Annotated in this window: 54 protein-coding genes and 1 tRNA gene (1 of these 55 running past the window's edge); 33 read left to right on the top strand and 22 right to left on the bottom strand. The window is 68.4% G+C overall.

The genetic code is table 11. The features are described from left to right. Positions 1-178, bottom strand: the start of a protein-coding gene (locus DL990_RS34970) for an SRPBCC family protein (RefSeq protein WP_125801279.1). The gene continues 248 nt to the left of window position 1, outside the view; 178 of the gene's 426 nt are visible here — the first part of the coding sequence; the start codon lies at positions 176-178; its stop codon lies off the left edge, out of view. Between the two features lie 105 nt (positions 179-283). Here DL990_RS34970 and DL990_RS34965 point away from each other — a divergent pair, with 105 nt between their 5' ends. Further along, positions 284-1,090: a helix-turn-helix domain-containing protein gene (locus tag DL990_RS34965; RefSeq protein WP_125801278.1), complete on the top strand. Its 807-nt coding sequence runs from the start codon at positions 284-286 to the stop codon at positions 1,088-1,090. Positions 1,091-1,440: 350 nt separating this feature from the next. Here DL990_RS34965 and DL990_RS34955 read toward each other — a convergent pair whose 3' ends face one another. The 5 genes from DL990_RS34955 to DL990_RS34935 form a co-directional block, all read right to left on the bottom strand. After that, the gene (locus DL990_RS34955; RefSeq protein ID WP_125786065.1) at positions 1,441-2,670 is read right to left on the bottom strand and encodes a hypothetical protein; all 1,230 of its coding nucleotides are present in this window, start codon (positions 2,668-2,670) and stop codon (positions 1,441-1,443) included. Positions 2,671-2,742: 72 nt separating this feature from the next. Further along, a complete protein-coding gene (locus tag DL990_RS34950; protein WP_158632688.1) occupies positions 2,743-3,348 on the bottom strand; it encodes a YiiX/YebB-like N1pC/P60 family cysteine hydrolase in 606 nt (201 codons plus the stop codon). A gap of 449 nt (positions 3,349-3,797) precedes the next feature. After that, positions 3,798-4,454 carry a response regulator transcription factor gene (locus DL990_RS34945; protein WP_125801277.1) on the bottom strand — a complete coding sequence of 219 codons (657 nt, stop codon included), beginning with the start codon at positions 4,452-4,454 and terminating at the stop codon, positions 3,798-3,800. A gap of 18 nt (positions 4,455-4,472) precedes the next feature. After that, the gene (locus DL990_RS34940) at positions 4,473-5,153 is read right to left on the bottom strand and encodes a helix-turn-helix transcriptional regulator (protein WP_125801276.1); all 681 of its coding nucleotides are present in this window, start codon (positions 5,151-5,153) and stop codon (positions 4,473-4,475) included. Next, complete coding sequence (locus DL990_RS34935; protein ID WP_125801275.1) at positions 5,150-6,421, bottom strand: BTAD domain-containing putative transcriptional regulator; 1,272 nt, start codon at positions 6,419-6,421, stop codon at positions 5,150-5,152. Before DL990_RS34935 ends, DL990_RS34940 begins: the two co-directional genes overlap by 4 nt. A gap of 57 nt (positions 6,422-6,478) precedes the next feature. On the opposite strand from DL990_RS34935, the gene DL990_RS34930 reads away from it, so the two are divergent. Genes DL990_RS34930 through DL990_RS34920 form a run of 3 tightly spaced genes read left to right on the top strand, consistent with a single transcriptional unit; the run spans position 6,479 to position 10,307 of the window. After that, entirely contained in the window at positions 6,479-7,186 is a 708-nt protein-coding gene (locus DL990_RS34930; RefSeq protein WP_199746726.1) for a response regulator transcription factor, read from the top strand. Continuing rightward, positions 7,183-8,433, top strand: coding sequence for a sensor histidine kinase KdpD (locus DL990_RS34925; protein WP_125801274.1), 1,251 nt, complete (start codon positions 7,183-7,185; stop codon positions 8,431-8,433). The genes DL990_RS34930 and DL990_RS34925 overlap by 4 nt, the downstream gene beginning before the upstream one ends. A 56-nt stretch (positions 8,434-8,489) precedes the next feature. Then, a complete protein-coding gene (locus DL990_RS34920; RefSeq protein WP_125786071.1) occupies positions 8,490-10,307 on the top strand; it encodes a fibronectin type III domain-containing protein in 1,818 nt (605 codons plus the stop codon). Here the strand turns inward: DL990_RS34920 and DL990_RS34915 are convergent, their stop codons facing one another. After that, positions 10,308-11,570, bottom strand: coding sequence for a protein kinase (locus tag DL990_RS34915; protein ID WP_125801273.1), 1,263 nt, complete (start codon positions 11,568-11,570; stop codon positions 10,308-10,310). Positions 11,571-11,729: 159 nt separating this feature from the next. On the opposite strand from DL990_RS34915, the gene DL990_RS34910 reads away from it, so the two are divergent. The 7 genes from DL990_RS34910 to DL990_RS34880 all read left to right on the top strand — a co-directional run bounded on the left by DL990_RS34910 (position 11,730) and on the right by DL990_RS34880 (position 20,786). Continuing rightward, positions 11,730-12,533: a TMF family protein gene (locus tag DL990_RS34910; protein ID WP_125801272.1), complete on the top strand. Its 804-nt coding sequence runs from the start codon at positions 11,730-11,732 to the stop codon at positions 12,531-12,533. Positions 12,534-12,537: 4 nt separating this feature from the next. Continuing rightward, positions 12,538-12,858 (top strand): hypothetical protein, encoded by a 321-nt coding sequence (locus DL990_RS34905; protein WP_125786075.1) that lies wholly within the window; start codon positions 12,538-12,540, stop codon positions 12,856-12,858. A 181-nt stretch (positions 12,859-13,039) separates the two neighbouring features. After that, the gene (locus DL990_RS34900; RefSeq protein ID WP_125801271.1) at positions 13,040-15,787 is read left to right on the top strand and encodes a Hint domain-containing protein; all 2,748 of its coding nucleotides are present in this window, start codon (positions 13,040-13,042) and stop codon (positions 15,785-15,787) included. A gap of 5 nt (positions 15,788-15,792) precedes the next feature. Next, positions 15,793-16,113 (top strand): hypothetical protein, encoded by a 321-nt coding sequence (locus DL990_RS34895; RefSeq protein ID WP_125786077.1) that lies wholly within the window; start codon positions 15,793-15,795, stop codon positions 16,111-16,113. Positions 16,114-16,576: 463 nt separating this feature from the next. After that, a complete protein-coding gene (locus tag DL990_RS34890; protein WP_125786078.1) occupies positions 16,577-17,536 on the top strand; it encodes a MoxR family ATPase in 960 nt (319 codons plus the stop codon). Between the two features lie 2 nt (positions 17,537-17,538). Next, on the top strand, positions 17,539-18,660 hold the full coding sequence (locus DL990_RS34885) for a DUF58 domain-containing protein (protein ID WP_125801270.1): 1,122 nt from the start codon (positions 17,539-17,541) through the stop codon (positions 18,658-18,660). Further along, positions 18,657-20,786 (top strand): DUF3488 and transglutaminase-like domain-containing protein, encoded by a 2,130-nt coding sequence (locus DL990_RS34880; protein WP_158632687.1) that lies wholly within the window; start codon positions 18,657-18,659, stop codon positions 20,784-20,786. Before DL990_RS34885 ends, DL990_RS34880 begins: the two co-directional genes overlap by 4 nt. A gap of 918 nt (positions 20,787-21,704) precedes the next feature. Here the strand turns inward: DL990_RS34880 and DL990_RS34875 are convergent. From DL990_RS34875 to DL990_RS34865, 3 genes are all read right to left on the bottom strand, one after another. Continuing rightward, positions 21,705-22,142 (bottom strand): hypothetical protein, encoded by a 438-nt coding sequence (locus DL990_RS34875; RefSeq protein ID WP_125786081.1) that lies wholly within the window; start codon positions 22,140-22,142, stop codon positions 21,705-21,707. A 912-nt stretch (positions 22,143-23,054) separates the two neighbouring features. Next, positions 23,055-23,127 (bottom strand) — tRNA-Thr (locus tag DL990_RS34870). A 44-nt stretch (positions 23,128-23,171) separates the two neighbouring features. Continuing rightward, positions 23,172-24,740 carry an alkaline phosphatase gene (locus tag DL990_RS34865; RefSeq protein ID WP_233620669.1) on the bottom strand — a complete coding sequence of 523 codons (1,569 nt, stop codon included), beginning with the start codon at positions 24,738-24,740 and terminating at the stop codon, positions 23,172-23,174. A 149-nt stretch (positions 24,741-24,889) separates the two neighbouring features. On the opposite strand from DL990_RS34865, the gene DL990_RS34860 reads away from it, so the two are divergent. The 3 genes from DL990_RS34860 to otsB all read left to right on the top strand — a co-directional run bounded on the left by DL990_RS34860 (position 24,890) and on the right by otsB (position 30,571). Then, positions 24,890-26,455, top strand: coding sequence for a threonine/serine exporter ThrE family protein (locus DL990_RS34860; protein WP_125801269.1), 1,566 nt, complete (start codon positions 24,890-24,892; stop codon positions 26,453-26,455). Positions 26,456-26,536: 81 nt separating this feature from the next. Continuing rightward, positions 26,537-27,988: a trehalose-6-phosphate synthase gene (locus tag DL990_RS34855; protein WP_125786100.1), complete on the top strand. Its 1,452-nt coding sequence runs from the start codon at positions 26,537-26,539 to the stop codon at positions 27,986-27,988. 54 nt (positions 27,989-28,042) lie between these two features. After that, entirely contained in the window at positions 28,043-30,571 is a 2,529-nt protein-coding gene (otsB, locus tag DL990_RS34850; RefSeq protein ID WP_125801268.1) for a trehalose-phosphatase, read from the top strand. 263 nt (positions 30,572-30,834) lie between these two features. Here otsB and DL990_RS34845 read toward each other — a convergent pair whose 3' ends face one another. Then, positions 30,835-31,791, bottom strand: coding sequence for a glycoside hydrolase family 6 protein (locus tag DL990_RS34845; protein ID WP_125786102.1), 957 nt, complete (start codon positions 31,789-31,791; stop codon positions 30,835-30,837). A gap of 104 nt (positions 31,792-31,895) precedes the next feature. Beyond that, positions 31,896-32,561 (bottom strand): C39 family peptidase, encoded by a 666-nt coding sequence (locus tag DL990_RS34840; protein ID WP_125786103.1) that lies wholly within the window; start codon positions 32,559-32,561, stop codon positions 31,896-31,898. Positions 32,562-32,719: 158 nt separating this feature from the next. Between DL990_RS34840 and DL990_RS34835 the strand changes: the two genes are divergently transcribed. Then, positions 32,720-33,349, top strand: coding sequence for an RNA polymerase sigma factor (locus DL990_RS34835; RefSeq protein ID WP_199746725.1), 630 nt, complete (start codon positions 32,720-32,722; stop codon positions 33,347-33,349). Next, entirely contained in the window at positions 33,336-34,493 is a 1,158-nt protein-coding gene (locus DL990_RS34830) for a CU044_5270 family protein (protein ID WP_125786105.1), read from the top strand. Before DL990_RS34835 ends, DL990_RS34830 begins: the two co-directional genes overlap by 14 nt. Here DL990_RS34830 and radA read toward each other — a convergent pair. Then, the gene (radA, locus tag DL990_RS34825; RefSeq protein WP_125786106.1) at positions 34,490-35,848 is read right to left on the bottom strand and encodes a DNA repair protein RadA; all 1,359 of its coding nucleotides are present in this window, start codon (positions 35,846-35,848) and stop codon (positions 34,490-34,492) included. The genes DL990_RS34830 and radA overlap by 4 nt on opposite strands. Before the next feature lie 112 nt (positions 35,849-35,960). Further along, positions 35,961-36,689: a hypothetical protein gene (locus DL990_RS34820; RefSeq protein ID WP_125801267.1), complete on the bottom strand. Its 729-nt coding sequence runs from the start codon at positions 36,687-36,689 to the stop codon at positions 35,961-35,963. A gap of 297 nt (positions 36,690-36,986) precedes the next feature. Between DL990_RS34820 and DL990_RS34815 the strand changes: the two genes are divergently transcribed. From DL990_RS34815 to DL990_RS34770, 10 genes are all read left to right on the top strand, one after another. Further along, positions 36,987-37,478 carry a CarD family transcriptional regulator gene (locus DL990_RS34815; protein WP_005165253.1) on the top strand — a complete coding sequence of 164 codons (492 nt, stop codon included), beginning with the start codon at positions 36,987-36,989 and terminating at the stop codon, positions 37,476-37,478. Between the two features lie 59 nt (positions 37,479-37,537). Further along, positions 37,538-38,185 (top strand): 2-C-methyl-D-erythritol 4-phosphate cytidylyltransferase, encoded by a 648-nt coding sequence (locus tag DL990_RS34810; RefSeq protein ID WP_370307077.1) that lies wholly within the window; start codon positions 37,538-37,540, stop codon positions 38,183-38,185. Further along, complete coding sequence (gene ispF / locus DL990_RS34805; RefSeq protein WP_125786108.1) at positions 38,182-38,652, top strand: 2-C-methyl-D-erythritol 2,4-cyclodiphosphate synthase; 471 nt, start codon at positions 38,182-38,184, stop codon at positions 38,650-38,652. The genes DL990_RS34810 and ispF overlap by 4 nt, the downstream gene beginning before the upstream one ends. 28 nt (positions 38,653-38,680) lie before the next feature. After that, positions 38,681-39,076 carry a PPOX class F420-dependent oxidoreductase gene (locus DL990_RS34800; RefSeq protein ID WP_125786109.1) on the top strand — a complete coding sequence of 132 codons (396 nt, stop codon included), beginning with the start codon at positions 38,681-38,683 and terminating at the stop codon, positions 39,074-39,076. Between the two features lie 10 nt (positions 39,077-39,086). Beyond that, complete coding sequence (locus DL990_RS34795) at positions 39,087-39,482, top strand: PPOX class F420-dependent oxidoreductase (protein WP_125786110.1); 396 nt, start codon at positions 39,087-39,089, stop codon at positions 39,480-39,482. A 106-nt stretch (positions 39,483-39,588) separates the two neighbouring features. Continuing rightward, complete coding sequence (locus DL990_RS34790; RefSeq protein WP_125786111.1) at positions 39,589-40,275, top strand: HAD family hydrolase; 687 nt, start codon at positions 39,589-39,591, stop codon at positions 40,273-40,275. 46 nt (positions 40,276-40,321) lie between these two features. After that, complete coding sequence (gene cysS, locus DL990_RS34785; protein WP_125786112.1) at positions 40,322-41,713, top strand: cysteine--tRNA ligase; 1,392 nt, start codon at positions 40,322-40,324, stop codon at positions 41,711-41,713. 35 nt (positions 41,714-41,748) lie between these two features. Continuing rightward, positions 41,749-42,705: a 23S rRNA (guanosine(2251)-2'-O)-methyltransferase RlmB gene (gene rlmB / locus DL990_RS34780; protein WP_125786113.1), complete on the top strand. Its 957-nt coding sequence runs from the start codon at positions 41,749-41,751 to the stop codon at positions 42,703-42,705. An 86-nt stretch (positions 42,706-42,791) separates the two neighbouring features. Continuing rightward, entirely contained in the window at positions 42,792-44,225 is a 1,434-nt protein-coding gene (locus DL990_RS34775; RefSeq protein ID WP_125791255.1) for an MBOAT family protein, read from the top strand. A 13-nt stretch (positions 44,226-44,238) separates the two neighbouring features. Then, complete coding sequence (locus tag DL990_RS34770) at positions 44,239-44,583, top strand: hypothetical protein (protein WP_125786115.1); 345 nt, start codon at positions 44,239-44,241, stop codon at positions 44,581-44,583. 2 nt (positions 44,584-44,585) lie between these two features. Here the strand turns inward: DL990_RS34770 and DL990_RS34765 are convergent, their stop codons facing one another. Both DL990_RS34765 and DL990_RS34760 read right to left on the bottom strand, forming a co-directional pair. Further along, complete coding sequence (locus DL990_RS34765) at positions 44,586-45,185, bottom strand: hypothetical protein (protein ID WP_125801266.1); 600 nt, start codon at positions 45,183-45,185, stop codon at positions 44,586-44,588. Positions 45,186-45,216: 31 nt separating this feature from the next. Continuing rightward, positions 45,217-45,960, bottom strand: a complete 744-nt coding sequence (locus DL990_RS34760) for an alpha/beta fold hydrolase (protein WP_125801265.1) — start codon at positions 45,958-45,960, stop codon at positions 45,217-45,219. A gap of 87 nt (positions 45,961-46,047) precedes the next feature. On the opposite strand from DL990_RS34760, the gene DL990_RS34755 reads away from it, so the two are divergent. The 5 genes from DL990_RS34755 (at position 46,048) to DL990_RS34735 (ending at position 49,844) form a co-directional block, all read left to right on the top strand. Beyond that, positions 46,048-46,608, top strand: coding sequence for a TetR/AcrR family transcriptional regulator (locus DL990_RS34755; RefSeq protein ID WP_125786117.1), 561 nt, complete (start codon positions 46,048-46,050; stop codon positions 46,606-46,608). Beyond that, the gene (locus DL990_RS34750) at positions 46,605-47,210 is read left to right on the top strand and encodes a transglutaminase family protein (RefSeq protein WP_125801264.1); all 606 of its coding nucleotides are present in this window, start codon (positions 46,605-46,607) and stop codon (positions 47,208-47,210) included. The genes DL990_RS34755 and DL990_RS34750 overlap by 4 nt, the downstream gene beginning before the upstream one ends. Before the next feature lie 149 nt (positions 47,211-47,359). Beyond that, positions 47,360-48,406, top strand: a complete 1,047-nt coding sequence (locus DL990_RS34745; protein WP_199746723.1) for a hypothetical protein — start codon at positions 47,360-47,362, stop codon at positions 48,404-48,406. Positions 48,407-48,446: 40 nt separating this feature from the next. Beyond that, on the top strand, positions 48,447-49,085 hold the full coding sequence (locus tag DL990_RS34740) for a hypothetical protein (RefSeq protein ID WP_125801263.1): 639 nt from the start codon (positions 48,447-48,449) through the stop codon (positions 49,083-49,085). A 66-nt stretch (positions 49,086-49,151) separates the two neighbouring features. Further along, positions 49,152-49,844: an HD family phosphohydrolase gene (locus DL990_RS34735; RefSeq protein WP_125786120.1), complete on the top strand. Its 693-nt coding sequence runs from the start codon at positions 49,152-49,154 to the stop codon at positions 49,842-49,844. 111 nt (positions 49,845-49,955) lie between these two features. On the opposite strand, the gene DL990_RS34730 is transcribed toward DL990_RS34735, so the two are convergent. From DL990_RS34730 to DL990_RS34705, 6 genes are all read right to left on the bottom strand, one after another. After that, complete coding sequence (locus DL990_RS34730; RefSeq protein WP_125786252.1) at positions 49,956-50,606, bottom strand: class II aldolase/adducin family protein; 651 nt, start codon at positions 50,604-50,606, stop codon at positions 49,956-49,958. 2 nt (positions 50,607-50,608) lie between these two features. Continuing rightward, a complete protein-coding gene (locus DL990_RS34725) occupies positions 50,609-52,057 on the bottom strand; it encodes an FGGY-family carbohydrate kinase (protein ID WP_125786121.1) in 1,449 nt (482 codons plus the stop codon). Then, on the bottom strand, positions 52,054-53,088 hold the full coding sequence (locus DL990_RS34720) for a 2-hydroxyacid dehydrogenase (RefSeq protein ID WP_125786253.1): 1,035 nt from the start codon (positions 53,086-53,088) through the stop codon (positions 52,054-52,056). The genes DL990_RS34725 and DL990_RS34720 overlap by 4 nt, the downstream gene beginning before the upstream one ends. 79 nt (positions 53,089-53,167) lie before the next feature. Next, complete coding sequence (locus DL990_RS34715) at positions 53,168-53,623, bottom strand: ribose-5-phosphate isomerase (protein ID WP_125786122.1); 456 nt, start codon at positions 53,621-53,623, stop codon at positions 53,168-53,170. Continuing rightward, on the bottom strand, positions 53,624-55,309 hold the full coding sequence (locus DL990_RS34710) for a dihydroxyacetone kinase family protein (RefSeq protein ID WP_125801262.1): 1,686 nt from the start codon (positions 55,307-55,309) through the stop codon (positions 53,624-53,626). Continuing rightward, complete coding sequence (locus DL990_RS34705) at positions 55,306-55,992, bottom strand: HAD family phosphatase (protein WP_125786124.1); 687 nt, start codon at positions 55,990-55,992, stop codon at positions 55,306-55,308. The genes DL990_RS34710 and DL990_RS34705 overlap by 4 nt, the downstream gene beginning before the upstream one ends. Before the next feature lie 77 nt (positions 55,993-56,069). Between DL990_RS34705 and DL990_RS34700 the strand changes: the two genes are divergently transcribed. Together DL990_RS34700 and DL990_RS34695 are read left to right on the top strand one after the other, a co-directional pair. After that, on the top strand, positions 56,070-56,696 hold the full coding sequence (locus DL990_RS34700; RefSeq protein ID WP_125801261.1) for a histidine phosphatase family protein: 627 nt from the start codon (positions 56,070-56,072) through the stop codon (positions 56,694-56,696). Beyond that, on the top strand, positions 56,693-57,487 hold the full coding sequence (locus DL990_RS34695; protein ID WP_125786126.1) for a DeoR/GlpR family DNA-binding transcription regulator: 795 nt from the start codon (positions 56,693-56,695) through the stop codon (positions 57,485-57,487). Before DL990_RS34700 ends, DL990_RS34695 begins: the two co-directional genes overlap by 4 nt. Positions 57,488-57,671 lie beyond the last annotated feature (184 nt).

The following is a 57,671-nucleotide window of genomic DNA, read 5'->3' as shown; positions in this document are numbered from 1 at the left end:
GCCTTTCCCGGACCACCGTGCCGTCGGCGAAGGTGACGACCCGGTGGTCGGTCTCCGCCTTGGTGTCCAGCGCGAACCCCGGTGCCATCCGCGAGGGCCCCGCGCCGAAGTCGCCGATCACCTCCCACACGTCGTCGGCACCGGACTCGATCACGATTTCCTTGCTGATGGACGCCATGTCCGTTCTCCCTCGGTCGGATGCGCTCAAGCCTGTCCCGTACCGGCCCCACAGGTCTTGAAGATCCTTGCGGAAACTGTCGGACCCTCCACCTAACGTCGGCGAGTGCTCTCCTTCGTCGATCTCGCCACCCGTCCGGAGTTCGCCGTCGCGACGGTCGACTGCCGGGACGATCACCGCGGCTGGTCGATCGAACGGCCGCGCGACGACGTGCGGCTCGTACTCGTGCGCCACGGCGGATTCCGCCGCCGGGTCCGCGGTGTCGGCACGGACCTCGACCACACCGTCGGCTACCTCGGGATACCCGGCGAGGAGGAACACTTCTCCCATCCCGCGGGCGGCGACCGGTGCACCTCGATCAGCCTGCAACCCACGCTCTGGCGCACCCTGGCCGGCGACACGCCAGTGCTGGAGCGCTCGTCGCTGTACGTGGACGGCGCGCTCGACCTCGCCCATCGACGGCTCCTGGCCGCCACCCGCGCCGCCGACACCGGCTATGCGGCGGCCGAGGGCCTGGTCGGCCTGGTGGCCACGATCGTCAGCCAAGTCGTGGCCACGACCATCCCGGCCGTCGACCGGGCAAGCGCCGGCGACCAGGCGCTGGTGGCCCAAGCCCGAGGTGTGATCGGCGACGGCCATCCCGCCGCGGCAGGCCTGATCCCGCTCGCCGCCCTGCTGGGTGTCTCGCCGTACCGGTTGAGCCGGGCCTTCACCCGCGAACTGGGAGTGTCGCTGACTCATTACCGCAACCGGGTCCGCGTGGGCCGCGCGCTGGACCGGCTGGAGAACGGCGACACCAGCCTCGCCGTACTCGCCGCCGACCTCGGCTTCGCCGACCAAGCCCACCTGTGCCGAACCGTGCGCGCACACCTGGGACACACGCCGACCGCATTACGCGGACTGCTCGCCTGATGCCACGAAAGAAGCGACGTGTTCGTCCCGGCTGCCTCCGCAGAGGACTGGCAGTCGGTCTTCGATCTGGTCGAGACACGCGGTTGGCGGTGGGAATTTCGTCAAGGCGCCACCGCGTCGCCCCCGCCTCACGTCGGCCGAGGAGATCGACTTCGACATCGATCTGCGGGAACTGCGGGGGCAGGCCGGCGTCGACACCCTCTGCGGGTTCCTCGCGGAGATCGGGCGGGAACTGCGCAAGCCGGTGCTCATGACGCCGGAAGGCGGAAGCCAAGCCCACCCGGTCCTCGGGTTCGATCCGACGCTCGACCGAGTGGTGTCGATGGCTGACCCACCCTCGGGCAGCTGACTCAGGAAAGAGGCGGAACGGCCATACCGCGCAGGTTGAACCGGATGCCGAACCGTTCCGCTATTCCGGGCACGGTGATTTCGGTGATCAGCTTCCCGGTGACGCGATCGAACCGCTTGATCTTGATGGGGGTCTCGCCGTCGAACGTCTCCTGCGTCAGGTTGATCGACCGGTCCGTGAAGATCGCCTGGCTGGACGAATCGCTGTCCGAGGTGAACCCGGTGTCGAACCGCGGCGCGGTGACCCCGGAGGCGATTTCGGTACTCATGATCCGGCCGTCGGCGGCGAGCCATTCGAGGTGGCCTTCCCGCACGGCTTTGGCGTCGTAAGTCTTCTGGGAGAACGTCTCGGGGTCGACCAGTTTCTCGGTGACGGGGCGTCCCTCGGCGTCGACCAGGGGCTGTTCGGCGTACTGACCGTTGCCGGTATTCCACGAAACGATGGTGATCCGGGGCTTGCCGTCGGCGTCGGCGTAATCGGAAAGGAACGTGATGACACCGTCGTGACAGGGCACGTGACGGTTGTGGTCTCCCGCGTCGAAGGCTCCTCGCCAGGCGAGGACCTTTTCCCGGCCTTCGGTTGCCGGGTACAGCTGGGAAAGCAGCTCCGGCTGCGCACCGGGATCGGCCTTCGAGCGCATGCCGGGAATCTTGGCCGAATCCGCGAAATGAGCTCCACCGTCGGTGGCGATTCCATTGAGGACACCGCCGCAAAGCGCGTTCATGAAGTAGTTTCCTTCGACCCGGTAGAGCCGGGAACCGGTCGAAGTGGTGACGGCCACCTGATTGGTGTAGCCGGATTCGGAGAAGCCTTCATTGTAGACCGAGACGAAACCCTTGTCGCCGGGCAAAGCGAAAGCCGACTGCTGATGCCCTGCCTTCTTGTTCTCGAAGCGGACCAGACCGTCCTTGCCGAGGATGTAGTCGCGGGTGTCGTCGCTGAAGAACAGCCCGGTCTCCGACCACGCGATATGCGACTCGGCCATGCCGCTGGTCTCGATCAGCTGGTTGCTTCCGTCGGCCCGCACCAGGACGAGATAGGCAGGCTGCCGCTTTTCCGGCGGGTTGTCGACCGAGGTGTCCGGGCTGAGGTAGAACGCGACGACGGTTTCGCCGAGCTTCACCACATCGGGATCGGTGATGTTCACCTCTGCTCCGCCATCCGGTGATGTACAGGCCGTCACGGCCAGAAGTGCGCAGGCGGCGAGCGCGACGAGTCGGGGGAGGCGCACCGGGCCGAATCCTCTCAGACGGTGGGCGGTGCGACCCGCACCCGGCAGGCCGCACCGTTCATCGAAACGTCGTTACTTGATGGTCTGGTAAACCACGGTGCTGCCGTCATCCTTGATGTTGTCGGGGTAGACGCCCAGCCCGCCGTTCTCGTCCAGGTCGATGTCGACGGAATCCTTGTAGGCCTTCCACACCAGCTCGGAGCAGTTCAGCTTCCCGTTGTTGTTGTACTTGTTGTTCGCGAAGTCCATGTCGTAGGCCAGACCGCGGAACTTGTTGTAGGCGTGGTTGGCTGCCTTGTCCCGGCTGGACTGCTTGGCGTTGACGGACATCTTGTAGATGGGGCCGCACTTTTTCAGCGTGGACGCCGTGACGGACCGGCTCGTGCTGCCCTTGCCGGGCGCCTCGACGATCGTCTTCGTCGTGTAGTAGATGCCGACGTGGTTGTGCTTGAACACGGAGGTCTTGGCGTAGGAGTGGAAGACATCTCCCTTGTTCCGCGCGTTTCCGACCGTTTTCTTCGCCGTGCAGGCACCGTCGTCGGAGGAGGCGATGCCGATCTCGCTCGACGCGGCCGTTTCCGCGGCCTGGGCGGGCGCGGCGAGCAGGCCGAACATCGCCGTTCCCGCCATCACGGCGGACGCCGCGGACGAGACCAGAATTCTCCCGATCTTGGACATGGATATCCCCTCTTCAAGCTGTGGACAGACGAATTGTGTTCGCACACAAGACTTCCGATGGGCAGACGTCATCGGAATCGGAGTTGCTACCGGGCCCCCGTCCGTTGACAGACATGAACCTAACCGCTCGGGAGAGCCTTGGGAGTCCAGCGAACACCTGACAGACCAGGCCGGACCACGACGCTAAGGTGGGAGTCAGCACTTTCGTCGCGATGAAAGTGCTCCGAAAACGCGAGCCGCCATACTGCCCCTGCCGAAGGTCCGCCCTTCACCACCCGCCGGTGTCGGTCCCTGGAACCGGCCGTGTCGCGAAAGCCACTTTCGCAACGTTGAAGGTTGCCAAAGTGGCTTTCGCAACCCGCCACCTTTGCCAAACCCCTCAACAGATCACCGGAATCGAGGGCGGACATGACCGGACCGAAGGCCCGCGTCGCCCGGGCCGGAAGTGATCACCCACGCAGGACGTACCCGACCCCCCGCACGGTGTGAATCACGGGCGGCGGTCCGAGCTTGTGCCGCAGCTGCGCGATCAGCACTTCGAGCGCGTTGGGCGTCGGGGGCACCAGTTCGTCCCAGCCCGCATCGGTCAGGTCGCGTCGCCGGACCGGCTCGCCCGCCGAGACCACCAGCCGGTGCAGGACCGCGAACTCCTTACCGGTCAACGTCAACGTGACGCCACCTCGTCGCGCCTCGTGCCTGCCGATGTCCAGTTCGAGGTCGAGGAACACCAGCACCGGCGCCGCTCCTGAGTCGCCACGGCGGCACAGGCTGCGTACTCGCGCGATCAGTTCGGCCATCGCGAAGGGCTTGACCAAGTAGTCGTCGGCCAAAGCCAGCCCGGCTATCCTGTCGGCGACCGTGTCGCGCGCGGTCAGGAACAGCACCGGGACCTCCCAGCCGTCCCGGCGGCGTTCGCCGACGTAGCCGAGGGAGTCCCCGGCCGGCAGCATCCGGTCGAGCACGACGCAGTCGTAGGCATTGACACTCAGTGCCTCGTCGGCGTCAGGGAGGTCCTTGGCGACGTCGACGGCGAACCCGGAGCCTCGAAGTGAAGCCTCGACGGCTAACCGGAGATCCTCGTCGTCCTCGGTGACCAGTACACGCACCAGACGACCGTAGCGCGATCACCCGGCGAGCTCTATCAACCAACCGCGGTCCGCGGCCTTCGCACCGGCCTGGAAGCGGCTGCGCGCGCTGAGCCGGCTCATCAGATCGGCCACCATCCTCCGCACGGTCCGTTCGGAGATACCGAGACGGGCCGCGGCGGACTCGTCGGTGTAACCGTTCATCAGCAGCGTCAGCAGGTCCAACTCGCGCCGGGTCGGCCCCGACCCGGCATACGACGGATCGGGGGTGCGTGGCGTCGAGGCGCCGCGAGGCGTTCCGGAGGGCCGCCACAATCGTTCGAACAACTCGGCCACGACCATCACCACGCTGGGCGCTCGGAACTCGGTGAGCTCACCGCACCGGCCCCCTGGAAGCAACGCGAGCGTGCCGTCGACGACCATCGCGGTCATCGGGACGGACGGCACGGCGCGGATTTCGGCGCCTCGGGAGGCGAACATGTCCAGCCGCATGGCCGCCTCCGGGAGGTTCCTCGCCTCGATCGGCACGAGTACCCGGTAGCGCACGCCGCGCCGCAGGTTGTCGAGGTCCTCGGTGTGGAGCATCGGCTGCGGCCCGGCCATCGCCACCAGGACGAGCACCTCACGGATCGCCGTCGAAAGCGTCATGTCCGCACGCGTCGCCCGTCCGCCCGGCGGGACGGGACGCGACCGGTCGAGTCCATAGTGGACGGTGTTCATGCCACTCGCTCCAGCTGCCTGGACGAAGCCCGCTTAGGTCCCAAGTGGACGGTCATGGCCCCGGCGAGCGAGAAGTCCCGCACGCGCGTCGTGACGATGGCGGCGCTGCGGCCGGTCGCGGGCAGTAGTGCCGCCACCTGGCCACGGGCCGCGGCGTCGTCGAAGACCACCAGCACCCGCCGACCGGCCAGCTCCGAGCGCCACAGCGCGGCTCGTTCGTCCGCATCGGCCGGGATCAGCGCGGGCGGGAACCCGAGGCCGCGCAACAGCCGCTCCAGCACCGCCGCGATGGCCAGTGGCCGGGATCCGCCGTGCAGATCGACGAAGAACTGGCCGTCGGGAAAGCGTTCGCTGACCCGATGGGCCGCGGCCACCGCGAGCGCTGTCTTTCCCATCCCCGCCGCACCGGTGACGACGACCGCGGGCGCGCACCCGGTCAGTGCCCGGTCCAGGACCACGAGCTCCCGCTCCCGGCCCACCAGCGGCTCGACCGCCCGCGGCAGCTCCCGTCGCGGCCGGTCCGGTGCCCCGGAACCGTGCACCGCCTGGAACGCCTTCATCAGCTCGGGTCCCGGGCGCACCCCCAGTTCGGCGGCCAGGAGCCGCCGCGCCCGGTGGAACGTGGCCAGCGCCTGCGCCGGCCGTCCCCTCGCGTGCTCCGCCCGCATCAGCCGCGCCCAGACGTCCTCTCGCAGCGGGTCGTCCACGGTCAATGCCTGCAGCGTGGCTACCGCGTCGGCCGTCCGCCCGAGCCCGAACTGGGCCTCGGCAAGCGATTCCCGCAGCTGCCGGTGCAACTCGTCGAGCCGCTCGACGGCGTCGTCGGCAAGGACATCCAACCCCTCGAACGGCCGCCCTCGCCACAACCGCAAACCCTGCTCTACCAGTGTCAACGCGGTTCCCGGCGTCCCCGCGGCCAGTGCCTGCGCGGCATCGCAGGCAAGAGCCGCGGCACAATCGGCGTCCAGTTCACCAGGGCCGACGTGCAACCGATAGGCCCCGGCCCGCCCTTCGATGCGGGGTCCGGCGTCGTGTTCCGGCAACAGCCGCCGCAGCTGCCACATGTACGTCTTCAAGTTCGCTTCGGCCGAAGCCGGCGCGGCCTGTTCCGGCCATGTGTTCTCGATCAGCCGGTCCACCGCGACCCACGCGTTAGGCTGCGTCAGGAGCGCGGCCAGCACAGTGGCGGGCTTTCCGCCGGCGGGCCGCCCCGTGACGCCGTCGCGGCCATGCACCTCGAGTGGCCCCAGGACCTGGAAGAGCACCATGCTCGCACCCCCTCGCTTCGTGTCTCCCTACGATCGCGCCATGTACCTGAGGTTCCGATGACAACAGAGCCAACAGGGCCAACCGGGCCAAGCGGGCCGACGGCGCGCGTGCTGGTCGTGGAAGACGACGAAGACCTCCGTGTGGCGATCACCGCCGAGCTGCACGGGAGCGGCCTGCCCGTCCTCGAGGCCGGTGACCTGGCACAGGCCGACGCCGAGCTGGCCACGGGCGGGTTCGCGTGTGCGGTATTCGATCGGATGCTGCCCGACGGCGATTCGATCGAATACGTCCATCGCCGCCGTCAGGAAGGCTGGGCGGTACCGGTGCTGTTCCTGACCGCGCGCGACAGCCTCGCCGACCGGGTCGCCGGGTTCGAGCACGGCGGCGACGACTATCTGGTGAAGCCGTTCGCGGTGGCCGAGATGAGCGCCCGCGTCCACGCGCTCTACCGCCGCGCGGGCGCCGGACGGCCGTCGGTGCTGCGCCACGAGGACCTCGAAATGGACTGCGCCCGGCGGCAAGTGCGTCGCGGCCGCACGCTGCTCACCTTGAGCGACAAGGAGTTCGCGGTGCTGGAGTACCTGCTTTCCCGCCCGGATCAGGCTGTTGGACGTGACGAGCTGATCGAGCACTGCTGGGACATGAGCACCGATCCGATGTCCAACGTGGTCGACGTGGTGATCCGGCGCCTGCGGGTGCGGCTCGGCGAGCCCGAGGTCATCCACACCGTCCGCGGCCGCGGCTACCGGATCGCGGACCGGTGAAGGGCTCCGCGGCCGATCGCCTCCGCCGCCTGCGGTGGCTGCTCACCTGGCTGTTCACCGGGCTGAACGCCGCCGGGCTGATCGTCTTCGCCTGGCTCGCCGTGAGCGCCGACCTGAAGCAGCGCGAAGTCCAACTGGACAGCGAGCTCGTACGCGTCACCGCACCGGTCAAACGGCTGATCATGGGCGAGGGTGACACCATCACCACCGCCTACGTCGGCCAGGACGAAGTGAACCGGCAATGCCCGCAGTTCGTGATCCTGCCCAGCGGCGCGGGCGGGTTCCCGCCCTACACGAGCGGCCGGACCTGCGTGCCGGTCGACGCCAAGCGACTACAGACTTTCGCCGACCTGTCGGTGCGGAACGGGGCCGTGCTCAACGGCTACAGCAGCGGAACCGCGGGCGAGATGGTCCGCGTCGGCGTCGAGCCGTTCCGCAACCGCAACAACCAGGAGTCGGGCGCCATCGTCGCGGTCGTCGACGCGCGAGACGCCCTCGCCGCGCATGACCAGCTGAAACTGCTGGTCATCGGCGGATGTGTGCTCCTGCTGGGTGCGATCGGCGTGACCGGGCACGTGCTGTCCGGACGCGCGATCCGGCCCGCGACCACCGCGCTGCAGCAACAGGAGGTTCTGCTCGCCGAGACCGCGCACGACCTCCGCACACCGGTCGCGGCGCTGCGCGCGTTGGCCGAAGCGGCGCTGCGCAACCCCGCCGAGAGCGACGAACTGCTGCCACGGACCGTCCGGCTCGCCGCGCGGATGGGCGGCATCATCGACGGCCTGCTCGTGCGTGCACGGCTGGCCGCCGGAGTCGAATCGCTGGCCATCCAGCCGGTGCGGCTGGACCAGCTCGTCGCGAGCGTCGTGGCGGAGACGCCGGCCGAGGGCGCGCAAGTGACGCTGGTGGCGGCGCCGTCGACTGTCTCCGCCGACCCGACACTGGTCCAGCGCGCGGTGGCCAACCTGCTCAGCAACGCGCTGCGCTACGGACGGCGTCCCGGCTACGAGGCCATCGTGCACGTCACCGTCGCCGGTGGTCAGGTGACCGTCGCCGACAGCGGACCGGGGATCGACTCGTCCGTCGCGGAGGAGAAGTTCGACCGGTTCACCAGCAGCGGCGGGTCGAGCGGGCTCGGCCTGTCGATCGTGCGGTGGGTCGCGCTCGCGCACGGCGGCAGGCTGCGCGTCTACAACGCCGAGGAGGGCGGCGCGATCTTCGAACTGAAGCTGCCGGAGGGGCCCTGACCGCGAAATGTATCCGAGCGGCTCCATTCTGTACCTCGTTCTTCTATGATCGGACGGTGCCGGAGAGGGGATTCAAGCGGCGGCTGCCGCTCACTGTGCTGGCTGCGACCTGCGTGGCCCTCGTCGTCGCCGTCGCCACCGGAGCGGTGAAACCCGTCCCCGGCTTGGGGCTCACGCAAGCCGGCCATTGGGTCGCCAGCCCCGCTCTCGGCTTGGTCTTCCTCGTCAACGGTGCCAACCGGAGCGTGGATGCCCAGGCCGCCGTGCCGGGTCTCGAACCCGGCTCCGACGTGGTCCAGGGCGACACGAGCGCCTACGTGGTCGGCCAGCGGCGGATCATCGAGTTCGGCAAGTCCGATCTCACGGTGAGCCGCACGGTGGACCAGCCGGTGACCGGGGAGCGGCCGTTCCTGCTCGAAACCGCGGGCGGGCCCTACCTCGTCTTCCGCGAGGCCGGGCGCGTCGTCCGGCTCGGCGACGCCTTCACGTCGATCGACACGGGCGGCTCCCTCGGCGATCCGGTCGCCACCTCGGATGGCACGGTCTGGCTGCAGCGCACGGGCGATGGGAAGCTGTGCCGGCTGGCAAAGGGCGCCGGCGCCGTCGGGTGCACCGTGCAGGCCGCCCGCGGGCATACCGGTGCGCTGACCGTCGTCGGTGACACCCCGGCGTTCGTCGATACCACGGCGAGCACCCTGCAGACCGTCACCGAAGCCGGGCTCGGAAAGCCGCTGCCCTTGAACGCGTCGTTCAGCGCGGGCGCGCAAATCGCCTCAGCCGACGCGGCCGGACGGATCGCGGTCCTCGAGCCGGGCTTGCGCAAGCTGTACCTCCTCGACGCGAGCGGCCTGAGCGCCGGGCGCGATCCCGGCCCTCCCAAGACCATCGACCTGTCCGATGGCCAGTACTCGCGACCGACCGCTTCGTCGTCCGCGGTCGTCCTGCTCGATCTGACCCGCAACACCGTGGTCACCTACTCCCCGGACGGCCTGCCGCGGCACTCGATGCCGATCCCGCCGGAGAACGGGTCGCCGAAGCTCTCGCGCGGCGAGGACAAACGGGTCTACATCGAAGGCGCGCAAGGCAACCACGTCCTGGTGGTCGATCCGGAGGGCACGGTCGCGAAGGTCGCGGTGACCGCCGACAAGCCGCCGGTCCCCCAGCCGACGACGGTGCCCCCGTCGTCGACGGTCCAGCTCCCCCCGCAGCGGGGGAACGGAGGCGACCGGCCACAGTCGCAGCCGAAACCGAAACCGCAGCCACCCGCGACGTCCCCCAAGGCGCTGGCAGCGAGCCCACCCGGCCTTCCCAGCGGTCTCCGCGCCACCTTGGCGGGCACGACGGCGAGCGTCACCTGGGGTGCGGCGGCACCGAACGGCGCGGCGGTGACGGGATACCGAGTGTCGTGGACGCCGTCGTCCGGATCGGGCGCGGGTTCGGCCGCGCTCGGCGGTGGCGCTCGGTCGACGTCGATCCCGAACCTGCGCGACGGCGTGACGTACACGATCGCGGTCACGGCGGAGAACCGCGCGGGACGAGGCGCCCCGGCCACGACGAGGGTCTCCCCGCCCGCGGGGCCGAAGCCGACGATCACCATCAGCCGCGGCAAGACCGGGACCTACGACGAGACGTGCGAGGCGCCGGCGTGCGCCAAGATCCGCGTGGTGATGAAGGGCTTCACCCCCGGCACCCGCGTCAAGGTCAGGCCGTGGTCGAGCGATCCGGACTACAGCAACGAGGGCCGCGGGTGCGACATCCCGGCCAGCGGGAACCTCACCTTCGAGGCGTTCGACTTCGGTCAGGTCGGCAACCAGGTGTGGGTGGTCACCGACACCGGTGTGAAGTCCAACGTCATCACCTGGAAGTCGGGCTAGCTAGCGAACGCAGCGGGCGCCGCGAACGCCCTTGCTCTCGCTTTCGTAGGAGTGCACGCCGTCGGTCGCCTGGACGACGAAGCAGTACTGCCGTCCGGGCTCGACATCGACCCGGTACGCCGTGCCGCTCTCGACGTAGTGAGTCTTCCGTGGCAGATCCACGCCCGCGACGATGACGGCGTAGTGCAGCGTGGATTCGGTGCTGCGCCAGGAGAGTTGGACGTACTTGCCGTGATCGACGGGATCGGCGAGGTCGAGCCGCACGGGATTGACGGTCGTGGCGGGCGCGCTGGACCCGGCGTCGGCGCTCGCGGGCGGCACGCTCAGCTCACGCGGCCGGTTCTGCAGCACGAAAACCACCGCCGCGGCGAGGACGACGGCCCCGGCCTCGACGTCGGCGATCAGCCGGGTTTTCCCCCTGCGGCGGGATTTCGCGTGCTCCGGGCCATAGTCGAGGATCGGCGCGCCAAGGGGGCGCGGAGTGGCCGCGGTGCCGGGCGTCGCGCCGAGCCGGGTGGCGACCAGGGTGGCGTCGATCGGGCGGGCACCGGGGTCACGTGCCAGCAGTGAGGCCACAAGCGGGCCCAGACCGGCGGGGAGGCCGGGCCGATCGATCGGCGCCGCCTGCCCGCTGAGCACGCGCAGGGTCAGCTCGTCCACGGTGTCGCCCGGCTCTTCCCGCGCAGGGGAACGGCCGGTGAGCGCGAAGTACAACAGGGCGCCGAGGCCGTAGAGATCGGTACGTTCGTCGCGGGTGCCGTCGGTGATCGTTTCCGGCGCGAGGAATCCGACGTCGGAATCGCCGGGGAACGACTGCCGCAGCGCGAGCCCGAAGTCCGCCATCACCGGTGCACCGGACGCGCGGAAGAGGACGTTGCCGGGCGTCATCCCACCGTGGACGACGCCCGCCTGGTGCGCCGCGGCCAGCGTCGTCGCGAGTGCTTCGCCCAGGGAAAGCACGTCCTGGATGGAAAGCGGCCCGAATGTCCCGACGAGTTCGGCCAGCGATTGCGTGCAGAGTTCCATCCGGACGGCGAACCGGCCGTCGGGCAGTTCCTTCGCCTCGGCGGGGATGAGGACCGTGCCGAGCTCGCTCAGCGAGTCCAACGCGGAGAGTTCCTTCTCCAGCTCACCGCGGGTGCGACGGTCGACGCGACCGGGATACACCTTGAGCGCGAAGGCCTCGCCGGTCATCTCGTCCATCCCGGCCAGCACGGTGGCGGACGGGCCCTCGCCCAGCGGCACCAGCTCGTCGTCTTCCATCGTCCCCAGTCTGTCATCCGCGGGCCGTCGACGGCGAGCATGTCCGGTTATTGCCGCCTCCGCCCGATGTACCGCGGATGTATTCGTCATGGACCCCGGTGGGTCACTCTTGCCGCTGCGGCGGTGGTTTCCCCTCGCCCATGACCAAAGGAGGCGAACATGAAGCGGAATCTGCGGCGCGCGGCCGTCTACGGGGTGGCCGGACTGGCGACCGCCGCGATCGGCCCGGCGACGGCGAACGCGTTGGTGGACAGCTCGACCGACAGTGCGGCCCCTGCCCCCGCACCGGCACCGGCGCCGGTTCCCGCGCCGGCGCCTGTGCCCGGGACCGCGCCGGTCGCGCCAAAGCCGGTGAACGTCTTGCCGAAGGCACACACGGCGCCCGCACAGCCGGCCGCGCCCAAGCCTGTGCATCACGTCAAGCCCGCTGCGGCCCATCGCGCGACCGTACCGGTCGCGTTGTCGAAGCCGCAGGTGAAGAAGGTGCGACAGGCGCCTCAGCAGAAGCGGTTCGTGGTGCAGGCGGCGGCCAAGGCGCCGACGGTGTCTCCGGTGAAGCTGACCATCGCCCCTGCCACGCCGAAACTCGACACCGCGATCAAGGCCGTCGACGACGCGCGCAAGACCGTCAAGAACGTCGAAAAGACGTTGCGTGACGCCAAGAAGCGGCTCGCACAGTCCGAAAAGGACCTGAAGAACCTGCGCGAGTCGATGAAGCCGACGTCGGGCAAGAAACCTTGCCACGACCACAAGGCCAGGCACGACCGGATCAAGAAGGCCGACCTCCCCGGCGATCTGGCGAAGCGCCTGGAGGCCCTTCGCACGAAGGGAAAGACGACCTCGAAGTCCACGCACAAGTCGGGCAACACGGTCACGAAGACGGCGAGCTCGTCGGGCAACGGCGCTTCTTCGTGGTCCAGCGCGACGTCGACCAACGGCACCGTCTCCGCCAACGCCTGGTGACGCGATGACCGCCACGCTGGAACCCACCCGGTACATCGTGATCCCGCAGGACGTCTGGGAGCGCGAAGACGCGCCACCACCTCCTCTCGACGAGTTCGAGCCCTGCCCAGAAGATGAAGCGGAATACCCCGCAAGCGAAACCGAACCGCTGAGCTTGGGCGCATACACCGGCCTCGGCGGCGCTACGGGCTCGTTGGTCTTCGGCATCGCGGCGGGCGTAGTGGTGGCGTCACCGATGGGCTTGGTGGTCGGTGTGGCGGCGGGCGTCTTCGGCGGCCTGATGGGCCATTCATTGGCCGAAGAAATCTACGACCGGAAGCATTGAGCCGAGGATCGCGAAGGTCTCGGAGAGGGGGATCGGGAGTGGTAATGACGATTCTGACCGTCATTACCATTCCCGACGCGCAGAAGTGCGCCCGCTTCGACCAGCCTCGGCATTGACCGAATGCGCAGTCGAATTCTCATTGGGTGCAGCGGCGCGAAGCGCGCCGAGAATAGGAGGTCCGATGGAAACCGCAGGACGTCCACTGACCAGGTCGATACTGTATGGCCTGTCAGGCGGAGCGTTGTCAGTTCTCTTTGTTCTCGCTGCCGCACAACAATCCGAGGCGGCTCCCGCCGCAGGTGGTAAAGGTGGCTCGGGCGCCCCCGTTGACCTGCACAAGGTGCGCGAGCTTGCCAAAGGTTCGGGCCAACGGCGGGAGGCTGAGCAGGCGCAGCGGAAAGCCGAGGAACCCAAGGCGGAGAAGCCGAGGGAGAACCCCGCACCACGCCGCAGTGTTCCCGTGGGCGGCAAAGGCGGCACAGGCCAACCAGTAGACCTACGCAAAATACGGGAAATCGGCAAAAACCCGGACAAACGACGACAAGCCGAACAAGCACAACGCAAAGCCGAAGAACCCAAGACAGAAAAACCAAGAGAAAACCCCGCACCACGCCGCAGCATTCCCGTAGGCGGCAAAGGCGGCACAGGCCAACCAGTAGACCTACGCAAAATACGGGAAATCGGCAAAAACCCGGACAAACGACGACAAGCCGAACAAGCACAACGCAAAGCCGAAGAACCCAAGACAGAAAAACCAAGAGAAAACCCCGCACCACGCCGCAGCATTCCCGCAGGCGGCAAAGGCGGCACAGGCCAACCAGTAGACCTACGCAAAATACGGGAAAACGGCAAAAACACGGACAAACGACGACAAGCCGAACAAGCACAACGCAAAGCCGAAGAACCCAAGACAGAAAAACCAAGAGAAAACCCCGCACCACGCCGCAGCATTCCCGTAGGCGGCAAAGGCGGCTCGGGCCAACCGGTAGACCTACGCAAACTGATGAAGGTCGGTAAGGATAAGGACCCGAAGGACCATGTCGCCGGCAACGTGCTCGACGAGGCCCGGGAAACCATCGTGGAGGGTTTGGAGTCGGTTCCGGCCGCTGTCGGAGGCTTCATTCGGGCGAACCAGGACGCCACGACGTGGTCCGAGGCTGATCCGGACAGTGAGGAGTGGCGCGCGGCCGACAAACGCATCAAGGAACGCGGTGAGGCGGTCGCCGCGGTAGTGCGAGATCCCGGCAAAGTGGTGGAAGAAGTCATCCGTCCTTACAAGGAGGACTGGAACAGCGACAAGCCGGAACGTGTCGCCGGCCGGGCGGCGGTCGACATCGGCACCATGTTCATCCCCGGTGTCGGCGTCAGCAAGAGAGCGCTCAACGCGACCGAGGCGTTGTCCGGAGGGCGGGGACCCGATGTGGGCACCATCGCCAGGCCGCGCCCGGACAGTGAGTCCGGCAAGGAATCGGCGACGGCAAGCCCCCCTACCCGCCCGGACAGTGTCACTGGGACACCGAACCAACAGAATCCGCCCGATCGAGCCGACAGTGCGCCGTCGGCCGGCACTCAAGGCTCCGAAGCGGGCACGACCGCATCCGGGACAGCTTCCCGCTCACCGAACGATGGCGATCGGCGCGGTAGCAGGGTGCTCCCGAACCCGGTGACGCAACTGCCCACGTTGCCCCGCACCAGCTCCCCTGCCCGTCGCCCGGCCGACACATCCCGGCGGGACACCGACACTCCGTCGTCGCGGACGTCCGACGCCGGCAAATCCAGGCAGCGGCCGAGCGACCGCACGCCGGAAGCCGGAAAGGCGCGGGACAAAGCAGACGCGGATACCCGGTGCCTTACGCCGAACAGCTTCGTACCCGGCACTCCCGTCCTGCTGGCCGATGGCACCTACAAACCGATCGAACAAGTCACCCTCGGCGACCGCGTACTCTCCACCGACCCCGTCACCGGCCTCACCGAGGCCCGACCGGTGATCGACCTCATTCCCGGCCAGGGCCTGAAGGAACTGGTACGGATCACCGTCGACACCGACGGCGACCGGGGCAACGCCACCGGCACCGTCACCGCTACTGACGAACACCCGTTCTGGGTCGCCGACACCGGCCGCTGGACCGACGCCGAAGACCTGGGCCGCGGCAACCTGCTCCGCGCCCCCGACGGCCGCTTGCTGGAAGTCGTCGCCGTGCACGAGTGGACACAACGGCAGCAGGTGCACAACCTCACCGTCGAGGGCCTGCACACGTACTACGTCAACGTCGGCGGCCAAGACGTTCTCACCCACAACGCGGGTGGCGAGGACTGCTCCAGCGATTCCGCCCGGTCCATGACCCGGGAGCAATGGCAGGCGGACCAATCTCGCCGGCGTGCCGAGCAGTCGGTCTCCGATGTCGATCAACCACTGGAGAACCCGCATCCGAACGCCGCGCAGGAGGGTCACGGTCACAGCAGACATGGCTACCAAACGACGGACGCGGAGCAGGCCACGCGAGTACGCACCGGCATAGCCCCGGATGGGCTGCCTGCGAAAGCCGGCCGCGCCTCCCGGTTCCGCAGCGCACAAGCAGAAGCTGAAGCGCTGGGGCGGGGGCGCACCGAGCTCGAAGCTCACCTCCGCGATGGCAAGGTGCCTTCCTACACTGATCCCGTGACAGGTCAACAGCTCTATGTGCATCCGGTTACCGGGAGACCGGTCCGGCACCCGGTGAGTGTGACCACGAACGACCTTCGGGGGTTCGGCGAGTCAGCGCAAGTCGCGCGCCGGGTCGGCGGGCCGAGTAGTCCCCCCGTGCTGGACGCGAACGGCGAACGCATTTCCGATCTCGTCGTAGGACCCCAAATGACCGCCACTGTGAGCTACGAGTACGTACCGAGCACGAACGAGTGGCGCCCAGTCACCTACTACCCGGAGCCGTGAGACCAATGACACCTACCCCACAGGACGCGCTGCTCAACGAGTTCATCTCGTACTACAACTCCGACGAGCTCGAATTGTTCATCCACGACAACCTGGAGGAACAAGCCGACGAGTCCGCGGAACGGATGGTGCACATCCTCGGTGATCGCGCCGTCGAGGTGGCGAGTTTGATGCGGGAAATGGCCGCCGACCCCGCTCATCCGTTCTACCGGACCATTTGCAAGCGCACGATGTACGACTGGGACGAAGATCAGGACTCGTGGGCCAAGTTCCAGCAGCTCGCACAGCGCGTGTCCGACGGGATCACCAAGGCCACCAGCGGCTGAGAAGGCAGACTCAGATGGTCGTGAGTGTTTTGTGTCGTTCTGGCGAGCCTCCTCTTAAGTACCTACTGCGTGGCCTGCGGCGCTTCTTGCGTGAAGTGAAGTACATGAAGGCCTCCTTCATGTACTGGGGAAGGGGCCTTCACGCGCTGTCGCTGTAGTGCCGGGGCTCAAGATGGCGTTCCTGCCCGCCCTGCCTCACGCCGGGCCAAGCTCAGCCCAGCATGCCGTGAGGGGCTCCTTCCCTACCCTCAGAGTAGGGAAGGAGCCCTTCACGGACCTGCGATCCCGGCACGCCGCCCGCCGTAGGTACCTGGAACACGATTCGTTCTAACGACACAAAACACTCACGACCCCAAGCCACCGATGTACTGGGGATATCCCTTTCCTGTACCTAGCCGATTACGCTGAGCCGGTGGCATGATGAGCCGAACGGTCCGGCGGGATCGACTTCGCAGGGGGCAAGGTGAGCAAGTCCAAGGCCGGGGAGGCCTTCGAACTGATCGCGGCGAACATCCAGGGGGTGATCCGCGGCAAGCCGGAGGTCGTCCGGCTCGCCGTGGCCGCGCTCTTCGCCGAGGGACACCTGCTCATCGAAGACGTGCCCGGCCTCGGCAAGACAACGCTGGCCCGCTGCCTCGCCCGCAGTATCGGCGGCAGCTGGAGCCGGATCCAGTTCACCCCGGACCTGCTTCCCGGCGACATCACCGGCGTCACCGTCTACCACCAGAAGGACGAGCGGTTCGCGTTCCATCCCGGCGGCGTCTTCTCCAATATCGTGGTCGCCGACGAGATCAACCGCGGTACCCCGAAAACGCAGTCCGCGCTGCTCGAGGTGATGGCCGAGCGGCGGGTCACGGTCGACGCCGTCGGGCACGAGGTGCCACGGCCGTTCCTCGTCATCGCCACCCAGAACCCGATCGAGATGGAGGGCACCTACCGGCTGCCCGAGGCCCAGCTCGACAGGTTCCTGATGCGGCTTTCGGTCGGCTACCCGGATCTGCAATCCGAGGTCATGGTGATCATGGGTGACTGCGCCGGGGTCTCCGCCGACGACCTGCCTGCCGTGGTCGACATCCCGACGCTGCTCGACGCCATCGCCGAAGTCCGCGCCGGCCACCTCGATCAGGCCGTCTGCGAGTACGCGGCCCGGATCGCCGCGGCCACCCGAGTGCACTCCGCCGTCCGGTTCGGTGCGAGCCCGCGTGGCAGCATCGCGCTCGTCCGGGCCGCGCAAGCGATCGCCGCGACCGGAGGCCGCCAGTTCGTCACTCCCGACGACATCAAGGAAGTCGCCGTCCCGGTCCTCGCACACCGGCTCGTGCTCACCGCGGAGGCCGAGCTCAACCTGCGCGGCCCCGCGGACATCGTGGCCGAAGTGCTCGCGTCCGTCCCGGCGCCGGCGATGAACCACGCGGGCCGCTGACCATGCGGCTGACCGCCCGCGGTGTGGTCCTGCTCGTGGTGTCGATATTGCTGCTCGCGGTCGCCGAGTGGGCGGGCTATCCGCTGTTCCGCGTCATGGGCGCGGTCGGGCTCGCCGTGGTGGCCGCCGCGGTCGTCGTCACCGCACGCGGCCTGCGCGTCGACGTCTCCCGCGAGATATATCCGGACCGCGTCGAACGCGGACGCCCGGCGCTCGCGAAGCTGACAGTCCGCAACCTCGCCGGACGTCGCCAGCGCGGGTTCGACGCCTGGGACAAGGCAGGCGCCGCCGTCCAGACCGTCCGAGTCCGGTCGCTCGCTCAGAACGCCGAAGCCACCTACCGCTACGAACTGCCGACCGGCCGCCGCGGCAGGCTCCCGGTCGGACCGCTGACGCTGCACCGGGTGGACCCGTTCGGCTTGGCAAGGAACCGGCTTTCAGCCGGGGAGACCGCGGAACTCTGGGTGCATCCGCGCCGTCATCCCGCCCGTGCCCTGATCGGCGGCTACCCGCGCCATCACCACGACGGAAGGACGACCGACTCGCTGCGCGGCTCACTCGATCTGCGCGACGTCCGCGAGTACCAGCCAGGCGACGAAGTCCGGCACCTGCACTGGAAGGCCACCGCGAGGACCGGCCGGATGATGGTCCGCGACTACGCCGATCCGCAGCAGCCGCGGTTCACACTTCTGCTCGACACCCGCCGATCGTCCTTCACACCCGAGGTCTTCGAAGAAGCGGTCGACCTCGCAGCGTCGGTGCTGCACGCGTCCGCGATGGCCGGGCATCACACCCGGCTCGTCGGTTCCAGTGGTCTCGACCTCACCACCGCCGGCGGCCCGCTCGGTTCGCGGCTTCTGCTCGACGAGCTGTGCCAGATCGGCCAGGACACCGGGGAAACGCTCGTGACCCGCGAGCTGGCGGCCGCACGTGACCAGGGCGGCTGTCTGATGGCCGTCACCACCGGCAGGGTCGACGGGCTGACCACCTTGCGGCCACGCTATTCCTCGCTCTTCCTCGTCGACCTCGCGGCGGCCGAGCCGATCGCCGTTCCTGGCGTCCGCGTGATCTGTGCCGCCGACGCCGCGCACGCGGTCCGCAGATGGAACGAGGTGGTGGGATGAACCGCCTCACCACCGCGTTGATCCTGCTGGCCGCCGCGGTCGCGGGACTGTTCTTCGCCCCGGTGTTCGGCGTGACGGCGTTGCTCGCACCTATCGGCGTCCCGCTGATACTGGCCTTCGGCGTCACCGAGCTGTGCTCACGCTGGGAATCCCTGGTGCCGTGGCGGACGTTGCTGCTGCTGATCGTCGGGCTGGCCGGCGTGGTCGAGACCGTGCTCTACTCGACGACAGCCACCGGTTTTCCCACCGGGGCAACGTTTTCCGCGCTCGCGGACGGCGTCACCGAATCCTGGCGGCTCGCGCTGCAGTCGACCTGGCCGGCGCGACCGGAGCCGTCCACGCTGCTGTTCGTCCCGTTGCTGGTGCTGCTGGCCGGGGTGCTCGGTGTCGAGCTGCTCCGGCTGAGGCGGCCGATCCTGGCGCTCCTTCCGAGCTTTACCGTCGTGGTGGTGAGCCAGCTTTACCAGGCGACGTCCGGATTCCCGGCCCTGTTCGGCGGGCTCGGGTACGCGGCTGTCGCGGGCGGGGTGTTCGTCCTGATGCCGCAGGCCGACGTGGAAGGTCACCGCAGGAAGGTGTCCGTGCTGGCGTTGGCTGTGCCCGCGTTCGTGCTCGGCGTCACCGGCGCGCTCGTCGCGAACCTGCTCGTGCCCGCTCCCGGTCCGGCCTACTCGCTGAAACAGGATCAGCTCGCCGAACTCGACGCGCGAGTCGCGAACCCGCTGGACGACCTGGCCTACCGGCTGGAACATCCGGACACGCCGGTGTTCTCCTTCCGCGGCGACGCCGACACCGACCGCTGGCCACTGGTCGCCTTCGACGACTTCGACGGCGTCAACTGGAGCCCCGGCAGCCGCTACCGGCGGCTCGGCACCGAACTCGCGCCCGGTCCGGCGGTGGCCGTGCCCACGCACCGGCGGTCGGCGACGATCACCACGAGCGGCCTGGCCGGTCCGTGGCTGCCCAGCCAGACGTGGCCCGCCGCGGTCGGCGGGATCGCGCCGCTGGTCGAGGAATCGCAGGGCAGCCTCTGGCTGCCACGCCCCAATGACGGCCCACAGCGGTACACCTTGAGCTGGTGGTCACCGGAGATCCGCCCGGCGGATCTGCTCGACGCGGCGCTCGACTCCTCCGCTCCCGGCGGTCTCGCGGGCATCGGCGACGTGCCACCGGAAGTCGGTCAGCTCGCGCGTGGAGCCGTCGGCGGGCTGCGTCCCAGCTTCAGGATCGCGCTCGCGCTGGAGCGGTTCTTGCGCGAGCACTACCGGCTGGCCACCGGAGCCGACCTGCCGAGCGGGCACAGCTGGCCGCAACTGCGGAAGTTCCTCTTCGAGACCAAACTGGGCACGAGCGAGCAGTTCGCGAGCGCGTACGTCGCGCTCGCGCGGACCCTCGCCATCCCGGCCCGGCTGGTGGTCGGTTTCCGGACACCTGACAAACCGGATGCCGACGGCGACTACACCGTCCACAACGGCGATGTCGTGGCCTGGCCGGAGGTCGCCGTGTCCGGCGTCGGCTGGGTGGCGTTGGATCCGACGGGCGCGGCGCGCACCGCGACCGGTAGCGCGAACAGCCTCGCGGCGGTGACCGCGCAAGCTCGAACGCAGCTGCCACCGGCCGAGCAGCTACAGGACCGGCCGCTGCCCGGCGGCGATTCCGGCCCCGGGGACGACGGCACCGGAGACGGCGGCTGGACGTTCCCGTTCGGTCCGGTCCTGGTCGCGCTCGCGGCGCTGGTGGTGGCGTGGTTCGCCGGGATCCCGCTGGCCAAGGGTGCGCGTACGTGGCGGCGGCGACGTCAGCCGGGCATCGGCGCGGTACTCGGTGCCTGCCGGGAGGCCAAGGATCGGCTACGCGAGCACCGCGTCCCGTGCACCGCGGGCATGACGGTCCGCGACCTGGCGGCGGTCGCTCACGGCACCGTCGACCAGTCCACAGTAGACGGCTTGCACCTGTTGGCGTCCACAGTGGACGTCGCACTGTGGTCGGGCGTGGGCACCGGTCCACACTCCGGGCCGCAGGCGTGGGCAGCGGTGCGGGAAGTCCGACGCGGCCTGGCCAAGCGTGGCCTGCGCGCGCGGCTACGTGCCGCCGTGAGCCCCCGCACTTTGTTGCCCGCTCGGTGAACGCGGGGCGGTCCGCCCTGTCTTACGCCTCCGAGGCGTGGCCACACGCACCCGAAGCCGCAACTTTCGGCACAGCGGTGAAAACGGAGCCCACTGACCAAGCGCACACGTAGATCGCCCGAACGCATATCGACGAGTACCAGCCTGATCGACTACCAACGCCACCTGTCACCAGCGGGACCGACATCAGCCGCCTACAGCGAGAACAGATCGACCGTTGACGCCTGCGTGAGCCTACGAATTCCTCGCCGCCACGCCACCGAAAGGCGGGCAACGACTGTCCACGACAAGGGGCAGCCACCAATAACGCTCGAATATCCAGGCCGCAGGCTGCATAACCCAAACCAGTGCGGCTATCGCGAGGTGCCCGTCCGACCGGAGCACCGTCACGGCCGGCGTCAGCTTCCCGAAGCCGTCTCCCCGAACGCGCTGATGATGGACCTTGTCGACCGTCGCCGCGGACGCGCTGTCGTGGGCCGCACGATGGAGCCGGCCTGGCTCCTGCCGGGAGGCGCACCCGGCCGCCCGATCAGCGCCCGGCAACTCATGCGGCGGTTGAACCGGCTGGGCATCCGGGCGAGGCTGAGCCGCAACACCGCGCTGATCGATCTGGCCGCTCAGCTTCCCGCGACGCTGCTGTCCGACTTGCTCAACCAGGCCCGAAGGTCCCGGCGTGGTCACCACGCTGGGCCTTCGTGGCAACTTTTCCAGAGAGCAGCTGGTGGTTGGCCCCGCGACGTCACGCCGGGGGTTGATGAACGATGGCCGGGAAATCGCTGGACGTCGAGGCCGCTGCCCCGACCGTGGGTGGCTTTGCGGATGGTGACGATTCCGCGGCAGGTCTCGAGCATGCATTCGTAGCGGCGGGAATGTAGCGGCGAGGCCTCACCACCCTCGACGTCGCCGCCACTTTGCCTGCTATTCGGTGATCGTGCCGCTTCGGCACTCGACGATCGCACCATCGTCCCAGCTACACGCGGACCAGTACACGTAGTCGCCGTTGGGAACGTTTCCGACGCCCATGCACACGGTGGCGCCGCTGTAGATGTGCTCGTAGTACTCCTTCCCGGTGGCGTGGTTCTTCACCCGGAGGGAGACGGACTTTCCGTCGCCAGGTTTGTCGGCGAGTTCGAAGTTGTCTTGGTCGTCTCCGGTGTCCTGGTTGTAGTCGTGCCAGCGAACCGTCCCAGCCGGGTCGCCATCACCGGGGACATTCCAAGCACCTTCTGCGCGACCGCGGCAGGATGCCTGGGCATCTGCGGCCTGGGCTGTCGTGGTGACGAGGGCCGGAGCGGAGAAGGCAGTGGCAGCGAACGCCACGATCGCCAGGCCGGCGAACATGCGGTTCTTCATCATGGTGTTTCTCCTGTGTCGTGGAAGTACCTCCAGGAGAGTGGGAGCAAGCGGCTGGTCTGGCCAGGCCTTTGCGGCACAGCGAAAACCTCCATCGCCCACAGTTCCGGCCAATTGTCAGATAATGACGTATTATCTGACAATTGGCCGGAACGGCTCCTGCGGGAGCGCGTTCGCGGGAGCCACCCTTTTCGCGGGTATTAGCTGACAACTAGGTAATCGAGGGCCCGGTGGGCGCCGAAGGGCACCTCGCCGTCGCCGCGGAGAGACGTCCTCCGGCGTGCCGGCGGCCGACGCGCTCGCCTCGTTCCTGCGGCACCTCGCCGGGCGGCGAGGCCGATCCGGCCGCATCACCTCGCCGGAGACCGTCCGCTCCTACACCTCCGCACTGCCCACTGCCTTCGCCGGGATCGCACACCTTGGCGAGTTCGCCGTCGGCGGCGGTCGCGAACGGGCTGCGCCCGAACATCCGCACCGCGTGGGGAGACGCGGCCCCGGCGACGTTCAATGCCAAGCGCGCCGCCGTCGCCACTGCCTGGCCTACTTCGGTGACCAGGACTGGCTCGGGACCCGCCCGCGGTGCTGGCCGGGCTCAACCGCCAGCCCCAGCCCAAACCGGACGACACTCAAGAACTCGCGCGTGCTCGCTCCATCGGCCTCTTGCCTGAACCTGAGCCGCTCGCGGCGTGGACCTCTGCCCACGCGAGACAGCATGCCTCGCCAGAGCCCAGGGAGGCACGTCCTGAGCGCCCGCCTCATCCTGCCCAGACATCGTCCGTACCGCAGGCAGACTCGACCCAAAATCGGCACGGCTGTGAAAACGGAGACGAAACGGAGCCCAATGACGCCGAGGAAAATATGAACAACGCTCACATAACGCGACGAATCAGCAGGTCAACGATCATGTTGATCTTGAGCCGCCAAGGGGGCTCGAACCCCTGACCTTCTGTTTACAAGACAGATGCTCTACCAGCTGAGCTATAGCGGCCTTGCCCAGGGCAGCCCGGGCGAGCCCAGTATATCGGCGCCCGTTCAGCTCGTCGCAGGGCGCACCCGGGGCTCGCCGGCGACGGTCCGGAAGGCGTGCGCGAACGTCACGGCGGTCGCCGGGTCGCGGCGGTCGATGACGTAGTACCAGTTCATCCGGACGGCGTCCGGTGTCACTTCGAGGACGCCGGGGCCGTGCGAGTCGAGTTCCACGAAGCGCACGTGCGGGTTCAGCGCGCGGATCGCGGCCTCGACCTTCAGCGAGCCGGTCCGCGGCGGGACACCGAGTTGCTCGTCGATGTTGTCCGAGGTGACCGACGGGCAGACGAACTCCACCGCGACGCTCGTCCCGTCCCGCGGCACGTCGTTCGCCCACGAAGAGTGGACGTCGCCGGTCAGGAACACCGTGTTGCCCCGGCCTTGTGCGGCGATCGTGTCGAGGACCCGGCGGCGATCTTCGGTGTAGCCGTCCCACTGGTCGGTGTTCACCGTGGTCGGCTGGCCGTCGAGCAGGTCGTCGAGCGCGAGCCGTTCGCGGGTCGGCAGCGCGGGGATCTTGATCGGCGTGACCATCACCGAGTTCCCGATCAGGTTCCAGGACGCCGTCCCGCGTGCGAGGCCGTCCAGGAACCACCGCCGTTGCTCGGCGCCGAGGATGGTGCCCTCCGCCGAAGCCGCGCCGGGCTGCCGGGTCCGGTACGTCCGCAGGTCCAGCATGGTGAGGTCGGCCAGCGTCCCGAACTTCAGCCGCCGGTACAGCCGGTCGCCGCGGTGCCGCACCGGCATCCATTCGAAGTACGCCTGGTGCGCGGCCCGCATCCGGTCGCGCCAGTCACCCTCGGTCGCCGGGTCGTGTGACGGCGACCCGCCGGACCAAGCGTTGTCGGCGGCCTCGTGGTCGTCCCAGGTCGCGACCATCGGGTGACGGGCGTGCAGCCGTCGGAGGTGCTCGTCGGTCTTGTACATCGCGTGGCGTTGCCGGTAGTCCCCCAGGGTGATCAACTCGTTGGGCGGTACCGAAGGCCGGAGATCACCCGCAGGGTTGGGATTCCCTTCGTAGAGGTAGTCACCCAGGTGAATGAAGGCGTCGAGGTCGTCACGGTCGGCCAAATAGCCGTAGGGGGCGAAGTGACCGACTGCCCAATTGGCACACGAGACCACGCCGAATCGCAGGCTCGCGACGTCCTCGTCGTGCGAAGGCGCGGTGCGTGTCCGCCCGGTCTGCGAGACCTTCCCCTGAGCCGTGAAGCGGTACCAGTACGCCGTCGACGCGCACAGTCCCTCCGCCGTCACCTTCACCGTGTGGTCACGTTCCGGCCCGGTCCGGAGGTGACCGCGCGCGACGACGCCGGCGAATCCGGCGTCCTTCGCCACCTCCCACCGGACGTCCACCGGTGCCCCTTTTCCGGATCCCGGAACGGCTTCGGCCGAGGGCGTGACCCGGGTCCAGAGAAGCACCGAATCGGGCATCGGGTCGCCGGAGGCCACGCCGTGCGCGAAAACCGGGGCCTCCGCCCCGCTAGATGCCCCCGAAAGGGTGAATGTCGCCGCCGTCCCGGCCGCGGTGAAACCGGCCGCCCGAAGGACGGATCGCCTGCTCACGGAGGACGCCATGGCATGCAGTGTGCCGCAAACCCGCCGAGTGACGATGATCTTCCTCTGACGTGGTGGACGCCACTTCGGGTTTCCTGCAACGGTCGGGCCACCGCCCCCGATGCTCCTCGGGAATGTACCGGCGAAGAGAGTGAGGAGGTGGATCGATCATGAAGATCAACGAGCACACCAAGGGAGCCCAGCGCGGCGAACGTGGTGCCGAAAAGAACCAGGACGAAACACCCGAACGCGGCGAATGGCTGCTGGAGGCCCCGCGCCAGCGTGACGGAGAGCGATCGATCCACCAGGCCCGCTCGCACCGGCCGAATCTGCTGCGCCGCCGCGCCTGGCAGATCCTCGAAGCCCCGACGGCCGAGCAGCCCGCCGTCGAGAGCGACGAGGCGATGGGCCCGAAGCCGCCCGACGACTCGACGGTCAACTTCGTCCTGGACCTCGCCCTGCGCATCGGCGAGGTCCAGATGTCGAGCGGCGCCGGCGCTTCCGACGTCACCGCGACGATCATCGCGCTGACCTCCGCGCTCGGCCTTCCGCACTGCGAGGTCGACGTGATCTTCACGTCGATCACGGTGACCTGCCACCGCGGCACCGACATGGCACCGGTGACGGCGCTGCGCGTGGTCCGTTCGCGCAGCCTCGACTACACGCGGCTCACCCAGACGGAGACGCTGGTCCGCCGGATCGTCCGCGGGAACATCGCCGCCGAAGAGGCGCAGCAGGAACTTCAGCGGTTCACGACCGCGCCGCACCCGTACCCCCGTTGGGTGGCCACGGCCGCCTGGGGCGGGCTGGCCGCGTTCATCACCCTGATCCTCGGCGGCAGCATCGACGTCGCGCTGGTCGCGCTGGTGATCAGCGCGGCCATCGACCGGCTCGGCCGCCTGCTGAACCGCTTCGCGCTGCCGTTCTTCTTCCAGCAGGTGATCGGCGGCTTGTTCGCGACCCTGTCCGCGATGGCGATCGTCAGCAGTGACCTGCTCACCACGGACAAACCCACGCTGGTCGTCGCGGCGGCCGTCACCGTGCTGCTGTCCGGTCTTTCCACGGTTTCCGCCGTGCAGGACGCCATCACCGGCTATTACGTCACGGCGGCCGGGCGCACGATGGAAACCGCGTTGATGAGTGCCGGGCTGATCGCGGGGGTGGTGCTCGCGCTGAAGATCGCGGTACTGCTCGGCCTGCCGCTGACGCCGCTGCCCGAGGTCGTCTCCTCGACGCCGCAGCAACTTCCGATCATCGTCGTCGGCAGCATCGGCGCGTCGGCCTGCTTCGCGCTCGCCTCGTATTCGACGCTGCGCGCGATGATCGTCGCGGGTGCGGCGGGCGCCATCGGCGGCGCGGTGTACGGCGCCTTGATGCTGACCGACTTCCAGGCCGTCAGCTCGTCCGCCGTCGCCGCCACGCTGGTCGGTTTCTGCGGTGGCGTGCTCGCCAGGCGGCTCAAGGTGACGCCGCTCGTGGTGGCTGTGTCCGGCATCACGCCCCTCCTCCCCGGTCTCTCCACCTATCGTGGTCTATACCAATTGGGCGTCGAGCCCGGCGGGAACATCTCGACGCTGATGACCGCGGTCGCGATCGGGCTTGCCCTGGCAGCGGGCGTGGTACTCGGCGAATACCTCGCGCAACCGGTGCGGACGGGGCTCGGCAGGCTCGAACGCAAGTTCGCCGGACCGCGAATGGCGGGTCCGATGGAACCCGCCGAACGACGCTTGGAGTGATCGCTCGCCGACGGGCCGCGGCCTCCTCGCGCGATAGGGTTTCCGCTTAGGGCAGCGACCCGCGAATCGAGGGAGCGGCTGGTGGACGAAGTGATTGCCGAGACGAGCAGAACGGCCTCCGCGGATTTCGTGGTGGTGGCGAACAGGCTCCCGGTGGACCTCGAACGGACCGCCGACGGGAGCAGGCGCTGGACGGCGAGCCCTGGCGGGCTGGTGTCGGCGCTCGAACCGTTCCTGCGCTCACGCAAGGGCGCCTGGGTCGGCTGGCCCGGCGTGCCCGACGTCGAGGTCGAGGAGTTCGACGACGACGGCTTGGTCCTCCACCCGGTCTCCCTGACCTCGGACGACGTTCGCGACTACTACGAGGGCTTCTCCAACGCGACGCTCTGGCCGCTGTACCACGACGTGGTGGCCAGGCCGGTGTTCGACCGGAGCTGGTGGGAGTCCTACGTCCGGGTGAACCGGCGCTTCGCCGAGGCGAGCGCGAAGGTCGCCGCCGAGGGCGCGACCGTGTGGATCCAGGACTACCAGTTGCAGCTGGTACCGGCGATGCTCCGCGAACTGCGCCCCGACCTGCGGATCGGCTTCTTCCTGCACATCCCGTTCCCCCCGGTCGAGTTGTTCATGCAGATGCCGTGGCGGACCGAGATCGTCCGCGGCCTGGTCGGGGCCGACCTCGTCGGCTTCCACCGGCCGGGTGGCGCGCAGAACTTCCTCTGGCTGGCGCGGCAGCTGGCCGGTCTCGAGTCCAGCCGCGGCGCGGTCGGCATCCGCACCCGCCCCGGCCTGATGCAGGTCGGCGACCGCACCGTGCGGGTCGGCGCGTTCCCGATCTCCATCGACGCCATCGGCCTCGACAAACTCGCCAAGACCAAGGGCGTCGCCGAACGCGCCGCCCAGCTGCGCCGCGACTTGGGCAATCCGAAGAAGGTCCTGCTCGGCGTCGACCGGCTCGACTACACGAAGGGCATCGACCTGCGGTTGCAGGCGCTGCACGAGTTGCTGCACGAAGGCCGCGTCCGCCCGGAGGACGTCACGTTCGTCCAGCTGGCCACGCCGAGCCGCGAGCGGGTCGAGCACTACCAGCGGATGCGCGGCGACATCGAGCAGATGGTCGGCAGGATCAACGGCGAATTCGCCCGCGTGGGTCACCCGGTCGTGCATTATCTGCATCAGTCCGTGAACCGGACGGAGCTGGCCGCGTTCTTCTCCGCGGCCGACGTCATGGTGGTCACTCCCCTGCGTGACGGGATGAACCTCGTCTGCAAGGAGTACGTCGCCTGCCGCCACGAACTGGGTGGCGCGCTCGTGCTCTCGGAGTTCGCCGGCGCCGCGGCGGAGCTGACCAGTGCACTCCTGGTCAACCCGCATGACCTGGACGGGGTGAAGAACGCCTTGGAGACTGCCATTACGCTCGACCCCGCAGAGGGACGCCGCCGTATGCGCGCCATGCGTCGACAGGTCCTCACGCATGACGTCGACCGCTGGGCGCGCTCGTTCCTCCAGGCGCTTGGTGCCGAACCGGCCGACTGACTGTGTCTCCATAAACACCATCCAGTCCCCCGCTACGCTCCCGAGGAGAAATCGTTGACCGCCGAGGCACTGCCCGCCGAGCTGAGGCGCGCGATTGTCCAGGTCGCGCGCACGCCGCGGCTGCTGGTCGCCTGCGACTACGACGGCACGCTCGCTCCGATCACGGCCAATCCGGACGAAGCCCGGCCGCTGCCCGAATCGGTAGGCGCGCTCAGGTCGCTGGCCGGCCTGCACGAGACGACCACCGCGGTCATCTCCGGCCGTGCGCTGCGCGATCTCGCCACCCTGTCCCGTCTCCCGGCCGAGGTGAACCTGGTCGGCAGTCACGGATCCGAGTTCGACATCGGCTTCATCCACGCGCTCGACGACAAGGCCCGCGAGCTCCACAGACGGCTTGAAGCCGAGCTGGAGAACCTGGTGCTCGACGTGCCGGGCGTCTCGCTCGAGGTCAAGCCCGCGAGCATCGCGGTGCACGTCCGCCGCGCCGAGCACGAGGCGGGCCGCCGGGTCCTTCGTGATGTCCACAATGGACCGTCGAAGTGGGAGGGCGTGTCCACGACCGACGGCAAGGAGGTCGTCGAGCTCGCGGTCGTCCAGACGGACAAGGGTCGCGCGCTGGACACCCTGCGTCACCAGGTCGGCGCGACGGCGGCGATCTTCCTCGGCGACGACGTCACCGACGAGAAGGCGTTCGCCCGGATCTCCGGCCCGGACCTCGGCGTGAAGGTCGGCGACGGGGAAAGCCTCGCGCAGTACCGCGTTCCGGACACCGTCGACGTCGCGATGGCGCTCGCCTTCCTCCTCGAAGAGCGGCGCAACTGGCTCTACGGCGAGCAGGCCCCGCCGATCGAGCGGCTTTCCATGCTGGCCAACGAACGCTCGGTCGCGCTCGTCACGCCGGACGCCCGGCTGACCTGGCTGTGCCACCCCGGCCCCGACGCGCCCGCGATCTTCGCGGATCTGCTCGGCGGCGCCGGTGCCGGTCACTTCTCGATCAAGCCGCACCGCAACGGCCTGCCGCTCGGGCAGCGTTACCTGCCGAACACGATGACGGTCGAGACCCGCTGGTCGCGACTGCTCGTCACCGACTACCTCGAGCCGGAGAGCCCCGCGCACCGCACGGATCTCGTCCGCGTGATCTCGGGCGAGACGGCCGCTGAGATCGTTTTCGCGCCGCGCCCCGAATTCGGTGGTGTGCCGGTGAAGCTGGTCGCCGACGAGGACGGGATCCTGGTGCAGGGCACCTCGGAACCGTTCGCGCTGCGTTCGCCGGGCGTGGAGTGGGAGATCACCTCCGACGGGATGAACGACACCGCGACGGCGCTCGTCACTCCCACCCCGGAGAATCCGGTGGTGCTCGAACTCCGTTGCGGCACCTCGGATCTCGGCGCGCACGAACTGTCCGAAGTGGAGCGACGCTCGCGTGCGGGCGACTACTGGAGCACCTGGGCGCAGACGCTCAAACTGCCCAGCGTCCAGACCGACCTCGTCGGCCGCTCGGCGCTGACCTTGCGTGGCCTGGTCAACGCCGACACCGGTGGCGTGCTCGCGGCGGCGACGTCTTCGCTGCCGGAGGAGATCGGTGGCGTCCGCAACTGGGACTACCGCTACTGCTGGATCCGCGACGCGGCCATGACCGTGCGCGAACTCGTCCACCTCGGCTCGACCGACGAGGCCGAAGGCTACCTCCGCTGGCTGCACGGCGTGCTGTCCACATTGGCCGGTCCGGAGCGGCTGCATCCGCTGTACACCTTGGCGGGCAGCGTGATCGGCGCCGAAGCGGTCATCGAATCGCTGCCGGGATACGCCGGTTCGCGGCCGGTCCGCGTCGGCAACCTCGCGAACCACCAGGTACAGCTGGACGTTTTCGGCCCGGTCGTCGAACTCGTGCAGACGCTGGCGGAGGCGCGCGGCGAACTGCGCGACGAGGACTGGCAGATGGTGCGCGCGATGGCCGAGGCCGTCACGCGGCGCTGGAACGAGCCGGACCACGGCATCTGGGAGGAGCGGCACGTGCCGCGCCACCGGGTGTACTCGCGGGTGATGTGCTGGGTGACCATCGACAGGGCGATCAAACTGGGCGAGGTCTACGGCCGGACGGTTCCTGGCGCGTGGCCTTCGCTGCGTGACGAGATCGCCGCGGACGTGCTGGACAAGGGCTGGAACGAAGAGGTCCAGGCCTTCACCACCGCCTACGACGGAACGGACCTCGACGCCGCTTCGCTGTTCGTCGGGCTGACCGGGCTGATCGACCCGGCCGACCCGCGCTTCCAGTCCACGGTGACCGCGATCGAGGCGGAACTGCGCAGTGGGTCCACTGTGTACCGTTACCGCCGCGACGACGGCCTCCCCGGCGGCGAGGGTGGCTTCCACATCTGCGCGGCCTGGCTCATCGAGGCGTACCTGCTCACCGGGCGGCGCACCGAGGCCGAGGAACTGTTCACGCAGATCGTCGACGCCGCGGGCCCGACCGGTCTGCTGCCCGAGCAGTTCGACCCGATCGCGGAACGCTCGCTGGGCAACCACCCGCAGGCGTACTCGCACATCGGGCTGATCCGCTGCGCGAACCTGCTTTCCCGGTAGCCCGCTCAAGTAGCGAGGAAAGGGTGTCGTGAGTGATCAGGACGGCTAGAACCGTCCTGATCACTCACGATCCCTTCGAGACAGTGTCCTTTGTGGACAGCGACGAAAAGGCCCCCTTCTCTCGGCTGAGCCGAGGGAAGGGGGCCTTTCCGGGGGATGGAGGCGTCGCGCCGGCTGCTGTCCAAGGGGTCGTGGCCTTCGCCTTCTCGGGAGAACGAAAGTCACAGACGAACAGCCGGCGCGACGGGTCTTGAGGGGAGAGGTCAGGTCCCGCTGATCAGGCGCAGGGCCAGATCGGGGCTGAACTGACCGGCTTCGACGTTCGGCGCGATGCCGCATTTGCCGTCGGAGTCACCCGGCACCTTGACCCACAGCAGCATCTCGGCGCCGCCGCCGGTCTGCGAGGTCGCCCCGAGTTTGCGCCCGGCCGGGTTGCACCACTCGGAGCCAAGCGGGCCGTTGCCGTTGCGGCTCGTGTCGATCGTGAACGGCTTGGTGTAGCCGTACTTGCTCGACAGCGCCGCGCTGACGGCTTTGCCGTAGTTCGCCGAGTCGGTGGTGGTCTTGTAGTTCGACACGTTGATCGCGAGACCGCGGATCGACTTCACGCCGACGGCGTTGAGCCGGTCGGCCATGGTCGCGGCCGGGATCCAGGTCGAGTTGCCGCCGTCCATGTACGCCCAGGTGTTCGGGGCCTTCGCGGCGAACTGCTCCGCGGCGTACTTGAGCAGGTCGAGGCGGGTCTGGCGCTCACCGGTGGGCAGGCAGTCGACCTGCGCGAGCGCGTCCGGCTCGATGACGACGACCGCGGGTTTGCCGCCGATGCCGTCGGCGAAGTTCGAGATCCAGGTGCGGTACGCCTCCGGGCTGCCCGCGCCGCCACCGGAGTGACCGCCGCAGTCGCGGCCGGGGATGTTGTAGGCGACCAGGATCGGCAGCTTGTCCGCGACGTCGGCGGCGTAGGTAAAGCCGTCGACGGCCGTCGTGATGTTCCCGCTCCAGTTGCCGAACCAGCGCGCGCCCGCCTTGGTGGAGATGGCGGCCTTGATCTTGTCGGCGGTGCTGCCCGGGTTGTTCTTCACCCAGGCGGCGGGGTTGGAGTTCGGGTCGACGTAGAAGCCGTTGGTCTTCTCAAGGGGGTTGCCGTCGGCGGCCTGGGCCGGCGCGGCGATGAGGGCCAGCAACGAAGCGGCCACCAGACCGAGCGTCTTGATGCGCATGGACACCAGCTTCGAGCCCTCCCGTACAAGATTCGTACAACCCGGCCATTCGGCACCTGCTTGCGACACTTCACGCCGCAAGTAGGTGCCGAATGGCGAAGGGGTCAGGCCGAGTAGCCCTTCGGCGGGATCAGGGTGGCGAGCTGGTTGAAGGTGAGCCAGTAGATCTGGTTGCCGCCGAAGTTGGCCGGGTCGGCGATCTTCACCGTCATGTTGTCGCTGTTGTAGCCGATGATCGTGAAGTAGTGGTAGATCGTGTAGTTCGGGTAGCCCGGCGGGTGGTTGTTCGCCGGGGCGACGATGTTCGCGACGATCGCGTAGCCCTTGTCGACGTCCAGCACGATGTCGCGCCACAGGAGGTCGCGCTGCGCCTGGGTCGGCGGGTCGTTCGGCATCTCCTTGGTCTCGTACCAGCCACCGGCGACGTGGTTGTTGAGGACGCGGGTGACTTGCCCGATCCAGTCGGTGCCGTTGGTGCTGGTCGGGAGCTCGTTCGCGAGCTGCTGCTGGCTCGGCGGGTTGCCGTTCTTCGCCGAGATGGCGATGCGGGTGGCGGCCGGGCCGCACCAGTACCCGGTCTCCTGGATCTGGTACTGGATGTTGAGCTCCGCGGCGGCCCGGACCCCTTCGACCTTGGCGGGCGGCGCCATCGAATTCACGAAGCCGGGCGCGGGTACGACGTTCTCACCTTGAGCGACGGCCACCGCCGGCGCGGTGATCAGTGCGGACACCGCGAGCGCGGCGACGACCGCGGTCCTGAGTCGACGCATGGTAATCCTTCCCCAGTTTCACTTCGGATCGGTGAATAGTGAACAGGATCTCCGGTACCGAGGCTTTTGTCTGCGGCCTCACCTGCGCCGCCCCCGATCGGTCCACGACGAAAGTAGGATCGAATGAACGCTCATGGGCTCATCGGGCAATAGCGATCGTGCAGGTGATGAAAGACGATCACGAGCAGGCCGGCACGCGTGGACTGGACAGGCCGGATCTCGGTGGTCCCGACCCCGCGCCCGTCTTCGGCATGCTCTTCGACGCCCACGCGGCCCCGCTGCAGCGCTACCTCGCGCGCCGCGTCGGCACCGAGACCGCGCACGACCTCGTCGCCGAGACGTTCCTCGTGGCGCTCCGGAGACGGGAGACGTACCGCCCGGAGGCCGGGACGGCGCGGGCGTGGCTGTACGGCATCGCGACCAATCTGCTGCGGCACCACGTCCGCACGGAGACCCGGGCGCTCACCGCGACGGCCCGGCTCGCGGCCGCCGGCCAGACGGTCTCGGCCGGGCACGACGGGCGGGTCGCCGAGCGGGTCGACGCGCAGTCCCGCGCGGCCCAGCTGGCGGGCGCGCTGGCCGAATTGAGCGTCGCGGACCGGGACACCCTGCTGCTGGTCTCGTGGGCGGGGCTGGAACCCGGCGAGGTCGCCGAGGCGCTGGGGATTCCCGCCGGGACGGTCAGATCACGGCTGCACCGGATCCGGAGATGGCTGCGCGCCAACGCTCCGGAGTCCACAAAGGACGGTTCAGGTAACGAGGAGGAGGGTGAAAGTGCACGGCGGTAGCATCAGGAAGGTGTGGTCCGAGGCCGAACTCGACGAGGCGCTGGCCGGCCTCCACGCGGAACCGGAAACCCGGCAGGACGAACTGTCCCGCGCCAGGGCGGCGCTCCTGCGGGCCGCCGGCGACGTCGACGACGAACTCCTCCCCGCGACCGCGCCCCCGGTGAAGAAGCGGCCGGGCTCGTGGCGGTGGATCGCGGCCGCGGCCGCCGCGGCGCTGGTGTCCGGCGGCGGGATCGTGGCGACGAACGTCTTCACCGCCGACGACGGCCCGGACCCCGCGGCCCACTCGGCCCTCACCCGGGGCGAAGACGCGCTCGAAGCCCTCCACGGCGACGACTTCCCGATCCGGGACGACCAGTACCGGCTCGTCACCGAATCCACTTGGACCACGCACGTCACCAAGACCGGGCTCGTCTACCAAACCCACGAGATCCTCGAACGATGGCTGCCGCCGCACGGCCGGAAGCCGATCAAGACGCGCTTCACCGGAACCGGCGAGATCCGATGGGTCAAGGGCGACTACCAGACGGCCATGTCCTACGGCGAAGCGCTTCCGGGCCCGTCGTCCCACGTCACCGTGGACGAGGCGAAGCCGCCTCGAACCACCACCACCTCACCGGCGCCTCCGCCGTTGAAGACCTCCGAGGCGCAGCCGCCCGTCCCGTCCCGGGATCGGCTGCCGTCGAAAAGCGGGTGGACCCACCCCACCCCGGAGTTCCTTTCGGAACTGCCCGCCGACCCGGCCAAGCTGTCCGAGCGGCTCCGCCGCGACGGCCTCTGGCCGGACGGCCGCTCACCGGAGCAGCCGAACTCGGCGCCCGAGATGTTCGAGATGGCCTTCAACGTCCTCCGGTCTTCCCAGGGCTTCGGCGCGCTGCGGGTGGCACTGTGCAAAGCGCTCGCGACAATGCCCGGCATCGCCGTGGAAAGCGTGGCCGGTCCCGGCGGACGGCCCGCGGTGTCCTTCACGGTCGCGTTGCCGGACCAGACGCGCACGTTCGTCGTCGACCGGGCCACGGCGGCCGTCGCCGGGAACCGCGCCGTCCGGTCCAACGGACAGGACGAGGACTGGCCGGGGACGACCTTGTTCGACACGACGATCTCGGTGGTGATCACCGACGACGGCGGCCCCCCGCCTGGCTAGCGCGCGTGCTTGGCGGCGTTGAGCGCGCTTCCGACGTCCGATACCTCCAGCACCCGGATCCCCGGCGGGATCTTGCCGGAGTCCGGCGGCACCAGCGCGTAGGTGAAGCCGAGCCGGGCGGCCTCCGCGAGCCGCCGCCCGACGCTCGGCACCCGCCGGACCTCGCCCGACAGCCCGACCTCGCCCATCGCGACGAGTTTGGGCGAGAGCGGGGTGTCCCTCGCCGAGGAGATCAGGGCCAGCACCACCGCGAGGTCGATGCCGGGTTCGGTGATCTTCATGCCGCCGACCGTCGCCACGTAGACGTCCTTGTCGCCGACCTTGATGTTCGCCCGCTTCTCGACCACGGCCAGCACCATCGCGACGCGCGCCGAATCGAGACCGCTCACCGCGCGCCGCGGCTGCGGTGACTGGGTCGCCGACACCAGCGCCTGCACCTCGCCGAGCAGTGGCCGCTTGCCCTCCATGGTCACCGTGACCGCGGTGCCCGCGACCGGCTCCGCGGTGTGGCTGAGGAACAACCCCGACGGGTCGGGAACGCCGACGATGCCTTCCTCGACCAGTTCGAAGCAGCCGATCTCGTCGGCGGCGCCGAACCGGTTCTTGATCCCGCGCAGCATCCGCAGCGTCGAATGCTTGTCGCCCTCGAACTGCAGGACGACGTCGACCAGGTGCTCCAGCACGCGCGGCCCGGCGACCGAACCGTCCTTCGTGACGTGACCGACCAGCACGATCGGCAGCCCGCGTTCCTTGGCGAGCGCGACCAGCCCGGCGGTGACCGCGCGGACCTGCGTGACCCCGCCCGGTGCGCCCTCCACCTGCGGCGAGGCCATGGTCTGGACCGAGTCGACGATCAGCACCCCCGGCTTGACCGCGTCGACGTGGCCGAGGATCGCGGAGAGATCGCTCTCGGCCGCGAGGAACATCTCGTCGTGGACGTTGCCGGTGCGCTCGGCGCGCAGGCGCACCTGCCCCGCCGACTCCTCGCCGGTGACGTACAGCGCGCGGCCCGCGGTGGACGCCCATTGATAGGCGACCTCCAGCAGGAGGGTCGACTTGCCGACACCGGGCTCACCGGCGAGCAGGATCACCGCGCCCGGCACGAATCCGCCGCCGAGCACCCGGTCCAGTTCGGAGACGCCGGTGGGCTTGGCCCGCGCCGTCTCGACGTCGACCTCGCCGATCGGGCGCGCCGGGGCACTGGGCGCGCCCGCCGCGACCCTGGCTATCGCGGGACGGGCGTCGCCGCGCTCCTCGAGCGTTCCCCATGCCTGACATTCCGGGCAGCGCCCGACCCACTTCGGCGCCTCGTACCCGCATTCGCCGCAGCGGTAGGTACTGCCTTTCTTGACCACTCCGCGAGGCTAGCGGCCACCACCGACAAACCCGGGCAACGACGCAAGTACATGAAGGCCCCCTTCACCGCGCTAGGCGCAATGAAGGGGGCCTTCATGTACTTGCGAGGACTTAGTGTCCGCCGCCCTTGGCTTCCTTCTCCGGCGCGGGCGCCCGGCTGCCCGGGTGCGACGGCGCCGCGACCGGCAGGTCCAGCGTGATCGAGCCGGAGTTCTTGAAGACGAAGGTGACCTTGATCGTCTGGCCCGCCCACACCGGCTGCTTCAGCCCCTGCAGCACGACCGTGGCCTTGCCCACCTGATCCGGCGCGCCGGACGCCTCCGGGCCCGCGGACGGCGTGACCGTCCCGGCGACGCTCGAAGACGGGGCGCCGGACTCACTGCTCGACGGGGCACCCGAGGACGACGGCGCGCCCGAGGACGAAGCCGGCGCGGAGGACGGGGCGCTCGTCGGAGCGACCTCCTTGGTCGACTCGACCGAGTCGGACGGGCCGATCACGAGCGCGTGACTCGCGACGATGACCTTGGCCCCGGTGATCTTGGCGTCGCCCGTGGCGGCTTCGGAGGACACGGAGACGAGCTCGTCGTCCTGCTTGCCCTGGTTCACGATCGTCAGCGTCAGCGGCACGGCGGCACCGGCCGGGTACGCCTGGCCCTCGGCAGGGAACTGGAGCGCGGCGTTCCGCAGCACCAGGTCCTTCGCCTGCGCGTACGTCCCGTTGACCGCGGGCTGCTGCGAGTCGGTCTGGGTGATCTGACCAGCACTGCAGCCGGCGAGCACGAACGCGGCGCCGAGCGCCAGCACACCTGCGCCGAACACGCGCCGATTCTGCAGCCTCACGTCGGAGTCCTTCCATCTCACGGCCTCTTCACCGCGAAGACTAGCCGGGCGCCTTCGCGGCCGGAGAACCCGGTGCGCGTTGACACGCCACCAATGCGGTGACGTGCCCAAGATCAACCGTCCACAAAGGAATTGGAAATCGTTCGCTTCTCACCAGCGTGAGCATGGGCGAATTGGGTTTGTCAACCCCCCGGCGGACCACCGTCAGGCCGCTGACCTGCGACGACGATCGCGGGCCGCTAGGTGGGCCTCGTCGGCACGTGCTAAGATGAATTCAGCGAAAGGGGCAGAGGACACATGGTTTTCAAGGTCGGAGAGACCGTCGTCTACCCGCACCACGGTGCCGCACTCATCGAAGCCATCGAGACCCGCGTGATCAAGGGCGAGGAGAAGAAGTACCTCGTCCTCAAAGTCGCGCAAGGGGATCTTACGGTTCGCGTGCCCGCTGACAACGCCGAGATCGTCGGTGTTCGTGATGTCGTCGGGCAAGAAGGACTGGACAAGGTTTTCGACGTTCTGCGTGCTCCGCACACCGAAGAGCCCACGAACTGGTCTCGTCGGTACAAGGCCAACCTCGAGAAGCTCGCCTCCGGCGATGTGAACAAGGTGGCCGAAGTGGTGCGCGACCTCTGGCGGCGAGAGAAGGACCGCGGACTTTCAGCCGGTGAGAAGCGCATGCTGGCGAAGGCGCGGCAAATTCTGGTCAGCGAGCTGGCGCTCGCGGAGGGCACCGACGAGGACAAGGCTGAAGTCCTCCTCGACGAAGTTCTGGAAACCGCGGCAGTCTGAACCGGCGGGTGTCCCACGCCAGGTGAGGCTGCGGGGGATACCTCTACGATCGCGCACATATGAGCAACGTCGATATGAGCACGATCGTGTTCGTCACTGTCGTCAGACACCATGCCTCCGACGCGGAGCTCGCTCTCGCGCCGGTCAATGGTGAAGCGTTACTCACGCACACTGTGCGGGGGCTGCTCGCGCTGCCGGATCTCGATCTGGTGGTCGTAGCGGCCCCCGAGCGGTGTGCTGATTTGTTTTCGGCCGCTTTGAGTGGCTTCGGAAACCGTTGCCGGATAGTACCCGGCCCGTCGCTCAAGCACGCTTTCGACACCGTCGAAAACGAAATCGCCGGAAACCCCGTCTTTCTCGTGCACGACGCTTTGCGTGCGTTCACTCCCGCGGACACGGTCCGTGCCGTCGCGGACGCGGTCCGTGCCGGCTCCCCTTTCGTGGCTCCTGTACTTCCGATGGCGGACACCGTGAAGGTGACCGACGCGGCGAAGGTGATCACAGGTACCGAGGACCGCGCATATCTGCGCACGGCCCAAACCCCGCTCGGCTTCACCCGTGAGACTTTTCTCTCGTATGCCGGCAAGCCGTCTCTCGATGGCGCGCACACCGTCGCCGGACATCCGGATGCGATGCGCGTCACCAACGCGTTCGAACTGAAACTGGCCGAAGCGATCGCGGTGGCCGGGAAAGAGGAAACCCTGTGAGGATCGGGAACGGCGTCGACGTCCACCCCGTCGAGGCGGGCCGCGAATGCTGGATCGCCGGGCTCCTCTGGCCCGGCGTCGACGGCTGCGCGGGACATTCCGACGGCGACGTCGCGGCGCACGCGTTGTGTGACGCGCTGCTGTCCGCGGCCGGGCTCGGTGATCTCGGCGCGGTGTTCGGCACCGGCGATCCGCGGTGGGCGGGCAAGCACGGTGTCGAGTTCCTCGCGGAGGCGCGGCGTCTGGTCGAGGCGGGCGGCTGGACCGTCGGGAACGCGACCGTCCAGATCGTGGGCAACGCGCCGCGCGTCGGGAAGCGCCGCGACGAGGCCCAGAAGGTGTTGAGCGAGGCCGTCGGCGGGCCGGTGAGCGTCTCCGGGACGACGACCGACGGGCTCGGCCTGACCGGACGCGGCGAGGGCATCGCGGCGTTCGCGACGGCGCTGCTCCTGCCCTCGCAGGAATAGCCGCCGCCGGAAGCCGGTTCGGGCTGTCATGGCAGTCACACTTCCCGAACCGGTCCGCGAACTGGTGGACGGCAGGAACTTCGCGACCGTGGCCACGCTGGACGCCGACGGCGGCCCGCAGACCTCGGTCATCTGGGTAGGCCTCGACGACGGCGATCTGGTCTTCAGCGCCACCGAAGACAGGTTGAAGGTGCGAAACCTCCGTCGCGACCCTCGCGCGAGCGTGTCGATCACCGACGCCGAGAACCCGTACCGGCACACGCAACTCCGTGGCACGGTCACGATCACCCCGGACCCCGAAAAGGTGCTCCCGAAGGCGCTCAGCCACAAGTACCTCGGCCAGGACCCGCCGCCGGAGGGCCCGGAGGTCGAGCGGGTGATCGTCCGCCTGCGGGTGGACAGGATCGCCGGGAACGTGGCTTAGGCTCGCGATCATGGGTGTGACCTTCAACGACGCGACCAAGAAACTCCTCGACGGCAACAACTTCCCGGTGCTGGCGACCATCAACGCCGACGGCTCCGCGCAGACGTCCGTGCTGTGGGCGAAGCGGGACGGCGACACGGTGCTCTTCGCGACCGTCCGAGGCCGTCTCAAGGAGCGGAACATGGCCAGGGACCCGCGGGTGTCCGTCTCGGTCTTCGACCAGGAGAACCCGTACGACTACGTCGAGATCCGCGGGACCGTGGAGATGACCGACGCAGGCGGGCGCGAGCTGATCAACGAGCTCTCGCACAAGTACCTCGGCAAGGACTACCCGGAGGAGCCGGCGGACGTCGTCCGCGTGCTGGTCCGGATCACGCCGACCAGGATCACCGGCAACGCCGCCTGAAGCTGAGATGAAAGGCCCCTTCATTGCAAAATTTGCAATGAAGGGCCCTTTCATCTCACGCACGGGGAGCGGCGAACACCCCACGATCGTGGCTAATGTGGGGCCCGTGACCTTTCGCGCTGTGTTGTTCGACTTCTCCGGCACGGTCTTCCGCCTCGAACAGGACGAGACCTGGCTCGCCGACCTCACCGATCACGAGGGGGAAAACCTCGACATCGAGGCCCAGACCGAGCTGATGCGCCGGATGACCGCGCCGGTCGGCCAGGTCGTCGATCTCGACGAGGAGCATCTGCACGCCTGGAACCACCGCGACCGCGACCCGGCGCTGCACCGGAAGGTGTACCTCGAGGTCCTCAAGCAGTCCGGGGTACCGCACGCCGACCAGGCCGTCGCGCTCTACACCCGGCTGATCGATCCCGGCCAGTGGACGCCGTACCCGGACACCGAAGCCGTCCTCAAGGGCGTCTCCGGCAAGGGCGTGAAGCTCGGGGTGCTGAGCAACATCGCCTTCGACATCCGGCCGGCGTTCAGCCGCCGCGGCTGGGACGCGTTCGTCGACGAGTTCATCCTGTCGTTCGAGGTCGGAGCGGTGAAGCCGGAGCCGGAGATCTTCCGCACGGCCGTCGAGCGGCTCGGCGTCGACCCGGCGGAAACGCTGATGGTCGGCGACAGCGAGGAGGCGGACGGCGCCGCGCGAGAGATCGGCTGCGCGTTCGCGCTGGTGGAGCCCCTGCCGACGACCGAGCGGCCGGACGCCCTGCTCAGCGTCATGCGCACCCATAACCTGCTGTAATACGGTCACTGCGACACCGCTCACGCCGACCCCGTACCCTTTTAGGGTGGCACTACACCTCTATGACACCGCGACCCGGAGCGTGCGGGAATTCCATCCCGCCCGTAGCGGAACGGCGTCCATGTACGTGTGTGGTGCCACCGTGCAGGGCGTTCCCCATATCGGTCACGTCCGCGGCGCGCTGAACTACGACGTCCTGCGCCGCTGGCTCGTCCACAGTGGACTCGACGTGCTGATGGTCCGCAACGTCACCGACATCGACGACAAGATCCTCACCAAGGCCGCGGACGCGGATCGTCCCTGGTGGGAGTGGGCGGCCACGCACGAGCGCGCCTTCGAATCGGCGTACGAGTCGCTGGGCTGCCTGCCGCCTTCGATCGCCCCCCGGGCGACGGGGCACGTCACGCAGATGGTCGAACTGATGCAGCGGCTGATCGACGGCGGGCACGCCTACGCCTCGGGCGGCGACGTGTACTTCTCGGTCAAGGCGTTCGACGGCTACGGCGATCTGTCCGGCCAGAAGCTCGACGAGGTCCAGCAGGGCGAGAGCCTCGGCGAGGGCAAGCGCGACGCCCGCGACTTCACGTTGTGGAAGGCCGCGAAGCCGGGCGAGCCGTCGTGGCCGACGCCGTGGGGTTCCGGCCGTCCCGGCTGGCACCTCGAATGCTCGGCGATGGCGACGGCGTACCTCGGGGCGGAGTTCGACATCCACGGCGGCGGCGTCGACCTGGTGTTCCCGCACCACGAGAACGAGCGCGCGCAGTCCAACGCGGCGGGCGACGGGTTCGCGCGGTTCTGGCTGCACAACGCCTGGGTGACCATGTCCGGCGAGAAGATGTCGAAGTCGCTGGGCAACACGGTCTCGATCCCGGCGATGCTCGAGAACTACCGGGCGCCCGAACTGCGGTACTACCTGGTCCAGCCGCACTACCGGTCGACGATCGAGTACTCCGACGGGGCGGTCGGCGAGGCCGCGCAGGGCTACCGGAGGATCGAGCAGTTCCTTCGCCGCACGGCGGGCATCGCCGGCGCGGTCCACCTCGGCGAGGTCCCGAAGGAGTTCGCCGCCGCGCTCGACGACGACCTGGCCACTCCGCAGGCCTTCGCAGTGCTGCACAACACGGTCCGCGACGGTAACGCAGCACTCGACGCGGCCGACAATTCCAAGGCACTCGAAATCGCCGCCTCCGTGCGCGCGATGACCGACGTGCTCGGCCTCGACCCGCTCTCCGCGCGCTGGTCCGAGGCGGGCGGCAACGAAACGCCCACCCGGCAGGCGCTGTCCGAACTCGTGGAAGGGCTGCTCGCCGAACGGCAGCAGGCCCGCGCCGAGAAGGACTTCGCCCGTGCGGACGCCGCGCGTGACCGCCTCCAGCAGGCGGGCATCGTGGTGGAAGACACCCCGAACGGTCCACAGTGGACCGTCAAGGACGTCTGACACTTACTCGGTCTCTAGCTCAAGGATTCTCACTGATGGCAGGCAACTCCCGGCGCCAGGGCGCTATTCGCAAGCCCGGCACGAAGAAGGGTCAGGTCGTCGGCTCCGGCGGCCAGCGCCGGAAGGGCCTCGAAGGCAAGGGCCCGACGCCCAAAGCCGAGGACCGGCCGGGGCACAAGGCGTATCGCATGTCGAACGCGCGTGACCGCAAGGAACAGGCCAGGCAGAAGAAGGCGGACAAGCCGGAACTGATCGCCGGCCGCAACCCGGTCGTCGAGGCGCTGCGCGCCGACGTGCCCGCCACCGCGCTGTACGTCGCGATCAACATCGAGATCGACGACCGCGTCAACGAGGCCGTCCGGCTCGCCGGCGACAAGGGCATCTCGATCCTGGAGATCCCGCGCGAGGAGCTCGACCGCAAGACGAACCGGGCCATGCACCAGGGCCTCGGCCTGCAGGTCCCGCCGTTCGTGTACGCCGACCCGCGTGACCTGATGGCGGTCGCGAAGGACTCGGGCCAGACCCCGCTGTTCGTCGCGCTCGACGGCGTCACCGACCCACGCAACCTCGGCGCGGTGATCCGCTCGGCCGCCGCGTTCGGCGCGCAGGGCGTCCTCCTGCCGGAGCGGCGCAGCGCGGGGATGACCGCGGTCGCGTGGCGGACCTCCGCCGGCACCGCCGCCAAGCTGCCGATCGCCGTCGCGACCAACCTGACCCGTCAGCTGAAGGCGTGGAAGGACGACGGCCTGATGGTCGTCGGGCTCGACGCGGACGGTTCGGTCGACATCGACCAGCTGGACGTCGCGTCGGATCCGCTGGTCATCGTGCTCGGCTCGGAAGGCCGCGGCCTCTCCCGGCTGGTGCGCGAGACCTGTGACGCGACCGTGTCGATCCCGATGGCCGCCGGTGTCGAGTCGCTCAACGCGTCGGTCGCGGCCGGCGTGCTGCTGGCCGAGGTGGCGCGCCGTCGTCGTATCGTGGGACGTGTCTGACCCCGCACTTCGTCGACACGGTGCGGGGTGCTCAGGCTAAGGTCACCAGCGGATAACGCGTAACCGCCCTGGGGGACCCCGCACCGATGTCGTTCATTTCACCGCTGTTCCTGTGGTACTTCATGCCGGCGGTCCTGCTCGCCGTGCTGCTGTGCCCGCGCAGCTGGCGGAACGGCATCGTCGCGGTCGGCAGCCTGATCTTCTACGCCACCGGCGCCGGGCCGTACACGCTGGTGCTGATCGGCTGCATGGTGGTCAACTTCCTGGCCGGGCCCGCGCTGGAGCCGAACGCGTGGGATCTGCAGAACAAACGACGCAAGCGGCTGCTGCTCGGGGTCATCGGCCTCAACGTCGGCATGCTGCTGATCTGGAAGTACGCGGGTTTCGCGACGCAGCAGATCGCGGCCGTCACGCACTGGTTCGGCGGCGGTTTCCCGGTGGCCGACCTCGTCATCCCGATCGGCATCTCGTTCTACACCTTCCACCACATCTCCTACGTGGTGGACATCTACCGCGGCGAACGCCGCGCGCTGCGCAACCCGGTGTCGTTCGCCGCGTACATCGCGATGTTCCCGCAGCTGGTGGCCGGGCCGATCGTGCGGTACCGCGAGATCGCCGACCAGCTGCCGCAACAACGGTCGCACCGCCTCGACGACATCGCCGCGGGCTTCCCGCGTTTCGCGCTCGGGCTGTGCAAGAAGACGATCATCGCGGACTCGCTCAGCCCGATGGTCGACGCGTGTTTCAACACGCCACCGGATCAGATGACCTTCGCGATCGCCTGGCTCGGCGCGATCGGATACACGCTTCAGCTGTTCTTCGACTTCTCCGGGTACTCCGACATGGCGATCGGGCTCGGCCGCATGCTCGGCTTCCGGCTCCCGGAGAACTTCGCGAGGCCCTACTCGTCGGTGACCATCACCGAGTTCTGGCGGCGGTGGCACATGTCGCTGTCCCGCTGGTTCCGCGACTACGTCTACATCCCGCTGGGCGGCAACCGCACCGGCGCCGGGCATACGTACCGGAACCTGTGCATCGTGTTCGTGCTGACCGGCTTCTGGCACGGCGCGCAGTGGACGTTCCTGATCTGGGGCATCTACCACGGTGCCCTGCTGATCGTGGAACGCGCTTTCGGCTACGACGTCACCCCGAAGACCCAGGCCGCCCGCATCGGCCGCCGCGCGCTGACGCTCGTGCTCGTGGTCTTCGGCTGGGTGTTCTTCCGAGCCAAGGACCTGCCGCACGCGCTCGGCATGATCGGGCACATGGTGCTGCCGGACTTCACGGGCCTCACCGACGTCGTCGAGAGCGCGGTGACCAACCAGCGGCTGCTGATCCTGCTGTGCGCGCTGGCGATCGTGTTCCTGCCCGCGCATCCGGTGACCGGGCCGCTGCTGGAGTCTTCGCGAAGCCGTCCGGCCACCGCGCTGCGGATCGGGGTGATGACCGTGGGGCTGGTGTACGCGGCCATCCTGATCGCGACCGGTACGTTCAGCCCGTTCCTCTACTACCAGTTCTGAGGGAGCCCCGAGCATGACCGATCTCGCGAAGCTGCCCGGCGTGATCCCGTACGTCGACAACCACGACGGACCGCGTCGGCTGCTCACCATCGAGATACGCCCGTACCCGTCGTCGATGGTGCCGTACGCACCGTTCGTGAGCATCGACGGCAGGCAGTACGTGGTCTCCTGGGGTGCGGTCACGTTCGAGATCCCCGCCGACCGGAACGTCCACGTCAGCGCGCATCTGCACACCAACTACGGGTCGCAGGCCGCCGCGACGCCGTTCGCCTCGATCGTCTTGGCGCCGCATGACGAGCCTGTCCGGCTGACCACGCAGTTCACCGGCAAGGGTGGTTCGATCTTCCCGGTCGGTTAGCTTCACCAAGACAAAGGCCGTTGAAATTTCCGACAAATCTCTTCGGCGGCCCTAGCCATCTCGATCGCATCTCCGGTGGACTTGTGCACATTGACTTCGATCGGCTCCAAACCCGGTGCGATCTCAATGGTAAGAGCGTAGTCGGCAACATTGATCCGCGTATCTTCTCTGGTCGGCAGATTCGTCCGACTACGAATCTCTAGATACCCGTCGGCCGAGGCTCTTTGCCGCCTCCCCATACCTCGGATGTACTCATCGGAATGCGCCAGGATGTTCCGTGCCTCCCTGACCCATGGCTGCTTGGAGTCGAACTCCGCCACGGCCTGTTCCACCTCAACTGCCAGTTCACCTGGCATGCACGAGCCCAGAAGGCCGACCGTAGACCTAAGCTGGTTCAGCGCGAACGAAAACAACATCGCGTCGGCCCGTAATTGCAACACCGCATCCAGCGAAACGAACCCCTCGAACCTGTAGGCGCGCACGTCTTCCTCCGCCGCCCGGGTTATCCGGCCACACTGCGTGTCCACCGCTTTGAGCCAAATTTTCAGATGAATCTGCGCTTGAGAGTACGACTCCGTGAAAGTATCTGGTTCCTGCACCATCGGCCCATCATCGACCTTCCCCATATCCGTCTCAAGAGGATTTCGGGTTCGGCGGCATGCGCAGCCCTACGGGGTCCCGAGGTGTGCCCGAGATCGGCAGGCCGCGAGCCGCGTCGAGCACCAGCTGAGCGAACTCCTTGCCACGCACCATCGGCAGGTAGTGCCCGGCCTTCGGGACGTTGACCAGCCTGCCGTCGGCGCAGGCGGCGAGAAAGCGGCGTTCGTGGCGGCGGAAGTGGTCGCGTGAGCCGTTGATGAGCCAGGTCGGGCCCGGGTATGTCCTGAGTTCCCCGAGCACGTCGAAGTCGGCGAATGCCTCGGCGACGTCCGGGATCACCTCGGTCGCGATGCCGCCGTCGATCACGGCCTCGGCGAGTTTCGGCGGCAGGACGCTTCGGAACTGCCGCCGGCTCAGCCCTTCGCCGTGGTCCGGCAGCCGCATGAGCAAGCGGTGCGCCAGGCGGAACGGCGCCTCCAGCGTCTTGCCGGGCAAATAGGTCGAGTCCGCGACGACCAGACCGGCGACCCGCTCCGGATGCCGTGCCGCCGCGGCGATCGCGACGAAACCACCGAGGGAATGCCCGACGACCAGCGCGGGCTCGTCGATGTCTTCGACGACCGCGTCCGCTGCCGCGTCCAGGGTGAACCGCTCGCCCCGGCGAGTGCCGTGCCCCGGCAGGTCGACCGCTCTCGACGGCAGCGCGGAACGTTCCAGCTGCTCGGACCAGGCGGCACCGCTGAGCCGGATGCCGTGGACGAAGACGAGGGTAACCATGGACTACCTCCTGAATGCAACGCACCGTTGCGTTGCAAAGTACGCGCGATCGCGCCGTAACGCAACGGTGCGTTGTATTGTTCTCAGGTGACCACCCGGAACGGCCCCCGCAAGGCCGAGGCGATCTTCGCCGCAACCCTCGAACTACTGGCCGAGCACGGTTACGACAAGCTCGCCATCGAGGCCGTCGCCGCGCGGTCCGGCGTCAACAAGACGACGCTGTACCGATGGTGGCCATCGAAGGACGCGCTACTGGCCGCCGCGCTGCGCGATTCGGGACTGTTCGCCGTCGACGTCCCCGACACCGGCAGCCTGCGCGGCGATCTCCTTGCCGTGGCAACACAAATCCACCGGCTGCTGACTTCGGAGCGCACCGCGCCGGTCGTCACGGCGGCACTGACGGCAGGCCCCCGACGTCCGGAACTCGGTGACGTGTCACGGAGTTTCTTCGCCGACCGCATGGCGCGTGAAGAGCCGATCTTCGAACGCGCCGTCATGAGAGGAGAACTGCGCGACGGCGTCGATCCGGTCCTGGTGATGGATCTGCTCGCGGGGGCGATCTGGTTCCGGCTACTGCTGCGCGGCGGCGAAGCCGGTCCGAAATTTCTCGAAGAGGCTGTCGACACGGTACTGGGCGGTGCCGCGTGAAAATCGCACTGAAGATCGAATCCGAGCGGCTCGAAGATTATCTCGTCGCCGACGCGGTCGTCGATCACGATCATCCACTGATCCGCGAAACGGCTGACAGGCTGTCACCGACCGGCGGCACCGACGTCGACGTGATTCGTTCGATGTTTCACTTCGTGCGCGACGAGATCGACCATACGGTGGACGCGGCCGATTCCCGGATCACCCTTATGGCCTCCGAGGTTCTGCGCGAGCGGGTCGGACTCTGCTACGCGAAGGCCCACCTGCTGGCCGCTTTGCTTCGCAGCCAAGGCATCCCGGCCGGGTTCTGCTATCAGCGGATCGGGGTCCTGCACGGGCTCAACGGCGTGTATCTCGCGAACCTGGACCGGTGGATCCGGCTCGACCCCAGAGGCAACAAAAATGGTGCGGACGCGCGCTTTCCTTTGATACAAGCGAGCCTGCTGGAAGATGAGCGGCTCGCGTGGACACTGGACCCCGGTAGAGGCGAGATCGACTTCCCCACGGTCTACACCACACCGTCTTCGGCTGTCGTCGAAACCCTGTCGTCGGCGAAGCCCGGACCCGCGTGGTACGAAGGAATCCTTCCACACGCTCCGTGAGTGGTTTTTCCGTGATCCGGCGAAACCTCCGATGCGAAACCGGTATCGCCGAGCGTCACATTCGTTGTTGGTACCTTTCCCCCGAATTTCTTATTTCGACATTGTCACGAGGCGCGTAGAGTAACTCCCCGCACTCGAACAGATACGCAATGCGTTCGTCCGTTCGAGTGCAGATCAAGGAGGTGACCCACGTGCCCGCGGAAGCCGACCGGCTCCGCCGTACCACGTTGCAAGAGATCTTCTGGACCAGGACGAGTCTGCTGCTCACCGTACTGGTCGTCATCGCGGGCCTCAGCCTGTGGATCTCCAGCATGATGGATCCCGGCGCCGGTAAAACGCTGATCACTTCACTGGGCACCGGCACCCTGATCTCGGCGGTGGTCGGCTTCGGCCAGACCTTGATCACCGCCACCGCGTCACAGCGCGCGATGGTGACCCCGGTGATCGAGGAGAGCCGCCGCGCGCTGGAAGCGCTCAGCGCCGAATACCGTTCGCTCAACAAGGAATTCTTCCCCACCCACGTCTTCGAGGCGACCACCGATCCGGATCCGTTGTTCAACCGGATCATGACCGAAGACCTCGACGTGACCAGGCACTACTTCTTCCGCGGGTTCTCCGGCAGGCACGCCGCGGCCCGATTGCTGTTGTCCCGCACCGAAAGGGAGCTGCGCGTGGTCATCGCCGACCCGCGTGACGAGGGAGCGATCAGCGGCAGGGCGCGCTATCTCCTGCGCAGCGAAGAAGCGGGCATGGACTACGAGACGATCCAAACGCGGCTCAACGACGAGATCAGCATCGGTCTGGTCGGACTGTTCCTGGCCCGTAGCCGATGCTCACTGGTGGACATCACCGTCGTCGCCGACCCGCCGCTGGACCGGCTCGAAGTCTTCGACGAGAGCGTTTGGGTGACCTTGTACAGCGACATCCGCGGCGCGACCACGCTTTATCCGCGAACGCTGCGATTCAGCGAGGGTTCCTTTCTGTACAACAAGGAACGCTCCGAATTCCTGCGTGTGTCCCAATCCCGATCCGGGCGACACTTCCGCATCTCCACCACGACGACGAGGGCGGATTTCCTCGCCCTGTACGAAAAGATCACCGGCTCTCCCCTGTCCGAAGAGAACTTCCTCGAACTGGAAGGAAAATTCCACGCCTTCCGGAAGGAGTTCACCACACTCGCCGAGTTGAACCCCTGACCACTCGGCGTCGCAGAGCACTAGATTTGAGGAGCTGAAGTTGCTCACTCGCTTGTCCCCCCTCACCCAGCTCTCCGCGCTGCTCCGAACCACGGATCTGCCGCTGGCGCAGCACTGGCAGATCGTCGACGAGATCTTCCGCGGCTGGACGTCGAGACCAGACCTGCGCGACGATCTCCGGCGGCACCTGGATTCGCTGAGTCCGGACGAGGCGAGCGCGATACTCGCGCGGTCGCGGGAGACCACCACTCATTTCGCCTGGTGCCTGCTCGATTGCCCGACCGACCCTTTTTCGGTCTGGCTGCACGAGTACAAGGCGCCGGAGGACTGGCGTGAGGGGTACGCCGATTCCGTGCACAACCACAGATATCACTTCTGCACCATGCTCCTCCGTGGCAACTATATCCACGAGCGGTATTCGACCCTGCGCGACCAGGTTTCCGGATTGATCACATCGGTTCGGTTACGACGTAGCACGCTGTGTCGGACGGGGTCGGTAGGCGTCATGTACGCGGACGAGTTCCATCGGATTCCCGAGGCCACCGAAGGGACTATGACGTTTCTCGTTAAATCACGCCCGGTAAGCGAGTTCAGTCTTTCCTATGACCCGAAGACCGGAACAGGGCATCGTCACGTTCCGGTTGAGGTCCGATTGGGGGACCTCGCGGGCCGCATCTAACTACACACCGCCGTCGAAGGCGCATACGCTTACTCCGCCCGTCTGTAAACGGGATCGGAGAGGTGTATGCGCGCGCGAAAGAGCACGATTCCTTCCCAGACCATCGACGCCGTCGAGCATCGCGTCCGGCGACTGTGCTGGCGTCATGCCGACAAACTGCAGTTCCACGGCTGGCATCACGTGAGTTTCGTCCGGGCCAAGGCCGCGGGGTTCGCCGACCACAACGGGGCGGACCGCACCGTCGTCGAAGTGGCGGCGCTGGTGCACGATGTGAACTACATCGTGCTCCGCAACTCCCCCGCGGCCGCCGGGCGAGACCTCCGGATGGACATCCTGCGGGAATGCGGTGTCGAGGAGGGCATGGCCCGATGGGTCGACGAGATCGTCGACGAAGCCGAGATGGCGACCAGAGGGCGGCACATCTCGCTCGAAGCCCAGGCGTTGAGCGACGCCGATACGCTGTTCAAGGCACTGCCGGTGACGCCTGTCGTTCTCGCCCACCGCTATCTGCGGGAGAACGGGTTGAGCCTCCGCGAGCTGGCGCACAAGATCGTCGGCGAACAACGCGACGTCCACGACAGCGGTTACTACTTCTACAACCCCAAGGCCGCGGAGAACTACTCCCGATGGGCGTTGGCGAATCTCCAGTTGTGGCAGTGCATCAAGGAAGCCGTCGACGATCCGACGGTCGTCGAGCTTCTCGACGCGGTGCACGCCGTCGATGCCACGGACTTCGAGGCCGAGCCCGCCGCTTCCTAGCGTCGCGTGAGCCAGCTTGCTTGCCGTTTGGTTCGTGATCCGCCGGCAAACGGCGGTTTTCGCGTGATCAGACGCGTGACACGCGTGATCGGAGACGGAACACGCGTGGCGTCAGCGCTGGCCGTAGCCGCGGAGTTTCTCCACGACGTGCTCGATCTCGGCGGGCGGGAGGAGATTCGGCGTTCCCGCCGACCGTGCCGTCAGCCAGACCTGGCAGACCCACTCGAGCTGCTGCGCCCGGCTGTACGCGGAGCCGAGGCTGTCGCCGTAGGTGGTGGTGCCGTGGTTCGCCAGCAGACAGCCTCGGCGGCCGTCCAGGGCCTCCAGCATGGCCTTGGCGAGCTCCTCGGTGCCGTACGTCGCGTAGGGCGCGACGCGGGCCGTCGGGCCGATCGCGGCGAGCATGTAGTGGATCGGCGGCACCTCGGTGACGAGGGTGGAGACGGCCGTGGCGTGCACGGAATGCGTGTGCACCACGGCCGACACCGGTTTGCCGTCCGGATCCGTCGCCTGCCGGTACACGGTGAGGTGCATCGGGAGTTCGCTGGTCGGTTTGAGCGAGCCGTCGACGACCTCACCGTCCAGGCCGACCACCGGCACGTCTTCCGGCCGCAGCCCGGCGTAGTCGACGCCCGTCGGGGTCACCGCGATCAGCTCGCCCTGCCTCGCGGAGACGTTCCCGGAGGTGCCGACCACGAGTCCGTCGGTGGTCATCCGGCGGGCGAATTCGCAGACCGCCGCGCGTTCTTCGGCCAGGATCACCGTCACAACCTCCATAGTCCGCGGGCCGCGGCCAGTGAGGCCTGGTAGTCGGCGTAGCCCTGCTCGTAGAACCCTACGTTCTCGGGGCGAACCTCGACGACGCGTGCGCTCTCCGCCCAGAGCTCCCGGTCGACCGGTTCGCCGAGAGCGTCCGCGGCGACGATCACCGCGCCGCGAGCCCCGACCCCGGGATCGCCGGGGATCACGATGGGCCGTCCGAGAACGTCGGCGAAAACCCGTGTCCACTCGAGCGAGCGGACCCCGCCGCCGCAGGCGTACAACGTGCCGGTGAGTCCGGCCGCCTCGAAGCAATGCCTTGCCGCGTAAGCGATCGACTCACACAGCGCCCGGACGATGTCGCCGCGCTCGCTCTCCAGGCTCAGCCCGGAGAACTGCGCCCTGGCCGAAGCGTCGACGAACGGCGCCCGCTCACCGGACGCGGAGAGGAACGGCAGCGCACGAACGCCGCCCGCGCCGGGACTGCTCGAGTCGAGCAGCGAGCCGATCTCCTCGACCGCGATTCCGAACAGGCGGCACACCCAGTCGATTCCCGCGGTGCCGACCATCGCCGGCATCGCCCGCAGGAACTCGCCTTCCTCCGGCGTGCAGAGGAACATGCCCGCAGGCTCGCCCTCCGGATCGAAGTCCGCCGAATCCGTCAGGACCTGGCAGGCGAGTGTGGTGCCGGCGGTGAGGATGCCGTCGCCCGCTCGTCGCACTCCGGCGCCGATCGCGCTGGCGGGCAGGTCGAACGGCCCCGCGGTGACCGGCAGCCCGACGGGAAGACCGAGCAGCCCGGCCCCGCGCTCGTCCAAACGGAAGACGGTCTTCGGCGCCGCCGGTTCCACGAACAGGCTTCTGCGGTGAGAGAGCCCGACGGCCGCGATGGCGTCTTCGTCGTAATGCCGGGTGGCCGGGTTCAGGAAAGGCAGCGAAGCATCGGAAGCGTCGACGGTGATCTCGCCGGTCAGCCGCTGGAGCACCGCGTCGACGCAGTAACCCGCCACCGCCGCCCTGTCCAGCGACTCCGGTTCATGAGCGTCCAAAAAGGACATGATCGCCGCGGCGCAGCCGGGGAACATTCCCGACGCGGTGCGGCGGAACACTTCCCTCGTCACTCCGTCGGCCTGCCATTTGGCGAGCAGCGAGTTCGCCCGTCCGTCGAGCCACGAGATCGCCGGTCGCACGGCCTCGCCGGATTCGTCGCGCAGCCACAACCCGTCGCCCTGACCGGTGAGGGCCAATGCGGTGACCGGGCCGTCGAGCCCGGCGGCGACCTTGCGCACCACCGTCGCCACGGTGCCGAGCACCTGGTCGAGGTCTTGTTCGACCAGCCCGCCCGGCAAGTGGTGCACCTCGGACGTGGTGCAGGCGCTCGCCACGGACATCCCGGCCTTGTCGAAGACGACCGCCTTCGTCAGTGACGTGCCGATGTCGACGCCGATGATCATGGCCGCAGGACCTCGGGGTTCGCCAGATTCGCGAGCGTCTCGCCGCGCGCGTACCGGCCGACTTCGGCGGCGACGATGTTCGCCGCCCGCTCCGCCGTCTGCCTGCTGGCTCCGGCGAGATGCGGGGTCGCGATCACGTTCGGCGCGTCCCGCAGTGCCCAATCCGCGGGCGGCGGCTCGACGTCGTACACGTCCAGCGCGAGCGCGCCGAGCCGTCCCGAGCGCAGGGCTTCCGGCAGCGGGGAGTAGTCCAGGAGGCCACCGCGCGCGGTGTTGACCAGCACGGCGCCTTTCGGCAGCAGGGCGAGTTTGGCGGCATCGATCAGATGCCGGGTCTCCTCGGTGAGCCGGGCGTGCAGGCTCACCACGAAACTGCGGCGCAGCAGGTCGTCCAGTTCGACGAGCTCCGCACCGTCGGCGCTGATCTTGGCGGGGTCGGCGAACGGATCCGCCACCAGCACCTTCGCCCCGAACGCGACGAGGACCTTGGCCACCCGCGCGCCGATCGCGCCGTATCCGACCAGGCCGACGGTGGTCCCGTCGAGTTCGAGACCGGTCTGGTCGTAGGCGTAGTAGTCGCCACGCCAGGTGCCGCCCAGCAATTCGGCCGAGGAGGTCGAGATCCGGCGCATCGCGGCCAGGATCATCCCCACCGCGAATTCGGCGGCGGCACCGGCGTTACGGCCGGGCGCGTACGTCACCGCGACACCCGCCTCGGTGGCCGCGGCGAGGTCCACGTTGACCGGGCCTCCCCGGCACACCGACACGAGCTTGAGGCCGGGCGCGGCGGCGAACACCTGTTTGGTGAACGGTGCCATCTGGGTCACCGCGACCTCGGCTCCCGCCAAAGCCTCGATCACCTGCTCTTCGGTGCCGCTGGCCTCGTGCACGTTCGCGACCGGGCCGAACGGCTCCACCGGCCATGGCAAGGTCAGTTCCGAGAACTCGTGCCCGTCGCCGATCTCGGCACGGACGGCCTCGGCCAGCAGGCCGGTGCCGACGAAATGGTCTCCCGCAGCGAGTATCCGCAACTCTGCGTCCTCTCTCCGTGCCCGCATCGGGCGCTTCTCAGTGTCTGTCGGTGAACCCGCGAACGCAATCGACGCCGGTTCAGTGGGCCTTCTCGTAGTCGGTGATGTGCGCGACCTTGCTCGCGCTGGCCGAGGCCGGGTCGAAGCGGTAGCCGACCCATTCGGCGACGATCTTCTTCGCCAGCTCCGGGCCGATCGCCCGCGCGCCGAAGGTGATCACCTGGCAGTCGTTCGATTTGACCGACCGCTCGGCGGAGTACGAGTCGTGCGCGACCGTGGCCCGGACACCCGGGACCTTGTTCGCCGAGATGGCCATGCCGATCCCGGTCCCGCAGACCAGTACGCCGCGATCCGCCTCGCCTCGTGCGATCGTCTCCGCCGCCGCGAGGCCGAGCAACGGGTATGCCTTGTCGTCCGATCCGTCGGCCACGCCGAGGTCGGTGACCTCGTCCACCCTCTCGTCGGCGAGGAGCAGGTCGCGCAGCTGATCCTTGAGCGCCACCCCGGCGTTGTCCGCCGCCACCACGATCCGCATTCAGTCTTCCTTTCCCAGCGCCTGGCCGACCGCGGTGACGAGCAGCGCGAACGAGGTGGCCCCGGGATCGGGGTGTCCCTTGCTCCGCTGTGCCAACCGTGCCGCCCTTCCCTTGGCGGGCAACAGGTCCGCCGTCGCCTCGGCCGCGCTCGCGACGGCCTGGGCCGCCTTCTGCCACGCCTGCGGGACGTCGGCGCCCGCCTTCGCCTGTTCGCGCAACGCCAGCCTGAACGGCTCGATGGCGTCGAGCATGGTCTTTTCACCGGGCTCGGCCTTGCCCAGCTCGACGAAGGCCGTCACGGCTCCGTCCACAGCGTCCGCGAGGACCGCCGAGGTGACCTCACCTCCGGACCGGCCTTGCAAACCCGCGCCGGTCTCGGCCAGCAGGACCCCGTACAGGGCCCCGGAAGCTCCACCCGCCGCGTCCGCGAACGCCGTCCCGGCGGCCAGGAGGGCGGTGGACGGCGAGTCTCCGTCACGCCGCGCGGCGGCCACCGCGGCCCGCATACCTCGGGTCATGCCCAGACCGTGGTCGCCGTCCGCCGCGACCGCGTCCAGCCTGCCGAGTTCGGCTTCGTTGGCCTCGATGTCGTGGAGGGCCGCCGTCAACGCGCGGTCCACGATGCCCTTGCCCGGTTCGGCCTCCGCCAGCAGCGAGTCCACTGTGGACTCCAGTGGAACCTGTGCCAGCGCGGCGCCGGTGCTCCGATAGCCCGGGGTGTCGCAGGGGGCGGCGTAAAGCTCGGCGAGTTCGTCGTCGAGCACCAGGATCGACAGCGAGACACCCGCCATGTCGAGTGACGTGACGAACTCGCCGACCTCGGTGTGCAGCGGGCTGAGCCCCGCCGCGGCGAGCCGTTCGTGGACCCGCGTGTAGGTCGCGAACATCTCCTCGTACTTGGTGCGGCCCAGCCCGTTCAGCAGGACGACCACGCGGCCGTCGCCCTCCGGCAGTTCCGGGAGGAGACCGTCGACCAGTTCGTCCGCCAGTTCCCGTGCGCTCAGCCTGCCGACCGTGCGTACGCCGGGCTCGCCGTGGATGCCGAGCCCCAGCTCCATCTCGCTCTCGCCGACGGTGAACAGCGGGGCGGACGCGCCGGGCAGGGTGCACCCGCCGAACGCCACCCCGAACGTCCGAGTGTTGGCATTCGCCTTCTCCGCCACCGCGTGCACGGCCGCGAGGTCGTCACCGCGTTCGGCGGCGGCACCGGCGATCTTGAAGACCAGGAAGTCACCCGCCACGCCGCGACGCCGTTCCGGCGCGTCCGCGGGACCGCTGGCGATGTCGTCGGTGACCAGGATCGTGCGGCTCTCGACGCCCTCGGCCGCCAGCCTGCGCGCGGCGAGCCCGAAGTGCAGCACGTCGCCTTGGTAGTTGCCGTAGCCGAAGAGCACACCGGCACCGCTCTCCGCGGCCCTCGCCGTGCGATAGACCTGCTCGGCACTCGGACTGGTGAACACGTCGCCCACCACGGCACCGTCGGCCAGACCGGGACCGACCAGCCCGGCGAACGCGGGATAGTGCCCGCAGCCGCCGCCGATCACCACCGCCACCTTGGGTTCGGACTCCTCCCGGCGCAGTACGCCATAGGCGCCGGGGACCTTGCGCACCGAACGCCCGTAGGCGGTGACGAACCCGTCGAGCCAATCGCGTTTGAACGTCTCCGCGGCACCCAGGACCGTCATCGCCCGCTCGCTTCCGCGAATTCACCGGACAGGTACGCGAGCAGCTTGCGGCGGACGTCGTCGTTGTTCTCCGCCACCTCGGCGGCCAGCTCCAGCGCGTCCGGCTTCGGCGGGTACACCGGATTCGGCAGCGCGATCACGGTGAGCCCTGCCGCGGCGGCGGCGCGGATTCCGTTGCTGGAATCTTCGACGCCAAGGCATTCCTCGCCCGACCGGCCGAGCCTGGCCGCGGCTTCGAGATAGACATCGGGACTCGGCTTGCCCCTGGCGACCTCGGCACTGGAGACGGTCGCGGCGAACTCACCGGTGAGACCGTGCTTGTCGAGTACCGCGTCGATCACCCGGCGGGCGGCCGACGACGCCAGCGCGACCGGCACCTTCGCGCTCACCTCGCGGACCATCTCGCCCGCTCCCGGCAGCAGAGGCGCCTCCCCCGCTTCGATCGCGGCGATCATGCCGTCCACCACGGCACGCTCGACCTCGACCGCGCTTTCCGTCGTGCCGGACCGCTTCGCGAGGTACGCGGCCCATTCGGGCGCGCTCATCCCCTGCACGGACGCGGTGTCCTCAGCGGTCCATTCGGTCCGGTGCCGGGCGGCGTACGCCACCCAGTTCTCCTCCCAAAGGTGTTCACTGTCGACGAGGACACCGTCCAGGTCGAACACCACCGCGGCGAGTGCCATCCGGCATCTCCTTTCACATCGATGCTGTTAAGTTAACATCGATGATGTGATCTGGACAAGTCCTGAGGAGGGATCCCGTGGTCGCACGGTTGTTATTGGCACGGCACGGCCAGACCGAATGGCACGCCGAGAACCGGTACGCGGGCAGCAGCGACGTCGCGCTGACCGAGGAGGGAGTCAGGCAAGCGGGCGAACTCGCCGGGTTCGCCGCGGCGGCCGGGCCGTCCGCGGTGTTCTGCTCGCCGCAGAGCCGGGCGCGTCGTACGGCGGAGCCGTCGGCCGAGGCGTTGGGCCTCCCCTTGCGCGTGGTCGGCGAACTGCGTGAAGTCCACTTCGGACTGATGGAAGGACGCACCCGGGACGAGCTCGCCGCCTCGGATCCCGATGCGGTCGCGAGGTTTCTCGCCGATCCGGTGGCCGGCGCCGTCCCCGGCTCGGAGCCGCCGGGGGAAGCGGCCGCCCGCGGAGCGAGGGCACTGCGCGGCATCGCCGCCGAGGTCCCGGGCGAGACGGTGCTGGTCGTCGCGCACAACACGCTGATCAGACTGACGTTGTGCGAACTGCTCGGCATCCCGCTCGAGACCTACCGCACGGTGTTCCCGCGACTCGACAACGCGGCCGTCACCGAGATCGCGATCGACGGCACGCGCACCGGCCTGCTGCGCCTCAATCAGCCGGCGCGCACGCGATACTGGACACCATGAGCGATGAGAAGACGGCCGGTGCGAGCGCACACTCTCGTAACACGCGTCAGCGGCAGATCACCGAACACGTCTTCGAATCCGGCTCCGCCACCATCGCCGACCTGGTGGAACTGACCGGCGTCAGCACCATGACCGTGCACCGGGACGTCGACGAGCTGGTCCGGCGCGGCCTGCTGAGGAAATACCGGGGAGGTGTGTCGGCCATGCCGTCGACCGTCTTCGAAAGCAACGCCGACTACCGGATGAACGTGCACTCCGAGGAGAAGATGGCGATCGCCGCGCACGCGCTCGCCCGCGTCGAACCGGGGATGTCGATCCTGCTCGACGACTCCACGAGCGCGCTCGCGCTGGCGAAGATGCTGCACCGCGTCACGCCGCTGACCGTCGCGACGAACTACCTCGGCGCCATCGAACTCCTCAAAGGCGTGCCCGACCTGCGGCTCATCTGCATCGGCGGCGACTACTCCGCGACCCACGACTCGTTCCTCGGCATGCAGAGCCTCGAGGCGATCGAGCGGATCAACGTCGACGCGACCTTCGTTTCGACGTCGGCGATGAACACGCGGATGACCTTCCACCAGGAGCCGGAGATCGTGATGCTGAAACGCGCGATGCTGGCCAGCGCGCGGACGAAGATTCTGCTGATGGACCACAGCAAGACCGAACGCGCGGCACTGCACCGGCTGGCGCCGTTGAGCGACTTCGACGTGCTGATCGTCGACGACGGGGTGGAGGAACACCTGGCCGAGGAGATGCGAAGCCAGGTGGAAGTGGACCTCGCGGAGCTCTGAGGGCTTCGGGCCTGGGCCGGGACCGCAATGAAGGGGCCTTTCATCGCAAATTTTGCGATGAAAGGCCCCTTCATTGAGCCTTTTTCATCCTGGTGGTGGGGTAGGTGTGTTGGTGCTGTGAACGTGGCGAAGCTCCTGGTAGATGGATCGTCGACCAAGATCAACCCAGGAGCCACCAGGAGCT

The sequence above is a fragment of the Amycolatopsis sp. WAC 01416 genome, assembly GCF_003947485.1.
Classification (GTDB): Bacteria; Actinomycetota; Actinomycetes; order Mycobacteriales; family Pseudonocardiaceae; genus Amycolatopsis.
The sequence above is the reverse complement of the archived record's forward strand: the minus strand, read 5'-3'. Positions and strand labels throughout refer to the sequence as shown.

Bases quoted from the DNA above. Each gene is read 5' to 3' on its own strand.
- DL990_RS34950 (WP_158632688.1), bottom strand. From the start codon at position 3,348: ATGTCCAAGATCGGGAGAATTCTGGTCTCGTCCGCGGCGTCCGCCGTG.
- DL990_RS34940 (WP_125801276.1), bottom strand. From the start codon at position 5,153: ATGAACACCGTCCACTATGGACTCGACCGGTCGCGTCCCGTCCCGCCG.
- DL990_RS34935 (WP_125801275.1), bottom strand. From the start codon at position 6,421: ATGGTGCTCTTCCAGGTCCTGGGGCCACTCGAGGTGCATGGCCGCGAC.
- DL990_RS34930 (WP_199746726.1), top strand. From the start codon at position 6,479: ATGACAACAGAGCCAACAGGGCCAACCGGGCCAAGCGGGCCGACGGCG.
- DL990_RS34915 (WP_125801273.1), bottom strand. From the start codon at position 11,570: ATGGAAGACGACGAGCTGGTGCCGCTGGGCGAGGGCCCGTCCGCCACC.
- DL990_RS34910 (WP_125801272.1), top strand. From the start codon at position 11,730: ATGAAGCGGAATCTGCGGCGCGCGGCCGTCTACGGGGTGGCCGGACTG.
- DL990_RS34905 (WP_125786075.1), top strand. From the start codon at position 12,538: ATGACCGCCACGCTGGAACCCACCCGGTACATCGTGATCCCGCAGGAC.
- DL990_RS34900 (WP_125801271.1), top strand. From the start codon at position 13,040: ATGGAAACCGCAGGACGTCCACTGACCAGGTCGATACTGTATGGCCTG.
- DL990_RS34895 (WP_125786077.1), top strand. From the start codon at position 15,793: ATGACACCTACCCCACAGGACGCGCTGCTCAACGAGTTCATCTCGTAC.
- DL990_RS34885 (WP_125801270.1), top strand. From the start codon at position 17,539: ATGCGGCTGACCGCCCGCGGTGTGGTCCTGCTCGTGGTGTCGATATTG.
- DL990_RS34880 (WP_158632687.1), top strand. From the start codon at position 18,657: ATGAACCGCCTCACCACCGCGTTGATCCTGCTGGCCGCCGCGGTCGCG.
- DL990_RS34875 (WP_125786081.1), bottom strand. From the start codon at position 22,142: ATGATGAAGAACCGCATGTTCGCCGGCCTGGCGATCGTGGCGTTCGCT.
- DL990_RS34865 (WP_233620669.1), bottom strand. From the start codon at position 24,740: ATGGCGTCCTCCGTGAGCAGGCGATCCGTCCTTCGGGCGGCCGGTTTC.
- DL990_RS34860 (WP_125801269.1), top strand. From the start codon at position 24,890: ATGAAGATCAACGAGCACACCAAGGGAGCCCAGCGCGGCGAACGTGGT.
- DL990_RS34845 (WP_125786102.1), bottom strand. From the start codon at position 31,791: ATGCGCATCAAGACGCTCGGTCTGGTGGCCGCTTCGTTGCTGGCCCTC.
- DL990_RS34840 (WP_125786103.1), bottom strand. From the start codon at position 32,561: ATGCGTCGACTCAGGACCGCGGTCGTCGCCGCGCTCGCGGTGTCCGCA.
- DL990_RS34815 (WP_005165253.1), top strand. From the start codon at position 36,987: ATGGTTTTCAAGGTCGGAGAGACCGTCGTCTACCCGCACCACGGTGCC.
- DL990_RS34810 (WP_370307077.1), top strand. From the start codon at position 37,538: ATGAGCAACGTCGATATGAGCACGATCGTGTTCGTCACTGTCGTCAGA.
- DL990_RS34800 (WP_125786109.1), top strand. From the start codon at position 38,681: ATGGCAGTCACACTTCCCGAACCGGTCCGCGAACTGGTGGACGGCAGG.
- DL990_RS34795 (WP_125786110.1), top strand. From the start codon at position 39,087: ATGGGTGTGACCTTCAACGACGCGACCAAGAAACTCCTCGACGGCAAC.
- rlmB (WP_125786113.1), top strand. From the start codon at position 41,749: ATGGCAGGCAACTCCCGGCGCCAGGGCGCTATTCGCAAGCCCGGCACG.
- DL990_RS34775 (WP_125791255.1), top strand. From the start codon at position 42,792: ATGTCGTTCATTTCACCGCTGTTCCTGTGGTACTTCATGCCGGCGGTC.
- DL990_RS34770 (WP_125786115.1), top strand. From the start codon at position 44,239: ATGACCGATCTCGCGAAGCTGCCCGGCGTGATCCCGTACGTCGACAAC.
- DL990_RS34765 (WP_125801266.1), bottom strand. From the start codon at position 45,185: ATGGTGCAGGAACCAGATACTTTCACGGAGTCGTACTCTCAAGCGCAG.
- DL990_RS34760 (WP_125801265.1), bottom strand. From the start codon at position 45,960: ATGGTTACCCTCGTCTTCGTCCACGGCATCCGGCTCAGCGGTGCCGCC.
- DL990_RS34745 (WP_199746723.1), top strand. From the start codon at position 47,360: ATGCGTTCGTCCGTTCGAGTGCAGATCAAGGAGGTGACCCACGTGCCC.
- DL990_RS34735 (WP_125786120.1), top strand. From the start codon at position 49,152: ATGCGCGCGCGAAAGAGCACGATTCCTTCCCAGACCATCGACGCCGTC.
- DL990_RS34725 (WP_125786121.1), bottom strand. From the start codon at position 52,057: ATGATCATCGGCGTCGACATCGGCACGTCACTGACGAAGGCGGTCGTC.
- DL990_RS34715 (WP_125786122.1), bottom strand. From the start codon at position 53,623: ATGCGGATCGTGGTGGCGGCGGACAACGCCGGGGTGGCGCTCAAGGAT.
- DL990_RS34710 (WP_125801262.1), bottom strand. From the start codon at position 55,309: ATGACGGTCCTGGGTGCCGCGGAGACGTTCAAACGCGATTGGCTCGAC.
- DL990_RS34705 (WP_125786124.1), bottom strand. From the start codon at position 55,992: ATGGCACTCGCCGCGGTGGTGTTCGACCTGGACGGTGTCCTCGTCGAC.
- DL990_RS34695 (WP_125786126.1), top strand. From the start codon at position 56,693: ATGAGCGATGAGAAGACGGCCGGTGCGAGCGCACACTCTCGTAACACG.